This is a genomic window from Paucibacter aquatile, from assembly GCF_002885975.1.
Taxonomy (GTDB): Bacteria; Pseudomonadota; Gammaproteobacteria; order Burkholderiales; family Burkholderiaceae_C; genus Paucibacter_A; species Paucibacter_A aquatilis.
Genome location: NZ_POSP01000003.1, coordinates 228,879 through 286,549, shown reverse-complemented (window position 1 = coordinate 286,549; position 57,671 = coordinate 228,879). Strand labels below are relative to the sequence as shown.

General features: G+C 66.3%; 44 protein-coding genes and 1 tRNA gene (2 of these 45 cut by a window edge). 21 read left to right on the top strand and 24 right to left on the bottom strand.

Going from position 1 to position 57,671, the window contains the following annotated elements; translation table 11 throughout:
* The 3 genes from C1O66_RS04595 to C1O66_RS04585 form a co-directional block, all read right to left on the bottom strand.
* Positions 1-325, bottom strand: the 5' end (the start) of a protein-coding gene (locus C1O66_RS04595; protein WP_102766810.1) for a DsbA family oxidoreductase. Its footprint begins 353 nt before the window's first position; only the first 325 of its 678 coding nucleotides appear in the window; it begins with the start codon at positions 323-325; the stop codon falls past the left edge of the window.
* Between the two features lie 60 nt (positions 326-385).
* Positions 386-1,309: a DMT family transporter gene (locus C1O66_RS04590; protein WP_102766809.1), complete on the bottom strand. Its 924-nt coding sequence runs from the start codon at positions 1,307-1,309 to the stop codon at positions 386-388.
* 367 nt (positions 1,310-1,676) lie between these two features.
* Complete coding sequence (locus tag C1O66_RS04585; protein WP_165794481.1) at positions 1,677-2,489, bottom strand: helix-turn-helix transcriptional regulator; 813 nt, start codon at positions 2,487-2,489, stop codon at positions 1,677-1,679.
* A 267-nt stretch (positions 2,490-2,756) separates the two neighbouring features.
* On the opposite strand from C1O66_RS04585, the gene C1O66_RS04580 reads away from it, so the two are divergent.
* The 7 genes from C1O66_RS04580 to C1O66_RS04550 all read left to right on the top strand — a co-directional run bounded on the left by C1O66_RS04580 (position 2,757) and on the right by C1O66_RS04550 (position 11,557).
* Positions 2,757-4,715 (top strand): TonB-dependent receptor domain-containing protein, encoded by a 1,959-nt coding sequence (locus C1O66_RS04580; protein ID WP_165794480.1) that lies wholly within the window; start codon positions 2,757-2,759, stop codon positions 4,713-4,715.
* A gap of 11 nt (positions 4,716-4,726) precedes the next feature.
* Entirely contained in the window at positions 4,727-6,295 is a 1,569-nt protein-coding gene (gene fes, locus C1O66_RS04575; RefSeq protein ID WP_165794479.1) for an enterochelin esterase, read from the top strand.
* Complete coding sequence (locus tag C1O66_RS04570; RefSeq protein ID WP_102766805.1) at positions 6,292-7,074, top strand: siderophore-interacting protein; 783 nt, start codon at positions 6,292-6,294, stop codon at positions 7,072-7,074. The genes fes and C1O66_RS04570 overlap by 4 nt, the downstream gene beginning before the upstream one ends.
* Complete coding sequence (locus C1O66_RS04565) at positions 7,064-8,170, top strand: ABC transporter substrate-binding protein (RefSeq protein ID WP_207795903.1); 1,107 nt, start codon at positions 7,064-7,066, stop codon at positions 8,168-8,170. The genes C1O66_RS04570 and C1O66_RS04565 overlap by 11 nt, the downstream gene beginning before the upstream one ends.
* Positions 8,167-9,189: a FecCD family ABC transporter permease gene (locus C1O66_RS04560; RefSeq protein WP_102766803.1), complete on the top strand. Its 1,023-nt coding sequence runs from the start codon at positions 8,167-8,169 to the stop codon at positions 9,187-9,189. Before C1O66_RS04565 ends, C1O66_RS04560 begins: the two co-directional genes overlap by 4 nt.
* The gene (locus C1O66_RS04555) at positions 9,186-9,977 is read left to right on the top strand and encodes an ABC transporter ATP-binding protein (protein ID WP_102766802.1); all 792 of its coding nucleotides are present in this window, start codon (positions 9,186-9,188) and stop codon (positions 9,975-9,977) included. Before C1O66_RS04560 ends, C1O66_RS04555 begins: the two co-directional genes overlap by 4 nt.
* 422 nt (positions 9,978-10,399) lie before the next feature.
* Positions 10,400-11,557, top strand: a complete 1,158-nt coding sequence (locus C1O66_RS04550) for a serine hydrolase domain-containing protein (RefSeq protein ID WP_165794478.1) — start codon at positions 10,400-10,402, stop codon at positions 11,555-11,557.
* Between the two features lie 149 nt (positions 11,558-11,706).
* Here the strand turns inward: C1O66_RS04550 and C1O66_RS04545 are convergent.
* The 3 genes from C1O66_RS04545 to C1O66_RS04535 all read right to left on the bottom strand — a co-directional run bounded on the left by C1O66_RS04545 (position 11,707) and on the right by C1O66_RS04535 (position 13,285).
* Positions 11,707-11,796: transfer RNA gene (locus C1O66_RS04545), tRNA-Ser, on the bottom strand.
* 69 nt (positions 11,797-11,865) lie between these two features.
* Complete coding sequence (locus C1O66_RS04540) at positions 11,866-12,780, bottom strand: SPFH domain-containing protein (RefSeq protein WP_102766800.1); 915 nt, start codon at positions 12,778-12,780, stop codon at positions 11,866-11,868.
* Positions 12,781-12,856: 76 nt separating this feature from the next.
* Positions 12,857-13,285 carry an NfeD family protein gene (locus C1O66_RS04535; RefSeq protein ID WP_102766799.1) on the bottom strand — a complete coding sequence of 143 codons (429 nt, stop codon included), beginning with the start codon at positions 13,283-13,285 and terminating at the stop codon, positions 12,857-12,859.
* A 298-nt stretch (positions 13,286-13,583) separates the two neighbouring features.
* Between C1O66_RS04535 and C1O66_RS04530 the strand changes: the two genes are divergently transcribed.
* On the top strand, positions 13,584-15,845 hold the full coding sequence (locus C1O66_RS04530) for an arginine/lysine/ornithine decarboxylase (RefSeq protein ID WP_102766798.1): 2,262 nt from the start codon (positions 13,584-13,586) through the stop codon (positions 15,843-15,845).
* A gap of 103 nt (positions 15,846-15,948) precedes the next feature.
* On the opposite strand, the gene fabI is transcribed toward C1O66_RS04530, so the two are convergent.
* Positions 15,949-16,728 carry an enoyl-ACP reductase FabI gene (gene fabI / locus C1O66_RS04525; protein ID WP_102766797.1) on the bottom strand — a complete coding sequence of 260 codons (780 nt, stop codon included), beginning with the start codon at positions 16,726-16,728 and terminating at the stop codon, positions 15,949-15,951.
* A gap of 443 nt (positions 16,729-17,171) precedes the next feature.
* On the opposite strand from fabI, the gene rimP reads away from it, so the two are divergent.
* From rimP to C1O66_RS04460, 13 genes are all read left to right on the top strand, one after another.
* On the top strand, positions 17,172-17,837 hold the full coding sequence (gene rimP / locus C1O66_RS04520) for a ribosome maturation factor RimP (RefSeq protein WP_102766796.1): 666 nt from the start codon (positions 17,172-17,174) through the stop codon (positions 17,835-17,837).
* The gene (gene nusA, locus C1O66_RS04515; RefSeq protein ID WP_102766795.1) at positions 17,834-19,312 is read left to right on the top strand and encodes a transcription termination factor NusA; all 1,479 of its coding nucleotides are present in this window, start codon (positions 17,834-17,836) and stop codon (positions 19,310-19,312) included. The genes rimP and nusA overlap by 4 nt, the downstream gene beginning before the upstream one ends.
* 69 nt (positions 19,313-19,381) lie before the next feature.
* The gene (gene infB, locus C1O66_RS04510; RefSeq protein ID WP_102766794.1) at positions 19,382-22,426 is read left to right on the top strand and encodes a translation initiation factor IF-2; all 3,045 of its coding nucleotides are present in this window, start codon (positions 19,382-19,384) and stop codon (positions 22,424-22,426) included.
* Positions 22,427-22,529: 103 nt separating this feature from the next.
* Complete coding sequence (rbfA, locus tag C1O66_RS04505; RefSeq protein ID WP_102766793.1) at positions 22,530-22,955, top strand: 30S ribosome-binding factor RbfA; 426 nt, start codon at positions 22,530-22,532, stop codon at positions 22,953-22,955.
* Positions 22,956-22,985: 30 nt separating this feature from the next.
* The gene (truB, locus tag C1O66_RS04500) at positions 22,986-23,933 is read left to right on the top strand and encodes a tRNA pseudouridine(55) synthase TruB (RefSeq protein ID WP_102766792.1); all 948 of its coding nucleotides are present in this window, start codon (positions 22,986-22,988) and stop codon (positions 23,931-23,933) included.
* Between the two features lie 26 nt (positions 23,934-23,959).
* Positions 23,960-25,783, top strand: coding sequence for a translational GTPase TypA (typA, locus tag C1O66_RS04495; RefSeq protein ID WP_102766791.1), 1,824 nt, complete (start codon positions 23,960-23,962; stop codon positions 25,781-25,783).
* A 117-nt stretch (positions 25,784-25,900) separates the two neighbouring features.
* Positions 25,901-26,845: a DMT family transporter gene (locus C1O66_RS04490; RefSeq protein ID WP_102766790.1), complete on the top strand. Its 945-nt coding sequence runs from the start codon at positions 25,901-25,903 to the stop codon at positions 26,843-26,845.
* A gap of 49 nt (positions 26,846-26,894) precedes the next feature.
* Positions 26,895-28,016, top strand: a complete 1,122-nt coding sequence (locus tag C1O66_RS04485; RefSeq protein WP_102766789.1) for an enoyl-CoA hydratase/isomerase family protein — start codon at positions 26,895-26,897, stop codon at positions 28,014-28,016.
* 134 nt (positions 28,017-28,150) lie between these two features.
* Positions 28,151-29,827, top strand: a complete 1,677-nt coding sequence (locus tag C1O66_RS04480; protein ID WP_102769464.1) for a formate--tetrahydrofolate ligase — start codon at positions 28,151-28,153, stop codon at positions 29,825-29,827.
* Positions 29,828-29,972: 145 nt separating this feature from the next.
* Positions 29,973-32,297, top strand: a complete 2,325-nt coding sequence (locus tag C1O66_RS04475) for a M14 family zinc carboxypeptidase (protein ID WP_165794477.1) — start codon at positions 29,973-29,975, stop codon at positions 32,295-32,297.
* A 139-nt stretch (positions 32,298-32,436) separates the two neighbouring features.
* Entirely contained in the window at positions 32,437-33,450 is a 1,014-nt protein-coding gene (gene dusA, locus C1O66_RS04470) for a tRNA dihydrouridine(20/20a) synthase DusA (RefSeq protein WP_102766787.1), read from the top strand.
* A 7-nt stretch (positions 33,451-33,457) separates the two neighbouring features.
* Complete coding sequence (locus C1O66_RS04465; RefSeq protein WP_102766786.1) at positions 33,458-34,018, top strand: methylated-DNA--[protein]-cysteine S-methyltransferase; 561 nt, start codon at positions 33,458-33,460, stop codon at positions 34,016-34,018.
* A gap of 236 nt (positions 34,019-34,254) precedes the next feature.
* Entirely contained in the window at positions 34,255-34,968 is a 714-nt protein-coding gene (locus C1O66_RS04460) for an autoinducer binding domain-containing protein (RefSeq protein WP_102766785.1), read from the top strand.
* An 11-nt stretch (positions 34,969-34,979) separates the two neighbouring features.
* Here C1O66_RS04460 and C1O66_RS04455 read toward each other — a convergent pair whose 3' ends face one another.
* The 17 genes in view from C1O66_RS04455 to C1O66_RS04375 are tightly spaced (at most 60 nt apart) and all read right to left on the bottom strand, a layout consistent with a single transcriptional unit that may run on beyond the window.
* Positions 34,980-35,990, bottom strand: a complete 1,011-nt coding sequence (locus C1O66_RS04455) for a hypothetical protein (protein ID WP_102766784.1) — start codon at positions 35,988-35,990, stop codon at positions 34,980-34,982.
* A 60-nt stretch (positions 35,991-36,050) separates the two neighbouring features.
* Entirely contained in the window at positions 36,051-37,817 is a 1,767-nt protein-coding gene (locus C1O66_RS04450; RefSeq protein WP_102766783.1) for an acyl-CoA dehydrogenase family protein, read from the bottom strand.
* The gene (locus C1O66_RS04445) at positions 37,807-38,571 is read right to left on the bottom strand and encodes a 4'-phosphopantetheinyl transferase family protein (RefSeq protein ID WP_165794476.1); all 765 of its coding nucleotides are present in this window, start codon (positions 38,569-38,571) and stop codon (positions 37,807-37,809) included. Before C1O66_RS04445 ends, C1O66_RS04450 begins: the two co-directional genes overlap by 11 nt.
* Positions 38,546-38,869, bottom strand: coding sequence for a RedY protein (locus C1O66_RS04440; protein ID WP_102766781.1), 324 nt, complete (start codon positions 38,867-38,869; stop codon positions 38,546-38,548). Before C1O66_RS04440 ends, C1O66_RS04445 begins: the two co-directional genes overlap by 26 nt.
* Positions 38,857-41,652 carry a PEP/pyruvate-binding domain-containing protein gene (locus C1O66_RS04435; RefSeq protein ID WP_102766780.1) on the bottom strand — a complete coding sequence of 932 codons (2,796 nt, stop codon included), beginning with the start codon at positions 41,650-41,652 and terminating at the stop codon, positions 38,857-38,859. Before C1O66_RS04435 ends, C1O66_RS04440 begins: the two co-directional genes overlap by 13 nt.
* Positions 41,653-41,665: 13 nt before the next feature.
* Positions 41,666-42,709: a class I SAM-dependent methyltransferase gene (locus C1O66_RS04430; RefSeq protein WP_102766779.1), complete on the bottom strand. Its 1,044-nt coding sequence runs from the start codon at positions 42,707-42,709 to the stop codon at positions 41,666-41,668.
* A gap of 15 nt (positions 42,710-42,724) precedes the next feature.
* The gene (locus C1O66_RS04425; protein WP_133155103.1) at positions 42,725-43,918 is read right to left on the bottom strand and encodes a hypothetical protein; all 1,194 of its coding nucleotides are present in this window, start codon (positions 43,916-43,918) and stop codon (positions 42,725-42,727) included.
* A 17-nt stretch (positions 43,919-43,935) separates the two neighbouring features.
* Positions 43,936-44,706 carry an ABC transporter ATP-binding protein gene (locus tag C1O66_RS04420; protein ID WP_102766777.1) on the bottom strand — a complete coding sequence of 257 codons (771 nt, stop codon included), beginning with the start codon at positions 44,704-44,706 and terminating at the stop codon, positions 43,936-43,938.
* Positions 44,699-45,988 carry an ABC transporter permease gene (locus tag C1O66_RS04415; protein ID WP_102769463.1) on the bottom strand — a complete coding sequence of 430 codons (1,290 nt, stop codon included), beginning with the start codon at positions 45,986-45,988 and terminating at the stop codon, positions 44,699-44,701. The genes C1O66_RS04420 and C1O66_RS04415 overlap by 8 nt, the downstream gene beginning before the upstream one ends.
* Before the next feature lie 10 nt (positions 45,989-45,998).
* The gene (locus C1O66_RS24555) at positions 45,999-47,453 is read right to left on the bottom strand and encodes an ABC transporter permease (RefSeq protein WP_102766776.1); all 1,455 of its coding nucleotides are present in this window, start codon (positions 47,451-47,453) and stop codon (positions 45,999-46,001) included.
* Positions 47,454-47,459: 6 nt separating this feature from the next.
* Complete coding sequence (locus tag C1O66_RS04405; protein ID WP_207795902.1) at positions 47,460-48,359, bottom strand: outer membrane lipoprotein-sorting protein; 900 nt, start codon at positions 48,357-48,359, stop codon at positions 47,460-47,462.
* Complete coding sequence (locus tag C1O66_RS04400) at positions 48,356-49,528, bottom strand: nitroreductase family protein (RefSeq protein WP_102766775.1); 1,173 nt, start codon at positions 49,526-49,528, stop codon at positions 48,356-48,358. The genes C1O66_RS04405 and C1O66_RS04400 overlap by 4 nt, the downstream gene beginning before the upstream one ends.
* 12 nt (positions 49,529-49,540) lie before the next feature.
* Complete coding sequence (locus tag C1O66_RS04395) at positions 49,541-52,357, bottom strand: aminotransferase class III-fold pyridoxal phosphate-dependent enzyme (RefSeq protein ID WP_102766774.1); 2,817 nt, start codon at positions 52,355-52,357, stop codon at positions 49,541-49,543.
* 2 nt (positions 52,358-52,359) lie between these two features.
* Positions 52,360-53,538, bottom strand: a complete 1,179-nt coding sequence (locus C1O66_RS04390; RefSeq protein WP_102766773.1) for an acyl-CoA dehydrogenase family protein — start codon at positions 53,536-53,538, stop codon at positions 52,360-52,362.
* Positions 53,539-55,986 (bottom strand): polyketide synthase, encoded by a 2,448-nt coding sequence (locus C1O66_RS04385; protein ID WP_102766772.1) that lies wholly within the window; start codon positions 55,984-55,986, stop codon positions 53,539-53,541.
* A complete protein-coding gene (locus C1O66_RS04380) occupies positions 55,983-57,650 on the bottom strand; it encodes an AMP-binding protein (RefSeq protein ID WP_102766771.1) in 1,668 nt (555 codons plus the stop codon). Before C1O66_RS04380 ends, C1O66_RS04385 begins: the two co-directional genes overlap by 4 nt.
* Positions 57,647-57,671: the end of an aminotransferase class I/II-fold pyridoxal phosphate-dependent enzyme gene (locus C1O66_RS04375; protein WP_102766770.1), read on the bottom strand. 1,622 nt of this gene lie beyond the right edge of the window; 25 of the gene's 1,647 nt are visible here — the last part of the coding sequence; its start codon lies beyond the right edge, outside the window — the gene reads right to left on this strand; it ends in the stop codon at positions 57,647-57,649. The genes C1O66_RS04380 and C1O66_RS04375 overlap by 4 nt, the downstream gene beginning before the upstream one ends.

Sequence of the window (57,671 nt, the reverse complement as noted above, 5' to 3'; positions counted from 1 at the left end):
GGTGGGCGTCAAAGGTGTTGTAGATGCGGTCGCGGGCGCCCTTGGTGAAGGTAAAGCCCAGCTCGGCGCCGCGCTGGCGGATGGCTTCGCGGGTTTGCTCCAGCTGGGCCGCTGAGGCGCCGTACTTGCGCGCCAGGTGGGCGTTGATCTCCTCGCCCTCGGGGGCCATCTGCGGGTTCAGCTCGAAGGGCTGAAAGTGCAGATCCACCTGCAGCTCCGGCAGGCTTTGCACGGCCTGCTCCAGCGATTTGAGGCCGATCGCGCACCAGGGGCAGGACACGTCGGAGATGAAGTCGATGCGTAGGGAAGGAGAAGATGAGCTCATGCCGGGCACTGTAGCCCAGGGCTGACGTGCCAGCAGGCCTGTGGTCTTGCGGCGCTGGTTTCAGCCCTGCCTGCGGCCGGGCAGGGTGGCCAGCAGCACGCCGGCCAGGGCCAGGCCGTAGGCCCAGGCCTGCCCGCCGCTCAAATGCTCGCCGAGCAGCAGGCCGACCAGGGCTGTGGCCACCGGCAGGAAGACCATGAAGACACCCGCCTGACCGGCCGGCACCTTGCGCAGCCCGCTCATCCACAGCCACACCGTCACCATGCTGGCGGCTGCCGCGTAGAACAGCAGCAGGCCCCAGATCGGCAGTGAGGGTTGGCTGAAATCAAAGCGAGTCGCCTGCCACAGGCCCAGCGGCGTGACCAGGGCCAGGCCCCAAAGGTTGATCAAGGCACTGATGCGCTTGGCCGACACCTGGGCCGTGAGTTTTTTGCCGATCACTACATAGCTGGCCTCGCAGAACACCGCGCCCAGCAGCAGGCCGATGCCCAGCCAGGAGCTGGCCGCCGGGCTGCCGGCCGGCGTACGCTCCAGCGCCACCAAGGCGATGCCTGCGACGCCAAGCGCGATGCCGGCCCAGACGCGCGCCGTTTGACGTTCCTTCAGCAACACACGGCTGAGCAGGGCCACGGCGGCCGGGATGCCCGCCAGGATCACGCCGGCCACCACGGCCGAGCTGTGCTGCAGGCCGAACAGCAGGCAGATGGAAAACAGGAAGTTGCCGAGAAAGGATTCCAGGAACAGAAGGCGCCGGTGCCGACCGTCGAGCGGTGCCTCGCCGGGCCCGCGGCGCAGCCAGGGCAGCATCAGCAAGGCCGCCAGGCCAAAGCGCAGCCAGGCCAGAAGAAACACAGGAAAGCTCAGCAAGAGGACTTTGGACAGGCCTACATAACTGCCCACCAGGCTGGTGCTCAGGGCCAGGCAGGCGTAGGCCAGCCAAGGCGTTGCAGCGCGTGGAGAGGTTGACGTGGGGGAGGATTGCATCAGGCGGTTGGTGGCAAGGGCGGGCGAGGCGGGGCGAGGCGGGGCGAGGCGAGGAAAGGGGAGCTGACTTGCTCGCACAAGTCGGGCGACCATTGTGGTCGCAGTGGCGCTTGCTTTTGGATGTGTCGGAAATACTTCTGCGACGCCGAGCCTGACTTGCTTGCCGGGCGAAGTGACGCAGAAACCGAGGAATCAGCTGTGCGTGCCAGGGCTTTCCGTCGTTCGTTCGAGCGACAGACTGTTTCGTGCCTGATCCTGCACGGCCGTAGCTGCTGGCGCGGCCGTTGCCCGTGGCTTGAGGCGTGTGTGGGCCTGCGTTGTGGCGATCCTGCCTGGTCCATTTGCCTGTCCCTGGCATGGCAGGGGGCTATCTGGATCGCGCTGTCTTGGGGCTGTATCCAAAACGCTTCTTGAAAGCCGTGGCGAAGTTGCCGGCGTTGCCGTAGCCGGCTCGTGTGGCTGCCTGGCTGACATTCAGCCCCTCGTGCACCAGCGAGAGCCGTGCGGCCTCCAGGCGGCGGCCGCGCATGTACTCGAACAGGCTTTCGCCGACAAAGGCCTTGAAGGCGCGCTGCAGGCTGCTGGGGCTCATGCCCACGGTGAGGGCGATGTCACCCAGATTGCTGGCGTCAAACTCACCGGCATCAACGCGAGCTTGCAGTTCGCGAAGGCGTCGATGGTCGCGCGGGCTCAAGGCCACCTTCGCCGGTGCCTGGCCGCCCACGGTGGCCAAGGCCTCGGCCAGGATCTCCATGACCCGCGCTTCCTGCTGCAGACGCTCGATCAAGCCGGCATGTTCCGGCGCGTGCACGATTTGCTGCGCCAGCCCCAGGGCTCGCGGCGATGGATGCCAATCCAGTCGAGCCAGGTGGCTGGACTGAAAAGCGCGCAGGCGCGCCTGCATCTGGGTGTCGCCCTCGCCCTGCATGACCCAGCACTCCGGCATCAAGGTCAAGACCAGTTTGTGTTCGTCTTGACCTTGATGGGCGCGACGAAGATAGGCGTCGGGCTCGGCAATGGCGACCAGCATGCCGCCGGAAGGCGTGGCTGTTTGTGGGCCGAGCCGGAAGTCCTGGTGGCCCAGCGAGAAGTCGGACTGCCCGCCGACGACCAGGCCGATCTTGAGCCCGGGTTGCACCGTGCCGTGGGTTTCACGGTCGTCCAGATCTCTCACGCGCATGCGCTGAAGAATCAGCCCCGAACTGAGTTCCCGACGTTCGACCAGTCCGGTGACCCATGGGGCGCATCTGGTGCGGTCGTTCCTCTGATCGCGGTTGGGTGCGCCGCGTTTTGACCGCGGTGCAGAGAAATCAGGCGTGCTCGCAAAGGTTGCAGACATGGGGTGCTTGGATAATTGCGGATGAGAATCGTTTTCATTCGCAAGTTTGCCACGTCTTCTTTCATGACCTCATTCAAGCCCACTTTTCGTCTCAGTTCCCTTGCCCTCGTGGCCCTCTCAAGTCTGACCTGCGCCCAGACTGCGCCGACCCAGCTCCCCGAGGTGGTGGTCACCGGATCTGCCCTTGAGAAACGCCTGGAGGAAGCGCCGGCCAGCATCTCCATCTTGACGCGCGCAGATCTGGAACGTCGCCCGGTGCACGAGCTGGCCGAACTGCTCGGCTCCGTGCCTGGCGTCACGTTGACACGCAGCGGCAACGGTGTGCCCGGCGTACAGATCCGTGGGCTGGGCAATGCCTACACGCTCATCCTGGTGGATGGGCGCCGCGTCAATTCGAGCTCGGCGGTGTTCCGTGGCAATGACTACGACCTGGGCTGGGTGCCCGCCGAGGAGGTGGAGCGCATCGAGGTGGTGCGCGGGCCGATGTCATCGCTGTACGGCTCCGATGCCATTGGCGGTGTGGTGAACGTCATCACGCGCAAGGTCGGTGCGCAGTGGCGCGGCAGTGCGCGGCTGGATGAGATCCAGCAACAAAACCGGCTGGCGGGCGACAGCCGAATTGCCAGCTTCTCGGTCGGCGGCCCCTTGATGGCCAAGCAGCTGGGTGTGAAGCTCTCAGGCGGCGCCGACAAGCGCGAGGCCGACGATGCGGCACTCAACCCCGCCGCCGGCAATGGCGTGCGCCAAAGTGGCTTGCCGGGCCTGAAGAATCGCTACATCAGCGGGCAACTGGCGTGGAGCCCCAGCGAGCTGCATCAGGTGACGCTGGACCTGGACACCAGCCACCGAGATCATGCGGGGTTTGAACTTGAACGCGACGCCTTGTCGCTGCGTCACCAAGGCCGCTATGAGTTCGGCCGCAGCGAGCTGCGCCTCTACAGCGACCACTCCAAGAATTTGACTGGCACGGTGACGGGCCAGATCAACCCCAACAAGTCCAAGGTGAAGGTGCTGGATGGCAAGTTCAGCCTGCCGCTGGACTTGTGGGAACAGAACCTGACCTTGGGCGCTGAACTGCGTCACGAGCAGCTTTGGGATCCCACCAATTTGGCCGGCGCTCCCGGCAGCCCGCCGCGCGCAAACCCCTCCACGGCCGTGCGCCAGAAGGCGGTGTTCTTCGAGGACGAGATCACGGTGCTGCCTGGGCTGACCCTGACGCTGGGTGATCGTTACGACGACCACGAGAACTTCGGCGGGCATCACAGCCCGCGTGTCTATGGCGTGTGGCATCCGGCGAAAGGATGGACCGTTCGTGGTGGCTGGGCGCGTGCGTTCCGAGCCCCGACGTTGTTGATCAACAGCCCCGATTGGGGGTCGCCGTCTTGTGGAAGCGCCACCGCGGGTTGCTACATCACCGGCAGCCGGGATCTGAAGCCGGAGACCAGCATGAGCAAGGAGCTTGGGGCAGCCTTTGATGGCGGCCGCTGGCAACTGGGCCTGACGGTTTACGACACCCAGCTGAAGAACATGCTGGACATCACCAACCGGACCTCGAACAAGACGCTGGCCCCGAGCTACGCCAACTTCATCGGCTTCCTGCCCGATGGCCGACCCATGTTCCGCTACCAGAACATTGCCAGTGTCCGCAGCCGAGGTGCGGAGCTGAGCGGCCGACTCAAAGTCAGCTCGGCACTGGATATCCGCGCCAACTACAGCTACACCGACGCCAAGAACACCAGCGGTGTCAGCGCGCTGCCGCTGACCTACCGTTCCAGACACGTGGCCAATCTGGGCGCAGATTGGCAGGCTTTGCCTGCGCTGGCGCTGAGCCTGTCTGCTCGCTTCAACGGAAAGCAATACATCAGCGTACCCGCCAACGGTCAGAACCTGCAGCAAGCCGCGGCGTACTCCATGGTGGATGGCAGCGCCAGCTGGACGGTGAACCCGTCGCTGGTGGTGCGGGTGGGCTTGTTGAATCTGGCCAATACGACCGTGGACCGGGAGAACAGCAACGAGTTCAACGAAGACGGGCGCCGCTTCTACCTCTCGGCCACGGTGCGCTTCTGATGAAGGCCTGCTTGATTCTTTTGCTGCTCGCCGCTGTGCTGCCGGTGTCTGCCCAGCAACTGCCCGTTGATGCCGTGAAGGGCGACTACATCGTGGGCGCACTCCAGCTCCCCGAGGCCGGTGTGCTGGAGTTGCAGTCTCCAGATGGACAACTGCTGCGTCGCCAGGCGGCGCCGGCCGGTGAGTCGGAGTTCCGCTTTGTGGCTCTCCAGTCGGGGCGCTACCGAGCCGGGCTGGCCAGTCCGCAATCGCAAGGACGAGTCTGGCTGACTGAGCAACGCCCGCTGGAAGCGCAGCTGCCTGAGGTCGCCGCACCTGAGGCGCCACTGGCCAGCCCCAAGTTGCGCGCCTTGGCCAATGAGCTGGGTGCCGGAACGCCTGCGTTCTGGGCTGCCGTCCAGGCCTCGGGCGCTCCGTGGATTGAGCCCATCCCCGACCATCCGCAATCGTGGCAGGTCAGCTTCTTGTGGCGAGGGGATGCGAGCACGCGCAGCGTTCGTCTGTTCTGGCCGGTGCGTCAAGGCGATCAAGAGCGCTTCGCACGCCTTCCTGGAACGGATGTCTGGCATTACAGCGTGCGATTGCCTTCGGGAACGCGGCTGGCCTATCAACTGGCTCCCGATGTGCCACAGCTCAAAGGCGCGGGGCGGCAGGCGCAGCGCCGAGCCATTCTGGCGCGCGTCCAGGCCGACCCATTGAATCTGCGTCGCTGGGCGGCCGGCACGCCAGCGCTGGGAGGCTTTGACAACATCCAGGCGGAGCATTCGCTGCTGGAGTTGCCTGGAGCACCGCCAGAGCCTTGGTTGGAGCCGCGTGCCGAGGTGCCTCGCGGGCGCGTGGAGCATCTGCGTTTTCAAAGCCAGCAGCTCGGCAACGAGCGCCGCTTGACGGTCTATCTGCCGGCACAGAAGTCGGCCGAAGCACTGCCCTTGCTGCTGCTGTTCGATGAGGATGCGTATGTGACACGGGTGCCCACAACGACCATCCTGGACAACCTGATCGCATCGGGCCGCATTCCTCCGCTGATGGCCGTGCTGGTGGGCAATCCGACCCGCGAGTCACGCTCCGAAGAACTGCCTTGCAATCCACGCTTTGCAGACATGATGGCCGGCGAGTTGCTGCCCTGGCTGGCTGCGCGCTATCCCGTCACCCGCGAGGCCGGCCGCACTGTGGTGGCCGGTTCCAGCTACGGCGGGCTGGCCTCGGCCTGGTTGGCGCTTCGCCATCCAGAACGCTTTGGCCGGGTCCTGAGCTTGTCGGGCTCGTTCTGGTGGGCTCCTGCGCGGCCGCCCGGCTTTGTGGCTGGCGGGCTCGACGATGCGGCAGAAGGCGAGTGGCTGACCCGCCAGTATGTCGCCGCCCCGCGCAGCGATGTCGTCTTCTACCTGTCGCCTGGCTTGCTGGAGCGAAGCGCCCCGTCCGACGGCCCTGGAATTCTCGAAACCAATCGGCATCTGCGCGACGTACTCATGGCCCGCGGCCAACGCGTGATCTACCGGGAGTTTGCCGGTGGGCACGACTATGTGAACTGGCGCAGCGAACTGGCCGAGGGATTGATCGCACTGTTGGGGGCGCCATGAGCCAACTGATCTATCACCCTCTGCGCGCGCGCCTGTTGCAGGTGTTGTCCGTTGAGGCGCTCTCACCGCGTCTGCGGCGCATCACCTTGGGCGGTCCTGAGCTCGAGGGCTTCGTCAGCCCCATGCCCGACGACCATGTGAAGCTGCTGCTCCCGGCGCCGGGCGAGACCCTGCCCGTCTTGCCGACCTTCAGCGACAAGGGGGCGACCTTTCCCGACGGTGCGGTCCGCCCGGTCGCGCGCGACTACACGCCGCGCGCGTTCGACCTGCAGCGGCAGACCTTGACCTTGGACTTTGTTCTGCATGGTGACGGCCCCGCCTGCACCTGGGCTGCTTCTGCAAAGCCGGGTGACCAGGTCGGCGTGGCCGGGCCTCGTGCCTCGCATGTGTTGGACCCCAATGCCCACGCGCATTGGCTCTTGCTCGGCGACGAAACCGCCTTGCCCGCGATTGCGCGCTGGCTGGAATGGCTGCCTCAGCAAGCACGGGTCACCGTGCGCATCGAGGTCGGACGTGCGGAAGATCGCATTCAGCTGCCTGCGCATGAAGGGCTCGATCTGGTCTGGCTGCATCGCGAAAGCCAGCGCGAGGATTGCTCGCTGCTGGCGGAGATTCGCCGGCTTGATTTACCAGGGGGCTTTGCCTGGATCGCTTGCGAGTCCGCGCAGATGCGGGGTTTGCGACAACACCTTTTGAGTGAACGCGGCTGGCCGCGTGAACAGCTGTATGCCGCTGGCTACTGGAAGCGCGGCGCATCGGATCATGATCATGAGCATTGAACTTTCTCGCCGCCAGCTGCTGCTGGCCACCCTGATGGCGCCGGCATGTGTCCGCGCGCAGCTTGTGACCGATATCGCCGGTCGCAAGGTTGAGCTGCCCAAAAGGGTCGAGCGAATTGTGCTGGGTGAAGGCCGTCAGCTCTACACGCTGGCCCTGCTGGAAGACCCACCCCTGGCCCGCGTCATCGGTTGGCAGGGCGATATGTCGACCTTCGATCCTCAGACCTACCAGCAGTACCGCGCGCGATTCCCTCAGATCGACGGCATCGCCAAGATCGGTGGAACCAGCGAAGCCAGTGTCAGCCCTGAAAAGGTGTTGTCGCTGCGCCCCGATCTGGCCATCTTCAGCATCAGTGGCCATGGTCCGGGGCGCCGCAACCCCTTGGTCGATCAGCTGCAGAAGATCGGCGTGCCCGTGATCTTCATCGACTTTCGCGAGCATCCTCTGGCCCATACCATTCCGAGCTTGCGCTTGCTGGGCCAGGCATTGGGACGCGAGGCGAGGGCGGAGAAGTTCATCGCCTTCTACGAGGCACAGACGCGCCGTGTTACCGAGCTCACGGCGGGCATTGGAAGTGCCTTTCGTCCTCGCGTCTTGCTGGACGCCCGCGCGGGTGATTCAGCGGGCGTGCTGACAGCGGGTCGGGGCAGCTTGGGTGAGCTGATTGAGATGGCCGGCGGCATCAACGCCGGAGCAGATATCATCCCCACGCCGTTGGGTGAAGCCAGCTTGGAAGCGGTGATTGCATGCAAGCCCGAGGTGTATGTCGCTACGGGCTACCAGCATCCCGGGACCAGCGCCCCGGGTTTGCGCATGGGGGCCCAAGTCAGTGAAGCCTTGGCCCGTGAGTCCTTGCTGCAAGTGGCGCGACGCCGCCCCGAGATCGCCAGCCTGCCGGCTGTGCGATCGGGGCGTATTTATGGCGTTTGGCATCACTTCTACAACACGCCCTACCATGTCGTGATGCTGCAGGCCATGGCTGCATGGCTGCATCCCCAGCGGCTTGCTGCCGTCGATGCGCGCGCCACCTGGCAGCAGATGCACCGCGAGTTCTTGGGCATGGCGCCGACCGGCCAGTACTGGATCTCGGCATGAGGGGCGCGTATGCCATCCTGCTGCGGCGCCGTCTAGGCATGGCCATGTGGATCGTGCTGGCCATTGTGGCGAGCTTTGTCTGGGACTTGACGACAGGCCCGTCTGGTCTGAGCGCTTCGCGCCTGCTCGAGCTTCTGATGGCGCCGATCCAGGGCGCCGCAGTTTTGGACGCCGAGCATGTCATCGTGTGGGACATCAGGTTGCCGCAAGCCTTGATGGCGGTGGTCGTGGGCGCCGCTCTGGGGCTGGCAGGCGCGGAGATGCAAACCGTGTTGGACAACCCCTTGGCCAGCCCGTTCACCCTGGGTTTGTCGGAAGCCGCTGCCTTCGGCGCGGCCTTGGCTCTGGTGCTGGGCGCGGGCAGCGCCTGGTCGGTGGCGGCCTCGGCCTTTGCGTTCGCCTTGCTGGCCGCCCTGTTGTTGGATCAGGTGGCGATACGACTGAGCATGAGCGCTGGCAGTGTTGTCTTGTTCGGCATTGCTCTGGTGTTCAGCTTCAATGCGCTGTTATGGCTGTTGCAATACATGGCATCCCCTGAAACCCTGCAGGCCATCGTGTTCTGGATCATGGGCAGCTTGGCGCGGGCGGATTGGCCCAAGGTGGCGGGGCTCACCGCGGTTTTGCTCTTGTGCTTGCCCTTGGCACTGCGCGATGCCTGGAAGCTGACCGCCCTGCGTCTGGGCGAGGACCGTGCGGCCAGTCTGGGCATCGATGTGCAGCGGCTGCGTCGCGGCAGCCTGTTTCGTGTGGCTCTGCTGGCGGGGTCTGCGGTGTCGTGTGTGGGAACCATTGGGTTCATCGGTCTGGTGGCGCCTCATATCGCGCGCCGTCTGTGTGGGGAAGACCACCGCTTCTACCTGCCTATCAGCGCCCTGGTGGGGGCGCTGGTGCTGTCCGCCGCTGCGATTGCTGCCAAACAGATCCTGCCGGGGGCTTCATTGCCTGTGGGGGTGGTCACTGCGCTGGTGGGCGTTCCCTTCTTTCTGGCCATCGTCTTGCGACGTGGAGGTGTGGCATGAGTCTGGACGTTCGGAACCTCAGCGCGGGCTACCGAGGGCGGCCTGTGTTGCGCGGTGTCAGTCTGCCCCGCTTGGGTGGAGGCAGCCTGACCGCATTGCTAGGTCCCAACGGCAGCGGCAAGTCCACCTTGTTGAAGGCGCTGGCTGGTTTGCTGGGCTATCAGGGGCAGATCGAGCTGGAGGGTGTCGACCTGCGTCGGCTTGGGCTTGCGCAGCGCATGGCGCGGATGGCTTACTTGCCGCAAGCGCTGCCGCGGGGCGTGCATTTGCGCGTGTTGGAGGCGGTGCTCACGGCACTGCGCGCTGATGGAGTGGCCCGCAGCGACGATCTGGAGCGTGTCGAGGCTGTGCTGCGAAGACTCGGTTGCGAAACTCTGGCCTTGCAGCACTTGGATGCCTTGTCGGGTGGCCAGCGCCAACTCGTGGGCTTGGCGCAAGCGCTGGTGCGCGAGCCGCGCGTGCTGCTGCTGGATGAGCCGCTCTCCGCCTTGGACCTTCGCCATCAACTGCGAACGATGGAGTTGCTCGCTTCTCTGGCAGTTGAGCGCGATATGGCCGTACTGATCGTGCTTCACGATCTCAATGTGGCCATGCGCCATTGCACCGGCGCGGTGCTGCTACAAGAGGGGCAGACCGTGGCCGCAGGTGCGCCCGCCGACGCCATCACACCGGCCAACTTGGCGAGGGTGTACGGGGTGCAGGCGAGGGTGGAGGCTTGCTCCAAGGGCCATTTTCAAGTCCAGGTGGACTGCGAGCTGCCTCAGGTGCCTTGCAGCACGCCGGTGTGATGGCGGCGTGATGGCGGCGGATCGTGAAGCTCACGCGATGTGCTCGCATGCGCTGGCAAGCCATGGGCACAGGCAGGCCCCGACAGAACGGCTCGCTGGTGCACTTCATCGGGAAGTACCAAGCGAGGCGCGCAACAGGGGTGGGCTTTCGCCCGCAGGCCTTGCGACGCCGCCGACAGCGGCCCGGCACAGGCGCTGTGACGAGTAGGGGGGCCATCTGGGCTGGAACCATGTGCCTCGCGCCAGCACCGCGCCATGGTCGGCTTCATTCGACCGTGTTGGCTTGGGCGCCGTTCGGGCGGCTGTTTGAGCATCTCGTCGGATTGAGGCATGCCGAGCTGAAGATGTCGGGAGATGCTTGCCCGAGCGGATCGCGAACCCTCGCCTTCGGCCGACCTCAACAAGAACGGAACCCCTCGATCATGATGCCCAGAAACTCCGCGGTACTTGGCTTGCTCGTGGTCTTGTGTGGGCTGTTTTTCGGTGCGACTGCTCGTTCATCACCGACGGAGGAAGCCGCCGACAAGGCCCGCGCCGTTTCGAGTCTGATTCAGGCGGAAATGGCGGCCCGTGGCATCCCTGGGGCTCAGGTGGCCATCGTCCAGAACCAAAACATCATCTTCACCGGCGCCTTTGGCCTGGCCACCCTGGAAGGTGCCGTCCCGGTGACTCCGCAGACCGTCTTCCCGATCAATTCGATCAGCAAGGCCCTGGCGGGTGTGGCGGTGATGCAGCTCGTCGAAGCCGGAAAGCTGGATCTGGACGCGCCCTTGAAGACCTACCTCGAGTCGCTGCCAAGTGCCTGGGGCGCGGTGACCGTTCGGCATGCACTCACCCACATGTCGGGCCTTCCAGAGATCGTCGATGACAACCTCCGAGCGATTGACGGCGCCGCGCCGGAGCTGGCCTGGCAGAAGGTGCAAAGCCGGCCCTTGGACGCACCGCCCGGGACCCGGTTTGGCTACACGCAGACCAACTATGTGGTGATCGGCAAGGTGATCGAGACGCTGACGAAGCGGTCGTATGCTGACTTCGTTCGGGAACGGCAGTTCATGGCCGCTGGTTTAACGCGGACCCACTTTTCTATCGATGGTGAGCCCGATGCGGCTTCGCTCTACAGCTTCCTGGCGCTGCAAATTCAGGGGATGAAGACGGTCGGCGTCGAGCGAAGCAAGGTCCCTTTGCTGCGACATGAGCCCATGACGGCCTATCTGGACGCGGCCGGCGGGGTCAAGTCAACGGCGACGGACCTGGCCAAGTGGGTGATCGCCTTGCAGCGCACGAAGCTGGTCAGCGCCAACAGCTTGGATCAGCTCTGGAAGCCGCAGGCGCAGAAGGACGGCACCATCCGCGGCTTCAATGCCCTCGTCAATGGCTACGGTTTGGGTTGGCCTTCGGCGCGGCGCGACGCCCATCCTGCGCTGACGCCGGTCGGCGGCGCACGTGCCGCTGTGTTCATCTACCCCCGGGATGAGCTGACGGTGCTCGTGCTGACCAACCTGATGGGCGCTTCGCCGGAAAGGTTCATCGACAACATCGCGTCGATCTACATCCCCGACCTGGTTCCGACGGGGCGTTAGTGGGAGATGCGTGAGGTTTGCGGCAGCGAACATGAGGGCTCGCAAGTCGCGGAGGTTCAAGCGGGGGGGGCTACAGCGATGAGTGAGTTTGCACATCGGGCGGCCGGAAATGAAAAACGGGCCGCTTGGGCCCGTTTTTGCTGACTTTCTGGCGGAGAGGGCGGGATTCGAACCCGCGGTGGGGATTAACCCACACACGCTTTCCAGGCGTGCGACTTAAACCGCTCATCCACCTCTCCGAAGCCCGCCATCATAGCGCAGTTTTCAGAGCCAAAATCGAAAAGCTCGAGTTTTCTGGCGGCTGCCCTTCAATTTTTTGCGTTCGAGCCTTTGAGCAAGGCCATGGCCGTGCCGATCAGGCCGGAGACCTCGCTCATATTGCCCGGCACGATCATGGTGTTGTTCTTCTGGGCCAGCTGGGCGTAGGCGTCCACGGCCTTCTCGGCGACCTTGAGCTGCACGGCCTGGTCGCCGCCCGGTTGCTGGATGGCGGCGGCGATCTTGCCGATGGCGTCGGCGGTGGCGTCGGCCACGGCCGTGATGGCGGCCGCGGTGCCGGCGGCCTTGTTGATCTCGGCCTGCTTTTCACCCTCGGAGCGGGCAATGGCGGCCTCACGCTCGCCGGTGGCGATGTTGATCTGTTCCTGGCGGCGGCCCTCGGAGGCTGCGATCAGGGCACGCTTCTCGCGCTCTGCGGTGATCTGCGCCTGCATGGAGTGCAGGATGGCCGGCGGCGGGGTCAGATCCTTGATCTCGTAGCGCAGCACCTTGACGCCCCAGTTGAGCGCGGCTTCGTCGAGCGCTTGCACGACCGAGCTGTTGATCACATCGCGCTCTTCGAAGGTGCGGTCCAGCTCCATGCGGCCGATCACGCTGCGCAGCGTGGTCTGGGCCAGCTGGGTGATGGCGACGATGTAGTTGCTGGAGCCATAGCTGGCGCGCATGGCATCGGTCACCTGGAAGTAGAGGATGCCGTCCACCGTCAGCTGGGTGTTGTCTTTGGTGATGCAGACCTGGCTGGGTACATCGAGCGGGATTTCCTTGAGCGAGTGCTTGTAGGCCAGGCGGTCGACAAAAGGCACGAGAAAGTTCAGGCCGGGGGTGAGGGTGCCGTGGTACTTGCCCAGGCGCTCGATGACCCAGGCGTTTTGTTGCGGCACGACCTTGATCGACTGGACGATGAAGACGGCGGCGATGACCAGCAGGAGCAGGGCGATTTCCATGAATGCCTCGATGTGAAGGAAAAAAGAGTGAAAGGAAACGAAAACAGCTCAGCAGCGGCCGCTGCAGGCGGATCGTTCAGCGGTCCAGCAGGAGGCAGCTGCCTTCGATGGCGCGGATGGTGTGCCGGCCAGGCAGAGGCTCGCCCTTGCCGCTGAAACGGGCCTGCCACTCGGCGCCGCGGTAGCGCACCTGAGCTTGGCCCTGGGCGTTCCAGGATGCAACATCCACCGCCTGACCGATGTCCAGGTGCGCATCGGGGTTGGCGTTGATGGGCGGTGGGCTGGGGTCGCGCGAGCGCTTGAGGTGCCAGAGCATCACGGCCGTACCACCGAGTGCGGCGGCCGAGATCATCTGCGCGCTGCCGCTCCAGCCCAGGTGGGCGGCCAGGGCGCCGGCGGCGCAGCCCAGGGCCAGCATCAGCAGGTAGAACGTGCCGGTGGCCAGCTCCACGGCGACCAGCGCGCCGCAGGCAATCCACCAGGCGGTGGCCCAATTCACAGCCATGTCATCACTCCCTCTCCATGATCAGGGCCACGCTTACTTGCTCGGGGCATGTTTGCCGGCGTAAACGAGGCCTGTGTTTCGCGCTGAGTGTACGGCGGCGGCTATCTCTTGCTGAGCAGGGCGCCGACCGGGACGAATTGAGTTTCCACGGCCCATGTCGGGATGCCAAAAGACACCGGGAAGCGCCCGCGGGCGTCCTGTTTGTGCGACAAAGGCCGGGGTGCGTCGCACACTGGCTTGGCTTGGCCCTACACTTCGCGCCTTTCGTTTTTCTGTCCCAGGCCCTGGAGGCTTTCACATGCTGCGCTTTCGCTTTCCCATCGTCATCATCGACGAGGACTATCGCTCCGAGAACACCTCGGGTTTGGGCATCCGCGCCCTGGCCGACGCGATCCAGAAAGAGGGCTTTGAAGTCCTGGGCGCCACCAGCTACGGCGACCTGAGTCAGTTTGCGCAGCAGCAAAGCCGCGCCAGCGCCTTCATCCTGTCCATCGACGATGAGGAGTTCACGCCCGGCCCCGAGCTGGACCCAGCCGTGCTGAGCCTGCGCAAGTTCATCGAAGAAATCCGCTTCAAGAACGCCGACATCCCCATCTACATCTACGGCGAGACGCGCACTTCGCAGCATCTGCCCAACGACATCCTGCGTGAGCTGCACGGCTTCATTCATATGTTCGAGGACACGCCGGAGTTCGTGGCCCGCCACATCATCCGCGAGGCCAAGAGCTACCTCGACGGCCTGGCGCCGCCGTTCTTCAAGGCGCTGATGGATTACGCGCAAGACGGCTCCTACAGCTGGCATTGCCCGGGTCACTCGGGTGGCGTGGCCTTCCTGAAGAGCCCCGTGGGCCAGATGTTCCACCAGTTCTTCGGCGAGAACATGCTGCGCGCCGACGTCTGCAATGCGGTCGAGGAACTTGGTCAACTGCTGGATCACACCGGCCCGGTGGCTGCGTCCGAGAAGAATGCCGCGCGCATCTTCAATGCCGATCACTGTTTCTTCGTCACCAACGGCACCAGCACCTCCAACAAGATGGTCTGGCACCACACGGTGGCGCCCGGTGATGTGGTGGTGGTGGACCGCAACTGCCACAAGAGCATCTTGCACTCCATCATCATGACCGGCGCGGTGCCGGTCTTCATGACGCCGACGCGCAACCACTACGGCATCATCGGTCCCATCCCCGAGAGCGAGTTTTCGCCCGAGACGATTAAGAAGAAGATCGCCAAGAACCCGCTGCTCAAGGGTGTGGATCCCGAGACGGTCAAGCCGCGCATCATGACGCTGACCCAGAGCACCTACGACGGCGTGCTCTACAACACCGAGACCATCAAGCAAAAGCTCGATGGCTGGATCGACACCTTGCATTTCGACGAAGCCTGGTTGCCGCATGCGGCTTTCCACAACTTCTATGGTTCCTACCACGCCATGGGCAAGAACCGGGTGCGCCCCAAGACCGCCATGGTCTACGCGACCCAGTCCACCCACAAGCTGCTGGCTGGTTTGAGCCAGGCTTCGCAGGTCTTGGTGCAGGACTCGCAGAACGTCAAACTGGACAAGCATTTGTTCAACGAGGCGTATTTGATGCACACCTCGACCAGCCCGCAGTACTCCATCATCGCCAGCTGCGATGTGGCTGCGGCCATGATGGAGCCCCCGGGCGGCACGGCCCTGGTGGCCGAGAGCATCTCCGAGGCACTGGACTTCCGCCGCGCCATGCGCAAGGTGGACGAAGAGTACGACCAGGATTGGTGGTTCAAGGTCTGGGGCCCTGATCAGTTGGTCGAGGATGGCTACGGCAAGCCGGCCGACTGGATGCTGGGCGCCAACGAAGCCTGGCACGGTTTCGGCGAAATCGCCGCCGGCTTCAATATGCTGGACCCGATCAAGTCCACCATCATCACCCCCGGCATGGACATGAGCGGCAAGTTTGCCGACACCGGCATTCCGGCCTCCATCGTCACCAAGTTCCTGGCTGAGCACGGTGTGGTGGTTGAAAAGACGGGGCTGTACAGCTTCTTCATCCTGTTCACCATCGGCATCACCAAGGGCCGCTGGAACACGCTGCTGACCGCGCTGCAGCAGTTCAAGGACGACTACGACAAGAACGCGCCGCTGTGGCGCATCCTGCCGGAGTTCTGCGCCGCCCAGCCGCGCTACGAGCGCATGGGCTTGCGTGATCTCTGCCAGAGCATCCACGAGGCTTATGCCAAGGGCGATATCGCGCGCCTGACCACCGAGGTCTATCTGTCCGACCTGGAGCCGGCGATGAAGCCCAGTGATGCCTTCGCGCACATCGCCCACCGCCGTACCGAGCGGGTCGAGATCGATCAGCTGGAAGGCCGCGTGACCACCTCGCTGCTGACCCCGTACCCGCCGGGCATTCCGCTCTTGATCCCGGGCGAGCGCTTCAACAAGAAGATCGTGGACTACTTGAAGTTCACCCGCGACTTCAACGCCAAGTTCCCCGGCTTTGCCACCGATGTGCACGGCTTGGTGGAAGATAAGGGCGAAGACGGTCGTTCGCGTTATTACGTGGATTGCGTGGCGGCGGGCTGATCCGGCGGCGACGCACAACAAAAACGGGACCCTCGGGTCCCGTTTTTTTATCTTGCGGCTGCCCGCCGAGAGCTCGGCCGGCATGCGCTGCCGAGAGAAGGGCTCAGCCTTCGCTCAGCGCCACATGGCTGAAGCCGCCGTCCACATAGGTGATTTCGGCGCTGACGCCGGCGGCCAGGTCGGACAGCAGGAAGGCGGCCACATTGCCGACATCCTCAATCGTCACATTGCGGCGGATCGGGGCGCTGGCGGCGAATTGGCTGAGCAGCTTGCCGAAGTCCTTGATGCCGGAGGCGGCCAGGGTCTTGATCGGGCCGGCCGAGATGCCGTTGACGCGCACGCCCTTGGCGCCCAGCGAATGGGCGAGGTAGCGCACGCTGGCTTCCAGCGAGGCCTTGGCCAGACCCATGGTGTTGTAGTTGGGCACGAAGCGCGCGGCACCCAGGTAGGACAGGGTCAGCAGCGCAGCGCCCTGGCGCAGGCGCGGGGCGGCCAGCTTGGCCATGGCCGGGAAGCTGTAGGCCGAGATGTCGTGGGCAATGCGGAAACTCTCGCGCGTCAGGCCATCGAGAAAATCGCCGGCGATCGCTTCGCGCGGGGCAAAACCGATGGAATGCACAAAGCCGTCAAACTCGGGCCAGGCCTCGCCCAATTGATTGAACAGGGCTTCGATTTGCGCGTCGTCGGATACATCGCAATCAAACACCAGTTTGGAATCAAACTCGGCGGCAAACTCGGTGATGCGGTCCTTGAAACGCTCGCCTTGGTAACTGAAGGCCAGTTCCGCACCCTCCCGGTGGCAGGCTTTTGCAATGCCATAAGCGATGGATCGGTTGGACAGCACGCCCGTGATCAGCAATCGCTTGCCTGCGAGAAATCCCATGTGTGGCTCCTAGGTTTGAAATCAGCGTGGGATTTTCGCATGCCAATGCCTCTTCGCAAGCTGCGCGCTTGTGGGCATGGTGCTTGCATAGTACAATCCCGGCTTCGCTGTTGGACACGGCGGACGGTTTGTTAGCAAAAACACCGGCTTGCGACTTGGCTTCAAGTGCAGGCACAGTGCGAGGCTGGCGAGCTGGGGGTTTGTGGTGCGGCAGCTTGCGGCGACGTCATGAGGCGTGGTTCAAGTGGGGCGGATCTGGATCTCATAAGCTGGTCGGGCAGTGCGACAGGCGGGTGCTTCGTGAGGGAGTGCAGGCCGGTTTTCAGCGCTGTAAGAACATGGGCGGATTCATCCAGCCCATTTTTTTTGCTTGATCGTTCCGTGTCCTTTTTGAAATCGCCGTACGGATCAGCCTCCGCGAGAGAAACGAAGATAGACCACGCATGAATTGGCAAGACGCTGTTGAGAAAACCGTGACCGGTTTGGGTTACGACCTGGTGGATTGCGAGCGCAGTCCTGGGGGCTTGCTGCGCGTGTACATCGACAAACTGCCCGCTGAGGCGCTGACCGGCGCCTTGATCAGTGTGGATGACTGCGAGCGTGTGACGCGGCAGTTGCAGTATTTGCTGGAAGTGGAAGGCTGTGCCTACGAGCGCCTGGAAGTGTCGTCGCCCGGTCTGGATCGACCCCTGAAGAAGCCGCAAGACTACGCGCGCTTCCTCGGCGAGGAAATCGAGATCACGCTGCGCATGCCTTTCCAAGGCCGCAAGAAATACAAGGGCGTGCTGGCCCAGCAGCCGGTCGAGGGTGGCGAGCCGCTGGCCCACCCGTTCCCCCTGGTTGCGCCTGATGGCGTGGCCGTGATCGAGCCGGCGGCGGCGCTGGCCGTGCTGGCTGCATTTGCCGACACCCAGGCCTGGCGCCTGGTGTTCAGTGAAGGTGGTGCCGAACAGGCACTGGATTTTTCTCTTGAAGAAGTGCGCGAGGCCCGCTTGGTGCCCGTGGTGAGCTTCAAGGGTCGTGGTGTGAAGCCCGCGCCGGCCAAGAAGCCGCCGCGCGCCAAGCCCGCACGCAAGGATGACAAGGTTGACGGAGGTCCTGATCAATGAACCGCGAACTGTTGATGCTGGTGGACGCGATTTCGCGCGAGAAGAGCGTGGAGCTCGATGTGGTGTTTGGTGCGGTCGAGGCCGCCCTGGCTTCGGCCACCAAGAAGCTGTGTGGCGGCGAGGCCGACATTCGCGTTTCGATTGACCGGGATTCCGGCGCGTACGAGACATTCCGCCGTTGGCACGTCGTGCCCAACGAGGCCGGCCTGCAAAACCCCGATGCGGAAATCCTGCTGTTCGAAGCCCAGGAGCAAATCCCTGACATCGAGGTGGAAGACCACATCGAAGAGCCCATCGAATCCGTGCCCATCGGCCGTATCGGTGCGCAAGCGGCCAAGCAGGTCATCCTGCAGAAGATTCGTGACGCCGAGCGTGAGCAGCTGCTGAACGACTTCCTGGCCCGCGGCGAGCAGATCTTCGTCGGCACCGTCAAGCGCCTGGACAAGGGCGACATCATTGCCGAGTCGGGCCGCATCGAAGGCCGCCTGAAGCGCTCGGAAATGATCCCCAAGGAAAACCTGCGCACCGGGGACCGCGTGCGTGCCGTGATCCTGGGCGTGGACCCGACCCAGCGCGGCCCGCAGATCATGCTGTCGCGCTCGAGCCCCGAGTTCATGAAGGAATTGTTCGCCCAGGAAGTGCCTGAGATCGAACAAGGCCTGCTGGAGATCAAGAGCTGCGCGCGTGACGCCGGCTCGCGCGCCAAGCTGGCCGTGCTCTCGCACGACAAGCGTGTCGACCCCATCGGTACCTGCGTCGGCGTGCGCGGTTCGCGCGTCAACGGCGTGACCAATGAGCTGGCCGGCGAGCGCGTGGACATCGTGCTGTGGTCGGAAGATCCGGCCCAGTTTGTGATCGGTGCACTGGCGCCGGCCAATGTGCAGTCCATCGTGGTGGACGAAGAACGTCATGCCATGGACGTGGTGGTCGACGAGGAAAACCTCGCCATCGCCATCGGCCGTGGCGGCCAGAACGTGCGGCTCGCTTCCGAGCTGACCGGCTGGCGCATCAACATCATGTCGGCCGAGGAATCGGCTGTGAAGCATGAGCAGGAATCGGAATCGGTCCGCAAGCTCTTCATCGAGAAACTCGATGTCGATGCCGAAGTGGCCGATATTTTGATCGCCGAGGGTTTTACCAGCCTGGAAGAAGTGGCCTACGTGCCTATGCAGGAAATGCTGGAAGTTGAGGCCTTCGACGAGGACACGGTCAATGAATTGCGCACCCGGGCCAAGGATGCCTTGTTGACCATGGAAATCGCCCGCGAAGAAAAGGTCGAGGAAGTTTCCCAAGACCTGCGCGACCTGGAAGGCATGACGCCCGATCTGGTCGCCAAGCTCGCGGATGGCGACATCCACACTCGCGACGACCTGGCCGACCTGGCCGTCGACGAGCTCGTTGAATTGGCCGGTATGGATGAGGGTGCGGCCCGCGCTCTGATCATGAAGGCCCGCGAACATTGGTTCAACGCCTGAGGCGATTCAGCCTCTCGACATTGCCCAATCATTCGCCCAGCACCGAACGCATAAGTTAAGGATCCAACAATGGCTGTGACTACCGTCGCCCAGTTCGCCGCAGAGCTTAATAGGCCTGCGAGCACGCTGCTTGAGCAGCTGCAAGCTGCGGGCGTCAAGACGTCTTCTCCCGATGACGCGCTCAATGAAGCCGACAAGGAACGTCTGCTCGATTACCTGCGCACCGCGCACGGTACCGGCGGCGCCGATCGCAAGAAGATCACGCTGACCCGCAAGTCGACCAGCGAAATCAAGCAGGCCGATGCCAGCGGCAAAGCCCGCACCATCCAGGTCGAAGTGCGCAAGAAGCGAACCTTCGTCAAGCGCGACGACGCCACCGGTGTCGATGACGCCGCCACGGCTGCCGCCGAGGAAGCGGAACTGCACCGCCGCGAGGAAGAAGCCCAGGCTCAAGCTGCCGCCCTGCGCCAGCAAGAGCAGGAGCTGGCTGCCCGCGTGAAGGAACGCGAAGAAGCCGAAGCCCGCGCCCGCGAAGCCGAAGAGCAACGCCGCAAAGAAAAGGCCGAACAAGCCGCCGCAGAGGCGCGCGCCGCTGAAGAAGCCGCCGCCCGCGCTGCTGAAGAAGCCGCGGCCGCCAAGCTGGCTGCCAAGGCCAAGGCCCCGCGTCAGACAGCTGAGGCCGCTGCCAAGGAAGCTGCTGCCATCAACCGCGCCGCTGCCGCTGCCCGTGCGCCGGCACCCGCTCCGGTGGCCGCACCCGCACCGGCTCCGGTCGCTGCAGCGCCGGTGGAGGCCCCTGCGGCTGCCCCGGTCGCCGCCGCTGCACCAGCCGCTCCCGCTGAAGCGCCCAAGCCCGCCCTGCGCGTGGTCAAGGCCGTGGACGTCGGCGCCGAAGAGAAGCAAAAACAGGTCGATCTGGAGCGCCGCCGCAAGGCCGCCGAGGCCGAGGCGGCTGCCATCCGCGCGATGATGAATGCACCGAAGAAGGTGATGGTCGCGAAGAAGGAAGAGCCCAAGCCGGTCGAAGCCAGCAAGGAAGGCATCAAGGGCACCATCCACAAGAAGCCGGGCACCCCGGGCGCGCCTGCCGCGCCGGGCGCCGCCACGGCCGGTGCTGCCAAGCCGGGCGACAAGAAGTCGGTCAAGTCGGAAAAGCTGTCGTCCAGCTGGGCCGACGATGCCAAGAAGCGTGGCGCCAAGCCCAGCGGCCCGGCCGCTCCGGGCGGTGCGCGTCCGTCCTCGGCCTGGCGTGCGCCGGGTCGCAGCGGCCCGGCTGGCCGTCGCGGCAATGACCGCGGCGCCGATCGCCGTGGCAGCAGCACCTCGACCTTCGTCGCCCCGGCGGAGCAGGTGGTGCAAGAGGTGCATGTGCCGGAAACCATCTCGGTGGCCGATCTGGCGCACAAGATGTCCATCAAGGCCTCTGAGGTCATCAAACAGTTGATGAAGCTGGGCCAGATGGTCACCATCAACCAGCAGCTGGATCAGGAAACCGCCATGATCTTGGTGGAAGAAATGGGCCACAAGGCCTTTGCCGCCAAGCTGGACGATCCCGATGCCTTCCTGGAAGAAGAGGGCGCCGGCGCCGAGCAGCAGCACGAAGCGCTGCCCCGCGCACCGGTGGTCACCGTCATGGGTCACGTCGACCACGGCAAGACCTCGCTGCTGGACTACATCCGCCGTGCCCGTGTGGCCGCGGGTGAAGCCGGCGGCATCACGCAGCACATCGGTGCCTACCACGTGGAAACCCCGCGCGGCGTGATCACCTTCCTGGACACCCCGGGTCACGCGGCCTTCACGGCCATGCGTGCCCGTGGCGCCACCGCCACCGACATCGTCATCCTGGTGGTGGCGGCGGACGACGGCGTGATGCCCCAGACCAAGGAAGCGATCCACCATGCCAAGGCTGCGGGCGTGCCCATGGTCGTGGCCATGAACAAGATCGACAAGCAAGGCGCCAACATCGAACGCCTGAAGGGCGAGCTGGTGGCCGAAGGCGTCGTGCCGGAAGACTTCGGCGGCGACACCCCCTTTGTGCCGGTCTCGGCCAAGACGGGCGAGGGCATGGACAGCCTGCTGGAGCAAGTGCTGCTGCAAGCCGAAGTGCTGGAACTCAAGGCCCCGGTGGCCTCCATGGCCAAGGGTCTGGTGATCGAAGCCAAGCTGGACAAGGGCCGCGGCCCTGTGGCCACGGTGCTGGTGCAGAGCGGTACGCTCAAGCGTGGCGATGTGGTGCTGGCCGGTTCGACCTATGGCCGCGTGCGCGCCATGCTGGACGAAGACGGCAAGGCAGCGACCGAAGCCGGTCCTTCCATCCCGGTGGAAATTCAGGGCCTGACCGAAGTGCCGCAGGCCGGTGATGAGTTCATGGTGCTGTCGGATGAACGCCGTGCCCGTGAAATCGCCACCTTCCGTTCGGGCAAGTACCGTGACGTCAAGCTGTCGCGTCAGCAAGCCGCCAAGCTGGAAAACATGTTCGAGAACATGGGTGCCGGCGATGTGCAGACCCTGGGCATCATCATCAAGAGCGATGTGCAAGGTTCGCAGGAAGCCCTGGCTTCTTCGCTGCTCAAGCTGTCGACCGCCGAAGTCAAGGTGCAGATCGTGCACGCCGCCGTCGGTGGCATCAGCGAGTCGGACGTCAACCTGGCGATCGCCTCCAAGGCCGTCATCATTGGCTTCAACGTGCGGGCTGATGCCGGTGCGCGCAAGCTGGCCGAAGGCAATGCCGTTGACCTGCGCTACTACAACATCATTTACGACGCCGTGGATGAGGTGAAGGCAGCGATGACCGGCATGCTGGCTCCCGAGCAGCGCGAGGAAGTCATCGGCATGGCCGAGATCCGCACCGTGTTCGTGGCGACCAAGATCGGCACCATTGCCGGCTGTATGGTCACTTCGGGCGTGGTCAACCGTTCGGCACGCTTCCGCCTGCTGCGCGACAACGTGGTGATCTACACCGGCGAGATCGACACGCTCAAGCGCATGAAGGACGATGTGCGCGAAGTCCGCGAAGGCTTCGAGTGCGGTATCAAGCTGAAGAACTACAGCGACATCGCCGAGGGCGATCAGCTGGAATTCTTCGAGGTCAAGGAAGTGGCGCGAACGCTGTAAAGCGGAGTTGCCCCAACCGGCGCAAACCCCGCCCTCCCGAGAGTGGCGGGGTTTGTGTTTGTGAGGGGCGCCGCCTGCAGTCTCAGCACAGGAGCAGTCCGAGATGCGACACAAACGAGTCATCCCCAACCGCAGCTTTCGCGTGGCCGACCAGATCCAGCGCGATCTGGCCGAGCTGATCCGCGAGCTCAAGGACCCACGCATCGGCATGGCCACGGTCAATGCCGTCGAGGTGACGCCCGACTACGCGCATGCGAAGGTGTTCTTCTCGGTGCTGGTCGGCGATCCGACCGAAACCGCGGAAGCCTTGAACGAAGCCGCCGGTTTTTTGCGCAACGGCCTCTTCAAGCGCCTGCAGATCCACACCGTGCCCAGCTTGCACTTCCACTACGACCGCAGCATCGAGCGCGCGGCCGAGTTGAGCGCGCTGATCCACAAGGCCAATGCCACGCGCGCCCTCGATGACGAGGCGCCCGCTGAGGGCGACGCTGCCGCGGAAGCGAGCAAGCCCACCGACCGCGCCGAGTGAACTTCGAGAAGCCCTGATTCTTTGTCCACCATGAACACCCGTCCCCAGCGCGTCAAGACACCGCGCCGTGCCCTGCACGGCGTGCTGCTGCTTGACAAGCCGCTGGGTCTGTCCAGCAACGACGCGCTGCAAAAAGCCAAATGGCTGCTGCGGGCGGAAAAGGCCGGCCATACCGGCACGCTGGACCCGCTGGCTACCGGCCTGCTGCCGCTGTGCTTCGGTGCCGGCACCAAGTTCAGCCAGGTCAGCCTGGATGCCGACAAGGCTTACACCGCCACCCTCAAGCTTGGCGAGATCACCACCACCGGCGACGGTGAAGGCGAGGTGCTGGAGCGCCATCCGGTGAAGCTGAGCCGCGAACAGATCGAGGCCGCTTGCGCCCAGCTGCGCGGCGAGATCACCCAGGTGCCGCCGATGTACTCGGCCCTCAAGCATGAAGGCCGGCCGCTGTACGAATACGCCCGCGCCGGCATCACCATCGAGCGCCCATCGCGTCAGGTCACCATTCACGCGCTCGACATCCTGCATTGGCAGGATGATGAGCTGGCGATTGCCGTGCGCTGCAGCAAGGGCACCTATGTGCGCACCCTGGCGGAAGACCTCGGTCGCTTGCTGGGTTGTGGCGCGCGATTGAGTGCGCTGCGTCGAACCGCATCCGGCCCGGTGTCGGTGGAACAGGCCATCAGCCTGGACGCCCTGGCGGCGCTGACCGAAAGCGAGCGCGAAGCCTTGCTGCGCCCACCCGACTCTTTGTTGGCGGATTGGCCCGAGCTGCGTTTGAGCAGCGACGAAGCCGCCCGCTTTCTCACCGGTCTGCGGCGCCGCGTTGCCGCTGCCGACGCCCCGCATGTGCGGGTCTACGGCCCCGAGCCGCAAGCCTTTCTAGGCAGCGCCCATGTCCAGGCCGGCGAGCTGATCGCCGACCGGCTGCTGAGTCCCGCCGAGGTGCAAAGCCTCATGGGTACACCAGCCGCCTGAAGTCCAGAATTTTTTGAAAGTGTCGTATGAGCAAGCAGATTCGTAACATCGCCATCATCGCCCACGTTGACCATGGCAAAACCACCATGGTCGACCAATTGCTGCGCCAAAGCGGCACCTTCGCCGACCACGAAAAAGTCGTCGACACGGTGATGGACAACAACGCCATCGAACGTGAGCGCGGTATCACGATCTTGGCCAAGAACTGCGCCGTGTCCTGGGAAGGCACCCACATCAACATCGTCGACACCCCCGGACACGCGGACTTCGGCGGTGAAGTCGAGCGCGCACTGAGCATGGTGGACGGTGTGGTGCTGCTGATCGACGCCCAAGAAGGCCCGATGCCCCAGACCCGCTTCGTGACCAAGAAGGCCCTGGCCCTGGGTCTGAAGCCCATCGTCGTGGTCAACAAGGTGGACAAGCCCGGTGCCAAGCCGGATGCCGTGATCAACGCCGCCTTCGACCTGTTCGACAAGCTGGGCGCCACCGATGAGCAGCTGGACTTCCCGGTCGTGTACGCCTCGGGCATCAATGGCTGGACCTCGCTGGAAGAAGGCAAGCCCGGTGAGCAGTGGGGTCCGGACATGTCCGCCCTGTTCAACACCGTGCTCAAGCATGTGCCCGCGCAATCGGGTGACCCGGCCGCCCCGCTGCAGCTGCAGATCTCGGCCCTGGACTTTTCGACCTTTGTCGGCCGTATCGGCGTGGGCCGCATCAGCCAAGGCACCATCAAGCCCGGCATGCAAGTGGCCGTGATGGAAGGCCCGGACGGCAAGTCCGTCAACGGCCGCATCAACCAGGTGCTGACCTTCCAAGGTCTGGACCGCGTGCAAGTGACCGAAGCCGGCCCCGGCAACATCGTGCTGATCAACGGCATCGAGGACATCGGCATCGGCGTGACCGTGACCGACCCGGCCAACCCCAGCCCACTGCCCATGCTGAAGGTGGACGAGCCGACGCTGACCATGAATTTCTGCGTCAACACCTCGCCCCTGGCCGGCCGTGAAGGCAAGTTCGTGACCAGCCGTCAGATCTGGGACCGCCTGCAGAAGGAACTGCAGCACAACGTGGCCCTGCGCGTGAAGGAAACCGACGAAGACGGTATCTTTGAAGTCTGCGGCCGCGGCGAACTGCACCTGACCATCCTGCTGGAAAACATGCGCCGTGAAGGCTATGAGCTGGCCGTGTCCAAGCCGCGCGTGATGTTCCAGGACATCGACGGCGTGAAGTGCGAGCCGATGGAGCTGGTGACGGCCGACGTGGAAGAAGCCCACCAAGGCGGCGTGATGCAGGCCCTGGGTCTGCGCAAGGGTGAAATGCTGAACATGGAGCCGGACGGCCATGGCCGCGTGCGCCTGGAATACCGTATCCCGGCCCGTGGCCTGATCGGTTTCTCCAACGAGTTCATGAACTTGACCCGTGGTTCGGGCCTGATCTCTTCGATCTTCGACGGCTACGAAGCTCACAAGGGCGAAATCGGTGGCCGCAAGAACGGCGTGCTGATTTCCATGGACGAAGGCGAAATCTTCACCTACGCCCTGGGTAAGCTGGATGATCGCGGCCGCATGTTCGTTAAGCCCAACGATCCGGTCTACGAAGGCATGATCGTCGGCATCCACAGCCGTGACAACGACCTGGTTGTCAACGCTACCCGCACCAAGCAGCTGACCAACTTCCGCGTCAGCGGCAAGGAAGACGCGATCAAGATCACCCCGCCGATCGACCTGACCCTGGAATACGGCGTGGACTTCATCGACGACGACGAGCTGGTCGAAATCACGCCCAAGAGCGTGCGCCTGCGCAAGCGCTTCCTGACCGAGAACGAGCGCAAGCGAGCTGCGCGCTCCTGAGAGCGAGAAGCTCGCTCCAGCGAGTTCACTGTGCTCCTCCCAGCCCTCCTCCGAGAGGAGGGCTCCAGTCAGTCTGTTGCCCGCGCCCCTCTCAGGGGCGCTCTCAATTCATCTGCCGTGACACATCGCAAGGCTGTGGTTCTGATGGTGCTGGTCACCCTGCTGTGGAGCACGGCGGGGGTGGTCACGCGCCATCTGGAGGCGGCGCGTGGCTTCGAGCTGACCTTCTGGCGCAGTGCCTTCAATGCCCTGGCTTTGCTGATCGGCCTGGGTTGGCTGCGTGGGCCCGCGCTGTTGGCTCAGCTGCGCCAGGCCCCGCGCATGGTCTGGGCCTCGGGCCTGTGCTGGGCGGTGATGTTCACTGCCTTCATGCTGGCGCTCAGCTTGACCACGGTGGCCAATGTGCTGGTGACCATGGCGCTCAGCCCTTTGCTGACCGCCTTGCTGGCCCGGGTGTTTCTGCACCACCGGCTGCCGGCGCGGACCTGGCTGGCCATTCTCGTGGCCAGCCTCGGCATCGCCTGGATGTTCGGGCACGAAATGGGGCAGGGCGGCGATGGGCCTCAGGCCACAGCACCCCTGGCTTGGCTGGGCATCGTGGTGGCCTTGGGTGTGCCCATGGCCTCGGCCATCAACTGGTCCCTGATGCAGCATGCCGGGCGCCAGGTGGCGGGCGATGCTGCTGCAGCGTCGACGGCCTCGGACATGCCCTTGGCGGTGCTGATCGGTGCGCTGATCTCGGCTTTGTGTATGCTGCCGCTCGCTTGGCCGCTGCAGGCCTCGTGGCATGACGTCGGATTGCTGGCCAGTTTGGGCGCGTTTCAGCTGGCCCTGCCTTGCTTGCTGGTGGTGCACCTGACGCGGGTGCTGTCCGGCCCCGAGGTGGCCTTGCTGGCCCAGCTGGAGGTGATCTTCGGCGTGCTCTGGGCCTGGCTGTGGGCGGGCGAGCAGCCTTCGTCGGCCGCCTTGCTCGGTGGCGGGCTGGTGCTTGCGGCCTTGGTGGGCAACGAGCTGCTGGCCTGGCGCGAGCAGGCCGGCCACGCCGCAGCAAGCCGCCGTTAGCGCGAACGATAATCGCGCACTTGAACATCAACGTTTCCAGGAGACAGGCATGAAGCCGCCCTTGCTACCCGAACTGCAATCTGCCGGCCAGGTTCTGGCCGAGGTCAATGGCTGCCTGGGCCTGATCACCCTGAATCGGGCGCAAGCACTCAATGCCCTGTCCCTGGCCATGATCCGCGATCTGACCTTGCTGCTGCAGACCTGGGCGGCGGCGCCCGAGATCGAGGCGGTGGTGATCCTGGGCGCGGCGCGCGAGGGCAAGCCGGCCGCCTTCTGCGCCGGCGGTGACATCCGCTTCTTCCACCAGGCGGCCCACGCCGGGGATGCGGCACTGGCTGCGTTCTTCACCGAGGAATACGCGCTCAACCACCTGATCCACCACTACAAAAAGCCCTACATCGCCTTGATGGACGGCGTTGTCATGGGCGGCGGCATGGGCTTGAGCCAGGGCGCCAAGCTGCGCGTGCTGAACGAGCATTCGCGCCTGGCCATGCCCGAGACCAATATCGGCCTGTTCCCGGATGTGGGCGGCGGCTACTTCCTCAGCCAATGCCCCGGCCATGTCGGCGAGTGGCTGGCCCTGACCGGCCATGCCATTGGTGCGGGCGATGCCATCGAGCTGGGCCTGGGCGATGTGTTTGTGCAGAGCAGTTCCTTCCCGGCCTTGATCGAGGCCTTCCGCCACGGCCAGCAAAGCAGCGCCGAGCATGTGGTGGCGACCGTCATGGACAAGGTGGACCTGGCGCCGGCGGCCGATCATCTGAAGCTGCGCGCCCGCATCGACCGCCATTTCGCCTTGCCCGATGTGCCGTCCATCCTGGCCTCGCTGGAGGCGGAGCGCGATGACGAATGGGCCGCACACACGGCCGCCACCTTGCGCAAACGCTCGCCGCTGATGCTGGCCGTCACGCTGGAACAGCTGCGCCGCGCGCGTGGCATGGGTCTGGGTGCGGAGCTGCGCATGGAGCGCGAGATGGTGCACCACTGCTTCCACCTGAGGCCGGCGGCCGAGAGCGAAACCGTGGAAGGCATCCGTGCCCTGGCCGTGGACAAGGACCACGCGCCGCGCTGGCGCCATGCGCGCAGCGAGGACGTCACGGCCGCTGAGGTGCAGGCGTTTTTTGCCCCGGTCTGGGCGGCGGATCAGCACCCCTTGGCCGGGCTGAACTGAGGGCGAGGCACAGGCGATCCCTGCCTGCGGCAAGGCCATAATCTGCGCGGCAAGGTCCCACCGGACCTTGCCGTTTTTCATTGGCCCCTGCGCTGGCGCGTCACCCGAGCCAGCCACAACCGAAGAGCCCGCAGATGCCCACCGACATCGAGATCGCCCAAGCCGCCACCCTGCAGAAAATCCTGCCCTTGGCCCAGCGCACACTGGACCTGCCGGAAGAGGCGCTCAGCCCTTACGGCCACTACAAAGCCAAGCTGGGCCTGGAGCATCTGCCCGCCTTGTCCGGCCGCAAGAACGGCCATCTGATCCTGGTGACCGCGATCTCGCCCACACCACCTGGCGAGGGCAAGACCACCACCACGGTGGGCCTGGGCGATGGCCTCAATCACATCGGCAAGAAGGCCATGATCTGCCTGCGCGAGCCTTCGCTGGGCCCCTGCTTCGGCATGAAGGGCGGCGCGGCCGGAGGTGGCCGCGCACAGATCGTGCCCATGGAGGACATCAACCTCCACTTCACCGGCGACTTCCATGCCATCGCCCTGGCCAACAATCTGCTGGCCGCCTTGATCGACAACCACATCCACCATGGCAATGCGCTCGGCATCGATGTGCGCCGCATCAGCTGGCGCCGTGTGGTGGACATGAACGACCGCGCCCTGCGCGACATCACCGTGGCCTTGGGCGGGCCGGGCAATGGCTATCCGCGCCAGGATGGCTTTGACATCGTGGTCGCTTCCGAGGTCATGGCCATCTTGTGCCTGGCGACTTCGCTGGAGGATCTGAAGCGCCGCCTGGGCAATATCGTCATCGGCAGCACGGCCGACAAGCGCCCGGTCACCGCGCGCGAGCTCAAGGCCGATGGTGCCATGGCCGCCTTGCTCAAGGACGCGCTGGCGCCCAATCTGGTGCAGACCCTGGAGGGCAATCTGGCCTTTGTGCATGGCGGCCCCTTTGCCAATATCGCCCATGGCTGCAACTCGGTGATCGCGACACAAACAGCGCTGAAGCTGGCCGACTATGTGGTGACCGAAGCCGGCTTTGGCGCCGACCTCGGCGCCGAGAAGTTCATGGACATCAAGTGCCGCAAGGCCGGCCTGCAGCCCAGCTGCGCCGTCATCGTGGCCACCGTGCGGGCGCTCAAGTACCACGGCGGTGCCGATGCGAAGAAGCCGGGCAGTGACACCCTGCAGGCGCTGGAAATTGGCCTGGCCAACCTTGGCCGCCACATCGAAAACGTGCATCAGCATTACGGCCTGCCGGCCATCGTCTCCATCAACCGCTTTGACGCGGACACGGCTGAGGAGATCGCCCTGATCGAGGCCTATTGCCAGGCGCGAGGTGTGCGCTGCGTGCTGGCCACCCACTGGGCCGAGGGCGGCGCCGGTGCGGCCGAGCTGGCCCGCGCCGTGGTGGCCCAGTGCGAGCAGGGTGGTGCGTGCGCCGCCAGCCTCTACGAGGATGCGCTGCCGCTGGCCGACAAGATCCGCGCCATCGCCAGCAAGGTCTACCGGGCCGGCGAGGTGGTGTTCGAGCCCAAGGCCGACGCCCAGCTGCAGGACTGGCAGAACGCCGGTTGGGGCCAGCTGCCGGTCTGCATCGCCAAGACCCAGTATTCCTTCAGCAGCGACGCCAGCTTGCGCGGTGCGCCTGAGGGTCATGTGCTGCGCGTGCGCGAAGTGCGCCTGGCGGCAGGCGCCGAGTTTGTGGTGGCCATCTGCGGCGACATCATGACCATGCCAGGTCTGCCCAAAGTGCCCTCGGCCGAGCGCATTGATGTCGATGCGCAAGGGCGCATCAGCGGCTTGTTCTGAGCCTCGCAAGCCGCCAACGCTTGAACCTGTAAGGCCTTACAGCCTCGGCCCGATTTGAGGGTTTCTCCTTGCGCGTTGGCCCAGCCGGCTGCGCACACTGCCCATCCATGGCCCATGGATGGGCAGTTCGCGAAGGAGAAGCTCGATGCCTGCAATTCGCCCCTCGGTCTGGCTGCTGACCTCGCTGTTCAGCGGCCTTCTGCTCTCGCCGTCGTTCATGGTGCAGGCGCATGATGCACCCGCCAGTCCGGCGTCGGCCAAAGCGTCTGCAGCCGAGAACCTTCGCACGGTCTATCGGGCCTACTTCAAGGATCTGCGCCTGGCCCAGGGCATTGCCCATAGCCGCTTTGACACCCTGGAATCCAAGTACGAGCTGGGCTACTTGGTCGTGCTGGCCGATGCGAACGAGGCGCGTGAACTGCGCGCCCTGGGTTTCCGCCTTCAGGTCGATGAACAATGGCTGCCCGAACAGCAGGCCCAGGCCGCGCGTGAAAGCGCCGAGCTGGCCGAGCGGCGCCGCAGCCTGGGCAAGGCGCTGGTGCCCAGCTTCGCCGGCATTCCCAGCTACAGCTGCTATCCCACGGTGGAAGAGGTGTTTGCCGAGGGTGACGCCTTGATCGCGGCCAAGCCTCAGCTGGCACGCTGGGTGGACATCGGCGACAGCTGGCAAAAGACCCGCGCCAGCGGCGGCTACGATCTGCGCGTGCTCAAGCTCGGCAACAGCGCCGGCCCGACCAACAAGCCGCGCCTCTTCGTCAATGCCGGCATCCATGCCCGCGAGTACACGACCACCCCCTTGGTGCTGGAGTTCGCCAAGCGTCTGGTCAATGGTTACGGCGTCGATGCCGACGCGACCTGGATCCTCGATCACCACGAGATCCACCTCTTGCTGGCCACCAACCCCGATGGCCGCAAGAAGGCGGAAAGCGGCCTGCTCTGGCGCAAGAACACCAACACCGCCTACTGCGGCGCCACCAGCAACAGCCGCGGTGCTGACCTGAACCGCAACTTCACATTCCAGTGGAACAGCACCAATGGCGCAGGCTCCAGCGGCAGCGCCTGCAACGAAACCTACCGCGGTCCCAGCGCGGCCTCCGAGCCTGAGACCCAGGCCGTGGAGGCCTACATCCGCAGCCTCTGGCCCGATCGCCGTGGCCCCAACCGCGCCGATGCCGCACCGCTGGACACCTCGGGCATCCATCTGGACATCCACAGCCACGGTCGCCTCTTGCTCTGGCCCTGGGGCACCAATGGGGTGGTGGCCGGCAACGACAAGCAACTGGCCACCTTGGGGCGCAAGTTCGCCTACTGGAACAACCACACGCCGCAGCGCTCGCTGAGCCTGTACGAGACCGATGGCACCAGCGATGGCCCGAGCTACGGTGAGCTCGGTGTGGCGGCCTTCACCTTCGAGCTGGGCACGGCCTTCTTCGAGCAATGCAGCTACTACAACAGCACCGTGCTGCCCGGCAATCTGCCGGCCCTGATCTATGCCGCCAAGGTGGTGCGCACGCCCTATCAAACCCCGGCCGGGCCTGATGTGCTGAGCCTCGCTCTGGCCGGCAACGCCAGCAGCAGCGGCGTGCCGACGGGCACTCAGGTGGCCCTCAGCGCCACCGTGGACGACAGCCGCTACAACAACAGCAATGGTGCCGAGCCGACCCAGGCCGTGTCCGCTGCCGAGGCTTACATCGACACCCCGCCTTGGGTGGCCGGTGCCACGCCGCGTGCGCTTCAGGCCAGCGACGGCAGCTTCAACAGCAGCAGCGAAGCCGTGCGCGCCAGCCTCGACACCACCGGCCTGGCGCCCGGCAAGCACCTGGTCTATGTGCGCGGCCGCGACGCGGCGGGCAACTGGGGCGCTCTCAGCGCGGTGTTCCTGAACATCAGCGATGGCAGCGGCGGCACGGCGCCGGTGGCTGCCTTTGACACCAGCATCAACGGCCTCAACGTCAGCTTCACCGACCGCAGCAGCGATGCCGATGGCAGCATCGCCTCGCGCAGCTGGAACTTCGGCGACGGTGCCACCAGCAGCGCCGCCAACCCCAGCCATGCCTACGCGGCGGCCGGCAGCTACACGGTCAGCCTGACGGTGACCGACAACGAGGGCAAGAGCAACAGCTTGAGCAAGCCCCTGGTGCTCAGCGCCGACAACGTGCCGGTGCTCAGCAACGGCCAGACGGTCAGCGGCCTCAGCGGCGCCAGAGGCAGTTGGCGCTACTACAAGCTTGCCATCCCCAGCGGTGCGCGCAATCTGGTCGTCAAGGGCAGTGGCGGCAGCGGCGATATGGATCTCTACACCCAGAACGGCAGCCAACCCAGCCTGAGCAGCTACAGCTGCCGCAAGAATGGCTCGACCAACACCGAGACCTGCAGCATCGCCAGCCCGGTGGCTGGTTGGGTTTACATCGGCCTGTACGCCTACGCCGCCTACTCGGGGCTGACTCTGAACGTGAGTTTCACACCCTGAAGGCGAGGGCGCTCGGCGCCGGGGAAGCGGGCTTTGGGATAATTGGGCGGTGAATACCGCGCCCACTTTTGCTCCCGCCGCTTTCCCGGCCTCGACCGACTCGTCCACGATCAGCCCTTGGCGGCTCTCGGTCGCCCCCATGTTGGATTGGACGGACCGGCATTGCCGGACCTTCCATCGCCTGCTGACCCGCCAGACCCGGCTCTACACCGAGATGGTGACGACTGGCGCCTTGTTGCACGGCGATCAGGCGCGGCATCTCGACTTCAACCCCGAAGAGCATCAGGTTGCCTTGCAGCTCGGTGGCTCGGAGCCGGCCGATCTGGCGGCCTGCGCCAAGCTGGCTGAGCAATGGGGTTATGACGAAGTCAACCTCAACTGCGGCTGCCCGAGCGAGCGGGTGCAGCGCGGAGCATTTGGCGCCTGCCTGATGGCCGAGCCGGCCCTGGTGGCCGATGGCGTCAAGGCCATGCGCGATGCGGTGAGCATCCCGGTCACGGTCAAGCACCGCATTGGCATCGACAGAATTGAGAGCTACGACTTCGTGCGTGATTTCGTCGGCCAGATCGCCGAGGCCGGCTGCGAGGTCTTCATCGTCCATGCCCGCAACGCCTGGCTGCAAGGCCTGTCGCCGAAAGAGAACCGTGAGATCCCGCCGCTGCGCTACGAACTGGTGCACCAGCTCAAGCGCGACTTCCCTGCGCTGACCCTCGTGCTCAACGGTGGCATCAAGACCGATGAGGAGATTGCCGAGCAGCTCCAGCATGTGGACGGCGTGATGGTGGGCCGTCAGGCTTACCACGAGCCTTGGCAGATGGTGGACTGGGACCGCCGCTTCTTCGGCACGCCCAACCCGGCCTTGTCGCGCGAGCAGGTCGAGGCCGACTGGCTGCTCTATCTGGAGCGCCATGTCGCGTCGGCCCCCTATGCCAGCTGGCCCCAGGCCATGCGCCACGCCCTGGGCTTGTGGAACGGCCAGGCCGGTTCGCGCCGCTGGCGCCAGATTTGGTCCGACCATCAGTACAAAACCCTGGCGCCCCGCGCCGTGGCTGAGATCGCCACGCAGGCGCGCATCGGCGTGGCGGCTCATGTCGCTGAGAAGGCGGCCGAGAAGTTGGCGGCCGAGGCCGGTGTCAGCGCCACCGCAGCCTGAAGCCTTGATGATCTGGCTGCATGGCTTCGACACCGCCCTGGGCCGTTGCGGCATTGCCTGGAATGAGCGCGGGGTCTGTGGCAGCCAGCTGCCCGAAGCCACGCCCAATCTGAGCCGCGACCGTCTGCGCCAGCGTTTTCCTGCCGGGCGTGAGACCGATCAACTGCCGCCCGTGATCGCCGCGGCCGTGCGGGCGGTGCAGCGCCTGCTGTCGGGTCAGCTGAATGACGATCAGGAGTTGTTGGCCATCGTGCTGGATGACAGCGCGCTGCCCGAGTTCCAGCGCCAAGTGCTCGCGCAGACGCGCCTGATCCCGCTGGGCCAGACCTTGAGCTATGGCGAACTGGCTGCGCAGCTGGGCCAGCCCGGTGCCGCGCGCGCCGTGGGGCAGGCCGAGGGCCACAACCCTTTTGCGCCCATCGTTCCCTGCCACCGCGTCCTGGCCCGTGGCAGTGCTGCCGGCGGTTTTTCGGCCCATGGGGGCTTGCATACCAAGCTGGCGCTTCTGCGCCTGGAGGCTAGAGCCACCGCCGATCGTCCCGGTCGGCAGGCCGAGCTGCCGTTCTAGGGGAAGCCTCGCGCTCAAGGAGCCCGTTCCGAGCGTGCCTTCATGCGACTGTCTTGCACGCAGAGGCCGTCCGGATCATGGACCGCCGTTTCGTTGGGTACGCGCTGGACCCAGCCGTTACGTCTGCTTGCGAAAGGGGCAGGGCAACTGTAAGGGTTTACATGGCGATGGGCTCAGACCCCCAGGTATGCTGGGGCAGCCATTGTTTGGGTGTCCGAAGCAGCCTTGGGGGAGCGATGAAAGTTTGGCAGGAGGAACTGTTGCGTGTGGCGCATGACGCCGATTGCGAGCACATGATGCTGCAACGGCTGGGTGGTGCTGCGCGTGACCTGGGCTTCGACTATTGCGCCTATGGCATGCGGATCCCTCGTTCCTTCAGCAATCCCAAGACGGTGATGCTGAACAACTATCCGGCCCGCTGGCAACAGCACTATGCGCAGGAGAACTACCTCAAGATCGATCCGACCGTGCTGCATTGTCGGCAAAGCCTGCAGCCTCTGGTCTGGGCTGACGCGGTGTTCGTGAACGCCCTGAAACTCTGGCGTGATGCCCAGGACCATGGCTTGCGTCATGGTTGGGCCCAGTCCAGCCTCGATGCCTTCGGCGTGGGTGGCATGCTGACTCTGGCGCGCAGCGAAGAGCCGCTGTCACAGCGCTGGCTGGACCAGGAGGAAGTCAAGCTGCGCTGGTTGGTCTGCGTCGCGCATCAAAGCCTGTCTCGGCTTTTGAAGCGTCGCCATGCTCCCGGGCGCGAAGCGGCCTTGAGCACACGAGAGCTGGAAGTGCTCAAGTGGAGCGCGGATGGCAAGACATCGGGAGAGATCGCCACCATCCTGACCGTGTCCGAGAACACGGTGAACTTCCACATCAAGAACTCGATGGCCAAGCTGCGCGCCAGCAACAAGACCGCTGCGGTGGTGCAGGCGGCCTTGCTGGGTTTGCTGAACTGAGCTGAAGACGCTCAGGGAATGTGGCAGGTCATGTCCGAATTGGGACCGCAACGGCCGTTCCAGTTCCATTCCAACTGAACCTGCTCGTGCAAGCGCACGCTGAAGCTCAGACCGGGCACGGAGATCTGCAGATTCAGGTGATCGCCTTGGACCTGGTAGTAGCCCGGTTCGCCGCCGCCCCAATGGGTGTCCGGCACGATGGCCCCCTTGCCCAACTGCACGGTCACCTGTGCATTGCCCAGCAGATATGCCAGGTTGTTGTGTACATACTGGCCGATCGGGAACTGCTGACCGTTTGGCAATGTGACCTGGCGATCGGCCGAGATCAGTCGTGTCAGGCCGGTGAGCTGCAGATTGTCACGCCCGTAGAACAGAGCTTGGTTGCCTTGCCCCAGCGTGCCTTGCAGGCCCTGCAGCACGGCTTGGTCGATCTGACCTTCGACCTTGCGGATGATGAAGTTGCCGACCACCGGCAGGATCCAGCTGAGGTTGGAATCGCAGTCGGTGGATGAGTTCGGCTGACCATCGAGCATGATGCTGCTGCTGGGCACCTGCCCATTGCTGACGTTGTAGCTCGCGCCCACCGAGATGTTCGCCAGGGACAGGTGGCTGACGCAGTTGAAGCGGATGATGCCCCACTTCTTGCCCGAGAACTGGGTCCATGCGTTGTAGCTCACACCGCTGAGGGTGGTGCGCATCAGACCATTGCCTTGCGGGCTGATCTGCAGACGCAGATCGCCGCTGAGCGAGCCGCGTTGGAAGTTCACGCCATTGCTGCTGGCATAGCTGCGCATGAAGCTGTTGAGACCGTTTTCCATCTGAAACGGTATCGCGCGCAGCTCACCGGCGGTGCGGGCCAGGGGGCCGTATTGGTTGCGGCCTTCGCTGACGCTGACGCTGCCACCGCCATATTCCACGGTGACGATGTACTGGCCGCCGGTGACCACCGGATCCCAGCCGGCCTGGGCGCTGGGCAGGGAGAGAAGGGCGGCCAGGGCGACCAGGGTGTGTTGAATTCGCATCGACAGTTTCCTTTGTTGAGGGAGGCTACGAGAGGTGGAGATTGCTTCCGGGCCCAGGCATTACCAGGCAGCCGGCAGCGGCGAGAGCGAGAACAGGCGGCGCTGTTTCACGCAAGACAAGGCAGCTTCGAGCAGGCGTTGATCGCGGGCTTCGCAGGCGGGGATGCGCAAGTCGGGCAAGGTCTGGCGCAAGCCTTCGAGCAGCAGATCGCTGTCCAGCTGTGGTGCAGCCACGGTGGATGAGGACTCCTGAGCGAATGACCAGGCCAGGGCCAGCGCACAAGCGGACCAGAGACGGGCGTAGTCCACGGCCAGTTGCTGCGCTGCGCAGCTGTCCACGGGCAGGCGCTGCACCCAGAAATGCTGTTCGATCTCGCTCAGGCATTGCTGCAGCCGCTGGTCGAGGGCGTGCAAGGCGGACGCCACGGCGCCTTCCTCGGAGACCGCGCCCTCACAAGCACCGGGTTCGCGGCGCCAAACCAGGTAGGCCTGCATCAGACGGTCCTGGCCCTGGCTGCTCAGGCGCAGGTCCTTGCTGTCCGGCCAGTCGCAGGCCGCGGCCTCGCTGCGCAACAAGGCGCGCGCATCCTCAAGCAGCGCTTCGCGGGCGCTTGAGCCTTCTTGCCAGCATTGCAGCAGGGTGGGTTGCAATTGGCGCAGCTGGGCGGCGAGCAGGCCCAGATTGACCTGCGTGCTGCCGTCAAACAGGCTGACCACCTGCAGATCGCGCGCCATCTTTTGAAACATGCCCAGCGCATCCTGGCTGCGCAGGTAGTGCCGGGCGCCCAGCACCTGGGCCAGTTCGCGGGCCACCGCTTCGCAGCTGACGGGAAGCTGGTATTTGCAGATGGGCGACAGAACGCTCAATTCAGCGGGTAGACGAGCGATCGCTCGCGTGCAGGCCTGGGCCAGCAGATCATTGCACAGCAAGCGCGCGTAGCTGTGGGCCAGCTTGGCTCGGGCGGCGGGAATCTGCGTGACGGTCTTGCCGTAGAGCTGCCGCTGGCTCGCAAACTCCAGGGTGAGACGCAGCAAGGTGTCGGTGGCGCCCAGCGAAAAGCCTGCGCACAGGATGCGCGAGATCTGCAAGGTCTTGAGCACCAGGTTCAGGGCCGGTTCCTGGCGCGGCAGGCTGACATCGGCGGCCAGGCAACGGTGGTCCTGCAATGCAAAGCCGCTGATGTCGGCCCCACGGATGCCATGCGTGGCGTTCTTGGGCAGGCTGTGCCAGCTGGGGTCGGCATCAGGCTCGGGGCGGCTCAGGCGCAGCAGCACCAGCTCCTTGCGACCGTCCGCGTGGTGCTGGCAGGCCAGCACCGTGGCAGAAGCGCCGCGGCTGCCGTTGTTGATCAGCCATTTTTCGCCCTGGATGCGCAGGTGCTGCCCATCCGCCTCGGCTTCGACGCGGAACTCGGTCGAGAGGATGTCGCTGCCATGGGCTCGCTCGGTCAGGGCCAGGCAAGCCAGCCCACCGGCCCTGAGGCTGCGTGCATGGGCCGCTTGCTGGGCGGGGCTGCCCGCCAGCCAGATTGGCAAGGAACCGAGCAAGGTCTGGCCGAAGGCGATCACGGTGCTCAGGTCGCGGCGCGACAGGATGCGGGACAAGGTCAGGATGCGCTCGGGTTCCTGGAGCTGACCGCCCAGACGGCTTGGCACCAGTTGATCGAACAGACCCAGGCGCCGCAGCTGTTCCAGGCTGGTTTGGGGGAAGACTTCGGCCTCATCCTCCCGCAAGGTGTCGGCAAAGCACAGCAGCGCATCGCTCTGCCGTGGATCGCCCAGTTCTTGCTCCCACTGCGCTGCCAGCTTCAGGCTCTCAGCATGCATGGCGGCTCTCCTCAAACGGCGCTGCACCAGGCCGGGTGTGGACCAGGGCGCAGGCTTCGTGTTCGTTGATGTGCAATCGGACGTGCCAGTGGCGCCCGGCCGGGGCCGGCGGCCAGGCCGACTGGCGGCGCCAGCGCGGTTGGGCGTCGCTGCTCCAGCCCTCCAGCCGCCAGCCCTGGGCCAGGCTCACAAAGCTGCCCCGGCCCTGGCATTTGAATCGTGCCTCCTTGAGACACCACACCACGGTGCGGGCTTCGTGGATGCTCAGGCCCAGCTGCTGTGCCGTGAGCGCGCTTTCGTCCGCGGAGATGAGCATCTCCAGAGACTGGGCGCGCACGGCCTCGTGCAGTTCGGTGTCCAGTCCCAGCGGCGCGGAGTCGGCCGCGGCCATGGCCCGGCGGCGGCTGTGGCTGATGCTCAGGTGCAGCGGGCTGCCCGGCAGACAAGGGCGCGACAGCGCATCGCAGCCAATCAGCAGGCGGTCTGGTGCGGCCTCCGAGGCGCTCAACCAGGGGCGCAGGGCAGATTTGGCACACAAGCGGCCTGCCAGCCATTCGCGCCGACGCTTGGGCCAGGCCATGCCGCGCCAGCGTTGCAGCTCCTGCGGATGCAGTCGGGCGGCCAGCCATGCAGCATCGGGCGGCTCGGGCAGCGCATGCAGCAGCAGCTCGCAGCTCGTCGGCGTGTCCCGCTGCGGCTCGCTTGCTGCTGCCGGCCACGTCGGCGATTCAGGCCAGGCGTTCAAGGCGTTCAAATCCCGGCTCCAGCAAATCGCCCGAGAACTGTTCGCCCAGCTCGGCCAGCTGCACGAAGCGCGCGACCAGGCTCTGGAACAGGGGGCTGGAGGTGTCGGCCGCGAACGCATCGAGGCTGCTGATCTCCACGATCTCGAAGAAATCCAGGCCGTCACCGCCGGGGCAGGCAAACACCCGAAAGCGTTGCACGCTGGGCAGATCCTGGCAGGCGGCGTAGTCCACCTCCTGCACCCATTGGATGAAGGCGGCGCGGTGGTCGATGGACCTCAGGCGAATGCGGTCGATCAGAACGGGCATGGTGGGGTCTCCTCTGCGAGGGTGTGCTGGCGTTCAATGGCCACCAGGCCACGTTCGCCATCGACGGTCAGCCAGTCACCGCTGCGGATGCTGGAGGTGGCGAACTGCGTGTTCACCACCGAGGGGATACCGAACTCTCTCGCCACGATGGAGCTGTGCGAGAGCATGGAGCCCACATCCGTGACCACCGCACCGGCCAGTGCAAACAGCGGCGTCCAGGAGGCGTCGGTGAAATGGGTGACGATGACCTCGCCGCTTTGCAGCTCGGGCGCCTGGCGGTTCAGGTCCAGGATCACACGGGCGCGTGCTCGCAACACGCCGCGCGAGGTGCCCAGGCCGGTCAGGTCGCCGCGCACGGTGGCCACGGTGGCCGGGCGCACTGGCGGGGGGCCCACAAAGGTCAGTGGAGGTTCGCCGTCACGCAGCCAGGCTTGTTGGCGACGCCGGCGCGCCTCCAGCACGGCAGGGGGAAAGGCTTGCTCGGCGCTCAGGCGCCCCTCGAGATAGGCCTGGATGTCGGCGAACTCCATCCAGGCCATGTCGCTCATATCTCGCAACTGGCCTTGCTCCAGCAGGCGGCGGCACAGCTCCACCAGCACCCGGCGGACCAGCCAGATCGAGGTGATCATGCTCATGCGGGTCTCTTCGCGCAGGCGGCTGCAGGCGCAGTACAGGGTGCTGACACGGCGCAGCAGCCAGCGGCGGCCGGGCGAGAGTTCGGCCAGCAAGGCCTCGGTGTCGACCGAGCGGTGTTGATCGTTGTTGGCCAGGCGCTCATCCACGCTGAAGCCCTGGCGCATATAGATCTTGATCATCTGGAAGACATAGCTCGGGTCGTCGACCCAGCGCGGGTGCGTCAGCTCCATTTCTTCGTGGCCTCGCACGCCGTTCTCGCGCATGAAGGCGGCGTACTCCGCGCGCAGGAATGCCTGGCCTTGGGCATGCTCGGCCAGGGTGCTCAGGGCCAGCTCGGCCGGTGTGCGATCCAGGAGCGCGGGCAGTTCCGGGTAGGCCTGCAGGGCCTGGGTCAGCTGCCACAGCTCGCGCGCCGATTCCACGGTGCGCAGATTGGACATATCGCCCTTGAGCCGGTTCTGCAGATGCAGGCCGCGCCCGGGCAGCCAGCTGGTGCACATTTCCTCCAATGCGCCGTAAAGGGTGAAGGCATTGATGTAGAAGGGCAGGTAGCCCATGTGCATGGACTTGAAATAGGCCAGGGCATGTTGCAGCTCCTGGTTCAGCTCGCCCCGACTGAGCCGGCTCAGGTCCATCTGCTGTGCGCGTGCGTACTCGCGGTGGCGGCTGGCCACCATCCGGCGCGCACGTCGCTGGGCGCCCAGCAGCTCGCGCGCGGTTTTGTACAGCCAGTAGCCCGTGCTCTGCAGGCGGCGCCACGCGCTCGCGCCCAGGCGCTGGCCGTAGGGGTTGCGGTAGCCGTCCAGCACCACTTCCTCGCTGCTGAAGCGGTGCAGGAAGGGCGCCTGGTCCATGCCCGGCGGCGTTTGCGACAGCAGGTAGGCGGTGTAGGCCACATTGAGGTAGACATGGCCGCGGTAGTAGCCCATGTAGTGATCGGGGTCGCCGAGATCCAGCAAGCCGATGCCGGCACCGCAGGCGCGGTGCACCTGGTACTGGTAGTGCTTGGCGAAGCTGATGCCCAGTGGGGTCATGCGACCCGTGAAGATCTCGCCGATGTCCATGCGTGACCAGAGCACGGTGTCGGTCAGCGCCGCATCGGCCTGCCCTTGCTGTGGCCCCTCGTCCGGTGCGAGTGTCTGCAAGGTCGTGATCGCACGGCTTTGCAGCAGCCAGAGCTGGCCCTGCTCATCGCGCGCCCACTCGATGTCCTGCGGCTGGCCGAGCAGGCGCGAGCAGCGCAGCAGCAAGGCGCCGACTTCCTTGCGCGCCGGCTCATCCAGCGCCGCTGCGGTGGCCAGATCCTGGGGCAGGCTGTGCACCTGCAGCTGCGCATGTTCGGGCGACCAGAGCAAGGCGCTGTGCTTGTGAGCCAGGTCCTCGCCCAGAGTTCGCAGATCGTCGAGCGCCAGGGTATAGCCATCGCTGGGCACCCGCCCGGAGACCAGACCCTCACCCAGTCCGCGGCAGGCTTCGATGCGCATCTGTTTCAGCTCGGGTGCCAGCGGATCGCGTGCAAAGCCCACGCCGGCGCAGCTGCTGGCCGTGGCCGGCACCATGCGTTGAATCACCACCCCCATGCGCGCGCCGGCCAGCGCCTGCGCATGTTGGCGCCGGTAGCTCAGCGCCGCGGCATTGAACAAGGACGCCCAGCAGCAGCGCAGGCGTTGCAGGAGTTCGGGCACTCCTTGCACCTGCAGATAGCTGCTGTGCTGGCCCGCGAAGGACAGGCTGTGGCCGTCTTCATCACAGGCCGATGAGCGCACGGCCACGGCAACGGCGCCCAGGCCTTCGTAAGCCAGGGCCAGTTCGCTGATCGCGTGGCTCGGAAACTCGCCCTGGCGCAGCTTGTCCGCCATCTCGGCCCAGACCGCTGCATCGCCGCTGCCCAGGGCACGGTCCAGATCCAGACCGTTGTGCTGGGCGTACTCGTCCATGGCTTCGATGGGAATGCACAGCCCGTCGGGCACGGGCAGACCCAGGGCATGCAGCCGGGCCAGTTGGGCGCCTTTTCCGCCCAGTCGCTGGGCGTTGAGGTGGTGGCAGGCGGAGAAGCGCCAAGCCCAGCGCTTGTCGGGGTGGCGGTTGGCGTGAGGGCTGCCGTCGCCGTGGCGGGGGCTCAGATCGAGCGGGCTGTCCAGTTTCATCGGGGTCTCCTCGTCATTGCGCTTGGGCGGGGCGGCGGGCCAGAAAGCCGTAGTAGCTTTCGCCGGGCAGCAGCTGGCGGTGCGTGGCGTCCCGCCAGCCGGCTTCTTGCAGCAGGCCCAGCAGCTGGTCGCGCCGAGGGAGGCCGGCGTCGATGTCGGACAAGGTCCACCACAGGTGCAGGGCGGCCACCGCCGGGCTGCCACCTTGGCAGCTGCTGGTGATCAACAGACGGCCGTCAGGGGCGAGCAGACCGGCCACATGGTCCAGCAAGGCCCGGCGCTCGTCCGTCTTGAAGTAGTAGAAGTTGTTGTGCAAGGTGATCAGGTCAAAGCCCTGCCCGGCCGGCGGCGGCGCCAGCTCGAAGAGCTGCGCCTCTTGCAGCGACACGCGCTCCAGCAGGCCTTGCGCCTTGAGGTGGGCGCGTGCGCTGGCCACCACCTCGGCCTGCATGTCGATGGCGCTCAAGCGCATCTGCGGCCATTGCCGCAGCATGTAGCTCAGGTAGTGCCCGGCGCCGCAGCCCACCTCCAGCACGCGTTGTGGCGGCTGCGGGTCCTGGGCAAATGCCCAGTCGATCGCTTCTTCGACGAAGGGCTCCAGGATGCGTGAGGAACGGGCAATCAAGGCGCCGTCCTGATCGTCCAGGGTGTAGGCGCGACCCTCGCGCAGCCGCGTCGGTGCAGCAAGAATGGCGTCAAAGTGATAACGCGTCACTTCGGCGAACATGGCGGCGGTCACATCATTGCGCGGCCGTGCCAGCAGGCGCGACAGCTTGCCCTTGAGGTGGTAGCGGCCGCCGCGCAGGGCCAGCTCGCCCACGCCCAGGCCGCAGTCCAGCCAGGCCAGCAGGGCGTGATGGCGCTCCGGCCCCACGCGCAGGGCTTGCGCGATGCTGTGGCTGTCGCGTGGCGCCTCGTGCAGCAGGCTCAGCAGGCCCGAGGCATCGGCAGCGCTGGCGAAGGCGCTGCGGTACAGGCTCTGGGTTTCCCCGCCCAGGCGCAGAAAGGACAGCACGTTTTTCTCAAAGATCAGCTTCTTCAGCGTGGCCAGTTTCATTCGCAATCCTTGTGTTCAGTGGTGCATCAGCAGGCTCAGCTGCAAAGCCTGGCCGAGCTGGCGGAACTCGCTGCTGGCCGCGCCGCTCAAAGGCCGGCTCCAATGGGCGCGCAGCTCCATGGCTTCGCGCACCTGCCACTTCAGGCCCAGCAGCAGCTGGCCGCTGGCGTCCTCGCGTTGGTGCAAGCCCATCAGGTCGACTTGCAGCAGGGGGTGGGCCTCCCAGCTCAGTGCGGCCGCGAGGTAATGCCGGCCGCGGCCCAGGGCGGGCAGGCCGGGGCTCTGCGGCGCGCTCTGACGCAGCAGCTCCAGGTTCAGCAGCCAGCCCGGGCGCAGCCGGTATTGGCTGCCCAGCAAGGCGCGCTGCTGCCAGCCCGGGGCGCTCGCCGCGCCGCCGCGGTGGGCGAGCAGTTCCAGGTACCAATCGCCGCCGGCCAAGTCCAGTCGTTGGGCGCCGAGGCCGATCACGGTGCGGCCGCCGCGGCGCGCCAGCCAGAGCTGGCCCAGGTCGGAGCTGCGGCTCCAGGCCAGGCCTTGCTGCACATGCCATTCCCGCTGCTTCGCTGCACTGCTGCCGTCCGGCGTGGGCTCTCGGTGCAGGCTGATCAGGCTCTGGCTGCTCCAGCCTTCGCTCAAGCTCTGCTCGAACAGCAGGGCATCGATGCCGGGTTTGTAGAGTCGCTCCAGATCCAGAGGCTGAAACGGCGCATGCAGATCCAGCACCGACCAGATGCGGCCCAGACCGCGGCTGATCGGCTGCCGGCCCAGGCTGGCTTGCCAGCCGGCCTGACGTGCGCTGAGATAGGCCCAGTCCAGCTGCAGGCGGCTGGCATGGCGAGCGCCCAGGCGGGCCCGCGGCGATCCCAGTGCACGCACGTCCGGCGAGGGGCGCAGCCAGGCCCAGTCCTCACGCTTCTCAGCCTGCCAGTGCTCGGCATCGAGATGCAGGGTCCAGCGCGGCTGTGCGGCGCTGCCGGCGCCGCCTTGCGCATGCAGGCGCAGCTGGGCATTGAGCAGATGCTGCCGCTCTGTGGGCAGGACGCCGAGTTCAGGACGCAGCTGCATGGCGCGCAGCCAGAGCAAGGCGCCGCGCTCGCTGGCCATCTCGCGATCCTGCGACACCTCCAACGGGGGCAGGCTGGCCGCCTCGGTCGGGGGCGCGGCGCGACTTGCCCCGGGCGCAAGCAGGAGCAGGAGGAGCAGCAACACGAACATCACCATCGCACTCAGGCCAGTGCGGGCGAGGGCGAGGCCGCGCGCCGTGGCGGCTCGCGCCCTTCGGCGCGACCCCCGGGCTCCACCGCGTCCTGGGCCTGGTCGGAGACCAGCTGGCCATCGCGCAGCAGGATCACGCGCCGTGCGCGCTGGATCACCAGAGGGTCATGGGAGCTGAACACAAAGCTCACGCCCTGATCGCGGTTCAGCCCCTGCATCAGCTCCATCAGCGCAGTTGCGGTGGCCGAGTCGAGATTGGCCGTGGGTTCATCGGCGATCACCACCCGCGGCCGGCTGGCAATGGCGCGCGCCACCGCCACCCGCTGTTGCTGGCCGCCGCTGAGCTGGTCGGGATAACGGTGCATCTGCTCGGCCAGACCCAGCTGCTGCAGCAACTGCATGCTGCGCTGGCGGCGCTCGGCTGCGGGCACGCCCTGGAACTCCATCACCATCTCGGTGTTCTCCAGCGCACTCAGCACCGGCATCAGGTTGTAAGCCTGGAACACAAAACCCAGGGCATCCCGGCGCAGCACGGACAGCTCGCTCGAGGACAGGCGCGAGACATCGCGCCCGCCAAACAGAAGCTGCCCTTCGGAGGGTGAGTCCAGCAGGCCCAGCAGATTGAGCAGGGTTGACTTGCCGGAGCCGGAGGGCCCGGCGATCACGACGAACTCGCCGGCATCGATGCGCAGATCGATGCCGCGCAAGGCATGCACCTGCACATCGCCTTGCTGGAATCGCTTGTGCAGGCCCTGGGCCTGGAAGATGGCGGAATCAGGCATGGTGTTGGATCGCTTCGATGGGTTTGAGACGTCCGGACTTGACGGCCGGCATGAGGCTGACCAGCAGGGTCAGGACCAGGATCAGGGCGGCCACGCCGGCCAGCTTCAAGGGGTTGAGCAGGGAGTAAAATCGCTCGGGCAAGAGCACGCCGCCGGCCTCCAGGCCGGTGCCGAAGACCTCGCGGAAGTTCAAGCCCTCGGTGGCGAAATGGGCATGGGCGGCCAGGCCGAGCATCAGGCCCAAGGCCAGGCTCGCGCCGGCCAGGTACAGGGATTCCAGCAGCACCACGCGCACGATCAGGCCCGGGCTGCTGCCCAGGGCCAGCATCACGCCGAATTCCCGGTGCCGCTTGAGCACGGACATGATCACGGTGTTGAGGATGCCCGCCACCACGACCACGACCACGATCACCATCAGCAGGGCCATGCCGGCCGCATCCATGGCCACGGCCGAGTTCAGCTCCGGCGCCGCTTCGGTCCAGGTCTGTGCCTCCCAGCCGCGCGCTTGCAGCACCGGCTGAAGTCGCTCTTGCAGGGCTGCAAGCTGGCGCTCATCCTGGAGGTAGAGCGCCAGATGGCTGATGCCCTGGCCGCTGCGGCTCAGGGTTTGCGCCTGCGGCAAGGGCAGCTCCACCCAGAAGGCATCGAGTTCCTGAATGCCGGTGCGGAAGATGCCGTGCAACTGGAACGCAGCGCGGGCAAATTCGCCGCCACCCAGGGGCTTGACCGTCAGCGTCACACGATCGCCGATGCGCACGTCCAGGGCTTTGGCCAGGCGCTCACCCAGCACCAAGGGCGGCAGGCCGGCTTGCCCGGACGCAGAGCGGCCGTCTTCCGTGGCGCTTTCCGCGGGCAAGGGCTGGCCTTGCACGATGGCGCGGGCATCGGCGATGCCGGAGACCGGCAGCTCCAGCGCCGGGTCCACCCCGGAGGCGGTGACCGCGATCTGCTGCGCCCCGGCCTGAGCCATGGCCGAGAAGCGCAGGCGCGGCACGGCGCTCTGGGCCAGCGGGCCGGCACTGGCGCGCACCAGAGCCAGGGCCTGCGGCCCGGCGCTGATCAGCCGCTCCAGGCTGGGGTCCTGGGCATGGCCTTGCTGGGACAGGATCAAATGACCCAGGCCCATGCGCACGCCGACCTGGATCATGGCCTGGTGGCCACCGTCGGAGAGGCCCTGGAAGCAGGTCAGCAGGGCCATGGTGATGACGATGATGGCAGCGGTGAAACCGCTGCGGCGGCGGTGGCGCAAGAGATTGCGCAGGGCCAAACGGTGGGCAAGCATGCTCATCTCCTCACTGCGCTCTCATGCCGGCAGCTGGGGCCAGGCGAGCAGCCCAAAGCGCCGGCACCAGGGCCGATACGACACTGATCAGCACCAGCATCGCCAGGGGCAGGGCCGCGCCGGCCGCACTCAGCTGCGCCCGCAGCACCGGCGCCATGCCCACGCCCGACAGGCTGAACTCGCCGAAGCGCGACACATCCAGACCATGGACCTGCAACCAGCCCACCAGCGCGGCCCCAGCCGTCAGGCCCACCAGGCCGCCGGCCAGACACAGCAGCACCGTCTCGGCCATCACCAGCAGCAAGACCTTGCTCGGCGCCAGCCCCAGGGCCTTGAGCAGGCTGAGTTCGCGCTGGCGCTCCATCACGCTGACCAGCATGGTGTTGAGCACACCCACGCCGGCGATCAGAAAGACGATGAAAACCAGGGTGCCCATCAGCGCCCGATTGGCCGCAATCAGAGCCAGCACATCGGGCCGCAGCTGCGACCAGCTCTGCACCTGCTGACCCTCGCCGAGCTGGGCTTGCAAAGCAGCGGCGCGTGCATCGGCCTGGCCGGGGTCGGTCAGGCGCAGTGCGATCTCGTGCGCCTGATCGGGCAGTTGCAGCATGTGCTGCAGATCGCTGAGATGCAGCAGCAGACGGCTGCGGTCCTGGTGGTCGAGGCCGGTTTGCAGCACACCGCGCACTTCGAGTTCCAGATGGCTTTGCACACCGTGGGCACCTTCCACCAGCAGCTCCAGCACCTGGCCCCAGCGACCTTCGGGGTCGGCGCTCAGGCCCAGATTGGCGGCCAGCTTGGCGCCCAGCACCACGCCGGGGCGCCGGCTTGGCCCCGGTGCCAACTGCTCGGCCAGGGCCAGGCTGGCGTCGGCACCCGACGTGGCGGTGGGTGAGGGCGCGGGCGTGGGCGTGGCCGTGGAGCTGGCGCGCCCCTCCAGCCGGGCAAAGGCCTCGGCGATGGCCGCCTCGGTCAGGGCCTGGTCGGCGGCCTGCTGGGCTTCGCTCAGCGCCTGGGCCTGGCGCCAGGGCGTGGCCTCGGCCGAGAGCCACTCGCCGCTGCTGCGCTTGCGATGCAGCACGGTGACGGCGGCTTCCTGTTCAGGATCGATGCCCAGCAGCTGCACTCCGCTGGAGCGACTGCCGTGGCTGAGGTAGGCGAAGGCATAGAGCCGGGCGCTCACGCCCTGCACGCCCTCGGCCGACCTCAGCGCGGCCAGGGCCTGGGCGTCGGCCGGCACGCTGCGGCGCAGAGCGCGGCTGTCCAGGTAGCGCGGCTCATGGATCTGGATATGGCCGACCTCGCCCTCGGTCGTGCCCTGAATCAGCTCCTGGCTGAGGCCATCCATCAGGGCCAGGGTGGCCATGCACAAGGCCAGGGCCAGGGCCAGACCCAGGCCGGTGACGCGGCTGCGTTTGGCGTTGCGGCCCAGATTGCGCCAGGCCATGCGGTAGACGGTGCTCATGGGGTTTCAGCGCAGCGCGCGCTCCGAGAAGTCGTCGGCACCGAAGTCGCTGTCGAACTTGAGCCGGACGTAGTCGATCTGGGTGTATTCGTCGGGCTTGTCCAGGGCCTTCATGGTCAGGCGCGTGGGCAGCACGCGGCCCTCCAAGGGCTTGAGCTGGCTGTAGCGCAGCGAGCGCTGGGCCTGCGTGTCATCGGCGCGGCGAAAGTAATCCACCTGCAGCGGCAGCACGCTTGCGCCTTTGCCGCCTTCCAGCAGCTGCAGCTGATATTCCACCTTGCCCCAGGCCACGGGTGCTGCGGGCTTGGGGCTCAGGCGCAGCAGGGCGCGTTCGACCGGGCGGCCCAGCTCGTCCTTGTCCCGTGTCTTTTGCAGCAGCTCGTAGCCGTAGTGCCGCGCCAGATCGGTTTCGCGCATCAGGTCGTCGTTGCTGAAGTGACTGCCCATCCAGTTGTCGGCCAGCATGGAACTGCCCATCACCGTGATGCGGCGGCTGCGCGGGTCGTAGAAGCTGATGCGCTCGCCGACCTTGAGCGTGGCATTGCCGCGCCACAGCGCCGGGCCCAACATGCGGATCAAGACCTTGCCGGGCTCGCTGCGGTCATCGCTGAGCACCATCAGGTCGTAGCTGCGCTGGTAGTCGCTGCGCTCGATGTGCATCTTCATCACCGCGGCCGAGCTGCGCCCGCGCAGCACGCGCTCGGCTTCGTGGATCCACTGGCTGAGCGTGGCGTCGGAGACCGCCTCCGCGGCCCGGAGCTGCATGGGCACGGCGGCGGCCGGCAGCAAGGCCAGCAGCTGCAGAAACAGGCGGCGCGCCGCGGGCGGCGCTGCCAGCGAACGCCAGGTGGGCGAGGGCGAGCTCGGCGAGGGCGGTCTTGACGAGGGCGGTTTTGTGGCGGTCATGGGCTGGGGCTGCAAGGCAAACAGGGTGATGCGTCGGAACGCTGCGAGACGCAGAACGCAGATGGCGCACGGCGGTGGTGCTGGGCCTGGCGCAGGGCCTGAGCCGGCGTGCCGGCGCGCGCGATGAACAGCAGGCGCTCGCGGCAACCGAGCAGACCCGCCAGACCCTGAGCCAGGTCCTCGTGCTGCAGCGCCACGCTCAAGGGGTGCAGGGCCTGGCCGGCATCGGCCGCCGCCAGCCAGAGCCGGGCGATGGCCTCCCCGGCCAGCCATCCCTCCAGCGCCGTGCCGCTCTCGCGGGGCGTGCTGAGGTAGAGCAGGGCGGGGCTGCTGAGGATCAGGGCGCGCAGCTGGCGTCCGGCCTCGGCCGTCACCGGGCGGCCGGCCGGCCCGCGCAGAAAGCGCGGGTGCAGCAACAGCTGCAGCAGGCGGCGGCGCCAGGCGGGCAGGGGGCCGAACAAGCGTTCGATTGGCATGCCCTGTGGCACAGGGCGGGCGGGCTGCTCGGCGGCAAAGTTCAGGTGGGCATAGGTCTCGGCCCAGGCCTGCGGGTGCATCAGATCGCGGGCGCCGTGGCGGGCATAGAACTCGGCCAACTCGGCCCGTGCGGACCTGGCATGCAGGGCTTGCCAGCGCAGCGTCGGGCGCGGCTCCTGCAGGTCCAGCGTGTAGGGCAGCGGGTTGTCCGGTGACTCCAGGTGAAAGCGCAGGCCCTGCATTGGCAGGTAGGGGCCGCGCTCGGTGTGGCGCAGGCGCAGGGCGCGGTTCAGGCGTGCCAGGCCGGCGTGATCGACGCGCTCGGCGCAGGGCTGAGCGCCGAGCAGCAAGAGAAGGCGCCCTTCCTGGCCTTCTTGACTCGGCTCGGCCGGCACCGCCTTGACCGGCCAGGCGCTCAGACGCAGCAGGTTCAGCAAGATGGCCGCAAAGCCGCCCAGGCTGATCAGCATCTCGCGCTGCAGCGCCGGCAGGGCGCGCAGGCAGCGCGCGGGGTCCAGCTCGATGGCCAGGGCCTGGGTCCAGGGGCCGCTGTCTTGCCAGCGTGGCGGAACCGCGGGCAGGCAGCGCAAGCGCCAGGGCTGGCTGTTGTGCGAGGACGGCGCCCGTGCAGCCAGGGCCAGCAAGGGCTCGATCCGCTGCAGCAAGGCGTCGGGCATCACGGCGTCGTGCATGGGGCCTCGTACTCAGAAGGCGCCGACGCGCTTTTCATGATCGATCTCGAAACCGTGCAGGCGTGCCAGACCCTCGATCTCGCGCACCTGCTCGGGCCGCACCGGACCCTTGCTGAAGTCGGCGCGGATGCCCGAGAGGCCCAGCAGCAAGGTCTCAGCGGCGCAGGCGAAGATCAGGCCCGGATCGAGCTGCATGCCGGGCAGCTCCAGCTCGGGCGCCATCGGCAGGCGCACCACGCCGCCGCGGATCAGGCGCAGCTGCGGCAGGGCCTGGACGCTGTCGGCATCGACATCGCCGGGCACCGCCACATCGCAAACCAGCACCGGGCGGTCGGTCGCGAAATGTTCGGCCCGCAGCACGGGCTGGGGGCTGCTGGAGGCGCTGATCACGATGTCGGCCTCGCGGCAGGCGTCCAGCGAGGTGCTCAGCTGCACCCAAGCCTGCTGCGCCAACCAGGTATCCAGCTGGGCCAGGTCCGGCGTGCCTTGCTGGGCTTGGCGCCACTCCCGCAGCGCCCGGGCCCAGGTGCTGGCGGCATCGATGCTGGGCAGCGGCTGTTGCAGCAGCTCGCTGGCGATGTCGCGCCGCACCTGGGCCAGGCGGGCCTCATGGCCGGGGCGTCCAAGCAGGATCAGGCGGCGACACTGCGCGGCCAGCAGCAGCGCTTGCACCTGACCGATATTGCCGGCGGCGCCGACCACGGCGACCACCGCTTCGGAACTGACCAGGCCCATGCGTGCGGCACTGGATCGGGTCGCGGCCAGGCTGGCCGCCACCGTCAGGGCGTTGCCGCTGGTGACGGGCGGATGCTCGTACTCGAAATCGATGCAGTTGGCGGTGACGATGGAGGTGTAGCCGCCAAAGCCGACCAGGCCGCAGCCTTCATCGCGCGCCCGCTGGTAGGCATGCTGGACCTGACGCCGAATCTGCTGGGCACGGTGGAAGCGGATGTCGGCGGCAATGCTCTCCGAATCCATCATGATGCCGTAGAGCCGCAGCTCGACCTCGCGACCCAGGGGTGAGCGCACGCGCCGGCTGGCAATCAGCTGCGGCTCCATCGCGCATTGCACGCGGCTGCACAGCTCGCTCAGCTGTTCGTCGCTGAGGCCGGCCAGGCCGGGCTCCCACTCGCGCAGGCTTTGGGCGTCGATCAGGTGGGCCAGGAAGCCGATGCGCTCCACGGCCGTGGCGCTGCCAGCGGGCGCCAGAGACTCGGCGCCGCTGCCCGTCCGCGCGGCCGGCAGGACCAGGGGCGTGAAGCCGCTGGACAGCATGTGGGCGAGCAGGCTTTGCAGATTGCCCTGGGCCAGCGTCTCGAACAAGGCCCGGAAGGCTTGCAGCGCCTGCTGCAGATCGGCGGGCTGCAAATAGGCCGAGGGCTGGATGCGCAGCACGCTGCGTCGGCCCAGCGAGGGCAGCACCCGCAAGCCATGAGCGTGCAGCAGATGGCCGGCGCAGACCATGCCCAGGAGCTGCTCCTGGGCCAGGCTGGCCAGCAGGGGGGAGCGATGCTCGCTCAGGTCCTGCAACTCCAGACCCAGCATGCAGCCGCGCCCGCGCACTGCGCGGATCAGCTCGGGATGGGCGCGCTGGAGGGCTTGCAAGCCCTCCAGCAAGGCCTCGCCGAGCGAGGCGCAGCGTTGCGCCACAGCATCGCGCTGCAGGATCTCGAGGCTGCGCAGCGCTACTCTGGCGCTGAGGTCGTCCTCGGCAAAGGTCGAGCTGTGCAGCATGCCGAACTCGCGGTGCTGCAGCGATTCGCGCACCGCCAGGGCCGAGATCTTGCACAGGCCACCACCCAGAGATTTGGCGAAGGTGAGGTAGTCGGCCGGCAGCCCTTGTGCTGCACTTTCGATCGGCCGGCCGGTGCGGCCCAGGCCGCACTGCACCTCGTCGGCGATCAGGGCCACCTCGGGGTGGTGCTCGCGCAGTGCTTGCAGCAGGGTGCGGAACTCCGCATCCAGCTCCAGGATGCCGCCCTCGCCGCGCAGGGGTTCGTAGATCAGACCCGCCAGCCGGGGCAGGCGGCGCTCGACCAGGCGCAGGGGCTGGAACTCGAACTGGTAGACGCTGACGCTGTGTTCGCGCAGCTGGGCCAGGAACTGGCTGGGCTCATGGACGAACAAGGCGTCGGGGTTGTTGCGCACAAAGGCCAGGCGGGCATCGCGGTTCCAGGTCAGGGCGAGCGAGCCCAGGGTCTTGCCATGGAAGGCATAGGGCAGGGCCGCCATCAGCGGCGCCGTGGCCAGGGCTTGCAGATTGCGCTGGTTCACGGCGGACAGCAAGGCGTCCACATGGTCCAGGGGCTCGTGTTGCAGCAGGCGCTCGGCCTGTTGCAGCAGGGGTGCGTCGATCTGGATCTCGCCGCGCTCCAGCCGGATCTGCAGCTCGCGGGCATTGGCCGCGCAGGCATCGCTCATGGCCTCCATGCGCTGGGCATAGGCATAACGGGCATGTTTGATGGCGGCTTCGACCGCCTCGGTGCCGGTGTTGAGCAGGTAGATCTTGTAGCGCTCGCCGCTGTGCTGGTGCAGGTAGTCGGCCAGGGCCTGCTTGAGTTCGCTGGCTTGTTGCCTGCGCGAGCCCTGGGCATGCACCGGGCGCTGCTGCGCCAGGCAGCGGGTCAACAGCTCCACCAGCTCGGGGTGGTTGTGGCCCAGCAGGGTGGAGCCGAAGCCGCCGACCAGATCCAGGACTTGCCGTTCCTTCCCGTTCTCATCGAGGTAGTAGAGATGGTCTCCGCGCGCGCGGGTGAACTCGACCATCAGCCCCGCCGTCTCCAGCAGCTCTTCCTTGCCCAATGTGGCTTGTCCCACCATGCTTGCCATGTTCAACGTCCTCCGCGCGCTTCACGCTTGTAGTCGCCGCGCAGTTGCTGCACGAGCTGGTTTTTCAAGACTTCGCTGCCGCCCGAGAACACGCTGCTGGGCAGGGCATTGCGAAGCTCGCGTTCGATGGCGCCACTGAGCATGCCGAGCGCGCCGTGCAGATGCACTGCATCGAGTCCGTTGAGCACGGCGGCCTCGCTGAGGGCAAGCTTTGCGGCCAGGCTGGCATCACCGCGGGCGGGCTGCGGCAGGTCCAGCGACCAGGCGGCGCGCAGGCAGAGCAGGCGCGCCGACTCGTAGCGCAGCTGCATATCGGCCAGGCGGTGGGCCAGGCTTTGCTGCTCGATCAGGGGGCGACCGAACTGCTCGCGCTCCTCCACATGGGACCAGCAAGCGCGCAGCTGGCGCTTCATGGTGCCCAGGTACATGGCGAACAGGCAGCTGCGTTCCCAGGCCATGCTGGCCTGGAAGATGGGGCCGCCGCTGCCCTCCTTGCCCAGGCGCTGGGATTCATGAACCCAGACGCCATCGAACTCCACATCGCCCATGGCCGTGGTGCGCAGGCCCAGCTTCTCATGCGGCGTGGCGCTGATGTGCACGCCGCTGCTGTGGCGGTCCAGCACAAAGCTGCTGTAGTCGAGAAAGCTGCCGCTCTCGCCGGTGCGGGCGTGGACGATGAGGAAGTCGCAGACCGGCGCATTGCTGATGTAGCACTTGCGCCCGCTGATGCGATAGCCCTGGCCTTCGCGTTGGGCCCGGGTGCGCATGGCCGAGATGTCCGAGCCGGCTTGCGCCTCGGTGATCGCATGGGCGCCCAGCCAGCCTTGCTTGCCGATCTGCGGCAACCATTCCTTTTGCTGCGACTCGCTGCCGAAGGTCAGCAGCGGATGGATGCAGGCGCACAGGTGGGCGGCCAGGGCGAACACCAGGCCGGTGTCCGGTACCTGCTCGCCCAGGGTCTCCAGGGCCAGAGCCAGATCCAGGGCGCCCAGGGCCTGCCCGCCGTACTCGGCCGGGGCGGGCAGCAGGTGCAGGCCCGCGCTGGCCATGGCCTGCCAGAGCGGCCGTGAGAACTCGCAGGCCCGGTCACGTTCGTGCAAGAGCGGGTCCTGCAAACTGGAGGCCAGGGTGGCGATACGCGCTTGCAGCGCATGCTGCGCGGGGGTCAGGGCGAACTGCATTCAAGCCTCTTCCAACACAAGGTGGTAATTGATGCCGCCGGTGCCAAAGGCATTGATGCCGGCACGGCGACGCTGCTGAGGGTTGCGTGGCCAGGGGCGCTCGGTGAACAAGGGGTCGAGGCCCAGGCGCGGCCATTCCAGCTCGGGCTTGAGCGGGCGTTCGAAGTGGTTGGCCGGCATGCGCTCATGGGCCAGGGCCAGCACGGTCTTGATCAGGCTGGCCATGCCGGCCGCGGCAAAACAGTGGCCGAACTTGGACTTGAGCGCCCCCAGTGCCAGGCCTTGGGTGGCCCCGGCGTAGACCTCGGCCAGCGAGGCGGTTTCCACCTGATCGCCAATCAAGGTGCCGGTGCCGTGGGTCTCCACATACTGCAGCGCCGACGGGCCGATGCCCTGGGTCGTCAGCGCGGCAAAGGCACGACGCATGGCCTGGGTCTGGCCCGCCTGGTTCGGCGCGATCATGGATTTGCTGTCGGTGCTGGCGCCGAAAGCCAGCAACTGTGCAAGCACTGGCAAGCCCAGGGCCTCAGCCTGGGGCTTGCGCATCAGCAGCACCGCGCCGGCGCCATCGCCCGGCGTGAAGCCGCTGGCATCGATGCCGAAGCTGGCCATCAAGCCGGGCGCCAGCATGCGTTGTGCGGCGCAGAGCAGCAGATCGCTGCTGTTGACCGGCAGCTCCACACCCAGCACCAGCACGGTGTCGACCTGACCGGCGCGCAGGGCCAGGCCGGCCAGATCGAGCGCCGCCATGGAGCTGGCACATGCGGCTTCAAGCGCCAGAACCTGGGCCGGCAGGTCGCCGACCACGGCACGCCCCAGGCCGCTGGCGGTGGCCAGGCCCTGGTCCTCGGCGGAAGGCAGGCGTTCGGCCTGGGCCTGGTTGTGCAGGGCGTGGGCCAGCGATTGGCGCAGTGCCTCGTTCCAGCCCTGCAGGCGGCCGAGCGCATCCAGGCGCTCCAGCACGCGCGGCAGCAGGGCTTGGGCGCCGGCGCTGCGCAAGGCCGGCGTCGTCAGATTGCTGGCGCAGATGACTTGCAGCCGGCCGAGGCGCTCCGGGGCCAGGCCGGCGACAGCCGACCAGGCCTCGCTGGCCACGCTGCGCGCCAGATGCATGCTGGCTGCATGCGGGTGCAGGGCCGGCTCGAGACCGGCATGGCTGGCCTGCTCGATGTAGTAGGCCAGGCTGTGGCGGGCTTGCGGGTCCAGGAAGGGATCGCAATGATGGCGCGCCGGGTCGAGCGGGCGGAAGCGGTGGCCGGGCTGGCTCAGGGCTGCCCAGAACTCGGCATTGCCCCGGGTGTCGCCAAAGGCGCTGCCGCAGCCGACCACGGCCACCGGGCCCGTCTCGGAGCCAGCCTGTTCCGGTAGCGGCTGGCCGGCGGCCTGCAGCACAAGACGCGCCTGCGGGCCGAGTTCGGCGTGGACGGCTGGGCTGCGGCTCGCACCAGCTCCCGCGGTTTGTGCTTGTGCTTGTGCTTGTGCTTGAGCCAGGGCCGCCAGAGCCAGGGCCTGCAAGTCTTGCATCGCATGGCCGTAGCCCAAGACCGTCTGCACAGGCAAGACCTGACCCTCGATGTGCACCACCGGCCCGGCGGCCACGGTCGCTGCGGGCCTTGGACAGACGGGCGTGGCGGGGGGCAGCTGCAGCATCATCTGCCCGGCGTGGGCCGCGGACACATCGCCGAGCAGCAGGGCGCAGGCGGACTCGCGCCAGGTGGGCAGCTCAGGGGTGGAGGTGTCCGTCAGGTCGGGGCGTTCGTGCAGGGGACTGTCCAGGGTTTGCGCGCCCAGGATCAGCACCTGCCGGCTGCCGCCATGCGACAGACAGTTCAGGGCTGCGGCCAGCGCTGCGCGCCCACCTTCGGCACGTGCCTCCAGGGCCAGCACGCGTCCGCGCAGCTGAAAATGCGCGGCCACCCGTGCGGCCAGGGCGCTGGCCATTTCGCCCACCTTGTCGTGCGAGCTGGCGGTGAAGCCCTGCTCCAGATCCTGACGCCACAGTTCCAGCAGAGCACGTGCATCGGGGTGGTCGCGCCAGCCCGCGGCGGCCCAGCGCAGCGCTGCCGCGCGAGCTTCGTTTTCGTGGCTGCGGTTGAGCCCGAGGGCGGTGACGAGAATCACATCGCAGTGCTCGCGTTCGAGCTTCACGCCCGCCCGCTCGGCCTGCTGCAGCGCTTCTTGCGCGAGTTCGAGCAGATGGATCTGAATGCGGTGGATGGACGCGCGATAGATCGGTGGGATGCCGAATTGACCCAGATCGCCCGCGCTTACGGGCAGGCGCTGCTCGGCAGGCAAGGGCGGCAGGTTATGGAGCGGCAAGGCATGGTCCGCGCCTGAACCCGTGCAGGCCGAGCGGACGGCCGCCAGCCGATCCAGCCAATCCTGGGTTGCTGGCAGGTTGGCGTGACGCAAGCCCATGCCCAGCAGGTGTGCGGCGGAAGCGTTCATGACTGGGCGGCCTCTTCATCCAGGATCAGGGCCTGAAGCCGGCGCAGGTCGATCTTGCCGTTGGCGTTCTTGGGCAACTGAGCCAGCGCCACCCATTGCTGCGGCACCATATAGGCCGGCAGGAGGCTGGCGCAATGCTGCTTCAGAGCCAGGGTGCCGGGCACGCAGCAGCCTTCGCGCGGCACATAGGCGGCCAGCAGGCGGGTGCCACTTGCGCCTGGCAGGGCCAGCACCGCGCATTCGGCCAACTGGCTTTGGCGAGCCAGGGCCGCCTCGATCTCCCCGAGTTCGACGCGGAAGCCATGGATCTTGACCATGCGGTCGCGGCGACCGTGATAGAGCAGGCTGCCCCGATGCCAGGAGCCCTGGTCACCCGTGGCATGGCGGCCCAGCCGGTGCTGGTGGCTGTTGGCATCGTCGGGGCGTTGCCAGTACCCGGGCGTGACACAGTCACCGGCCACCCAGATCTCGCCCTGATGGCCTTCCTCGACGATGTGGCGACCGCTTTCGTCCTGCAGCCAGACCTCGGCGCCGCGGATGGGGCGGCCAATTGGCACAGGCCCATCGCTGGCCAGGTCTTCGGCGCTGACCGGATGCCAGAGGCAGACATTGGTCTCGGTCGGGCCGTAGAAGTTGTAAAGGCGACAGTCGCGCGGCAGCTGCGCTGCCAGGGCCTGCAGCAGCGGCTTGGGCATGACTTCGCCGGCAAAGATCAGGTGGCGCAGGGCCGACTGGCGTTCCGGTGTGAGGACGCCGCTGCGCAGCAGAAGGCCGAAGGTGGAAGGCACGCCGTAGACCACGGTGGTCGCTTGCTGCTCCAGCAGCTCGCCCAGTCGCGCCATATGACGCAGCTCCGACTCGTGGCTGATGTAGACGCTGGCGCCGGCCTGCAAGGCAGCGAAGAGATCGAAGGTGCTGAGGTCGAAATTGAAGCTCGCGAGATTGAGCAGGCGGTCTTCATGCTGCAGGCCCAAGGTCTGGGCGGCCCAGCTGACGAAATTGAGCACATTGAGCTGGCTCAGCTGCACGCCCTTGGGCAGCCCGGTGGAGCCCGAGGTGTAGAGAATGGCGGCCACCGCTCCGGGATCGATGCGCTCCTCCTGCAAGGCCGGTCCAGGGGGAAGGCCGGTCAGCTTCGGAGAAAGCCAGCGTCCCTGGGCTTCGGCCCAGGCGTCCGCCCAGGCCTCCAGCGCCGGCGTCTGCTCGCTCAGCACCAGCAGGCGTGTCGGGCGTGTGTCGGGATCGCGGCGCTGCGCTTGGGCCTGAAGCCAGAGTTCGGCATGGGCGGCATCCAGGATCAGCAAGGCTGGCCGCGCGTCGGCCACGATGGCTTGCACGCGCTCGACCGGCTGCGCTCCGTCCAGGGGCAGGTAGCGTGCGCCCGAGAACAGCGTCGCCAGAATGCACTGGGCGTACAGCGCCTGCTTGTCCATCCAGATGGCCACGGCCTGGCCGCCGCAGTCCGCCAGCAGCTGCTCACGGGCCGTGGACACCCATTGGCGGCAATCGCCATAGCTCAGCTCATGTCCAGCGTCACGCAGCAGCGGCCAGGCGTCGGGCCATTTCAACAGGGCTTGATGCACGCCGCGTTGCAGCACGGCTTGCAGTCCCAGGGACCGCCGATCCATGGCTGCTGGGGTCGTTTCCAGCGTGGGGCTGCTCATGCGGCCAAGGCCTCATGCAGG

What these genes read in the sequence shown, in the direction of transcription:
- C1O66_RS04530 (WP_102766798.1), top strand. Translation starts at nt 13,584, where the DNA reads ATGCTGCGCTTTCGCTTTCCCATCGTCATCATCGACGAGGACTATCGC.
- C1O66_RS04395 (WP_102766774.1), bottom strand. Translation starts at nt 52,357, where the DNA reads ATGGCAAGCATGGTGGGACAAGCCACATTGGGCAAGGAAGAGCTGCTG.
- C1O66_RS04555 (WP_102766802.1), top strand. Translation starts at nt 9,186, where the DNA reads ATGAGTCTGGACGTTCGGAACCTCAGCGCGGGCTACCGAGGGCGGCCT.
- typA (WP_102766791.1), top strand. Translation starts at nt 23,960, where the DNA reads ATGAGCAAGCAGATTCGTAACATCGCCATCATCGCCCACGTTGACCAT.
- C1O66_RS04485 (WP_102766789.1), top strand. Translation starts at nt 26,895, where the DNA reads ATGAAGCCGCCCTTGCTACCCGAACTGCAATCTGCCGGCCAGGTTCTG.
- C1O66_RS04390 (WP_102766773.1), bottom strand. Translation starts at nt 53,538, where the DNA reads ATGCAGTTCGCCCTGACCCCCGCGCAGCATGCGCTGCAAGCGCGTATC.
- C1O66_RS04435 (WP_102766780.1), bottom strand. Translation starts at nt 41,652, where the DNA reads ATGAAACTGGACAGCCCGCTCGATCTGAGCCCCCGCCACGGCGACGGC.
- dusA (WP_102766787.1), top strand. Translation starts at nt 32,437, where the DNA reads ATGTTGGATTGGACGGACCGGCATTGCCGGACCTTCCATCGCCTGCTG.
- C1O66_RS04465 (WP_102766786.1), top strand. Translation starts at nt 33,458, where the DNA reads ATGATCTGGCTGCATGGCTTCGACACCGCCCTGGGCCGTTGCGGCATT.
- truB (WP_102766792.1), top strand. Translation starts at nt 22,986, where the DNA reads ATGAACACCCGTCCCCAGCGCGTCAAGACACCGCGCCGTGCCCTGCAC.
- C1O66_RS04550 (WP_165794478.1), top strand. Translation starts at nt 10,400, where the DNA reads ATGATGCCCAGAAACTCCGCGGTACTTGGCTTGCTCGTGGTCTTGTGT.
- C1O66_RS04440 (WP_102766781.1), bottom strand. Translation starts at nt 38,869, where the DNA reads ATGCCCGTTCTGATCGACCGCATTCGCCTGAGGTCCATCGACCACCGC.
- C1O66_RS04400 (WP_102766775.1), bottom strand. Translation starts at nt 49,528, where the DNA reads ATGCACGACGCCGTGATGCCCGACGCCTTGCTGCAGCGGATCGAGCCC.
- C1O66_RS24555 (WP_102766776.1), bottom strand. Translation starts at nt 47,453, where the DNA reads ATGAGCACCGTCTACCGCATGGCCTGGCGCAATCTGGGCCGCAACGCC.
- C1O66_RS04460 (WP_102766785.1), top strand. Translation starts at nt 34,255, where the DNA reads ATGAAAGTTTGGCAGGAGGAACTGTTGCGTGTGGCGCATGACGCCGAT.
- C1O66_RS04405 (WP_207795902.1), bottom strand. Translation starts at nt 48,359, where the DNA reads ATGACCGCCACAAAACCGCCCTCGTCAAGACCGCCCTCGCCGAGCTCG.
- C1O66_RS04385 (WP_102766772.1), bottom strand. Translation starts at nt 55,986, where the DNA reads ATGAACGCTTCCGCCGCACACCTGCTGGGCATGGGCTTGCGTCACGCC.
- nusA (WP_102766795.1), top strand. Translation starts at nt 17,834, where the DNA reads ATGAACCGCGAACTGTTGATGCTGGTGGACGCGATTTCGCGCGAGAAG.
- C1O66_RS04535 (WP_102766799.1), bottom strand. Translation starts at nt 13,285, where the DNA reads ATGGCTGTGAATTGGGCCACCGCCTGGTGGATTGCCTGCGGCGCGCTG.
- infB (WP_102766794.1), top strand. Translation starts at nt 19,382, where the DNA reads ATGGCTGTGACTACCGTCGCCCAGTTCGCCGCAGAGCTTAATAGGCCT.
- C1O66_RS04590 (WP_102766809.1), bottom strand. Translation starts at nt 1,309, where the DNA reads ATGCAATCCTCCCCCACGTCAACCTCTCCACGCGCTGCAACGCCTTGG.
- C1O66_RS04415 (WP_102769463.1), bottom strand. Translation starts at nt 45,988, where the DNA reads ATGCTTGCCCACCGTTTGGCCCTGCGCAATCTCTTGCGCCACCGCCGC.
- C1O66_RS04570 (WP_102766805.1), top strand. Translation starts at nt 6,292, where the DNA reads ATGAGCCAACTGATCTATCACCCTCTGCGCGCGCGCCTGTTGCAGGTG.
- C1O66_RS04455 (WP_102766784.1), bottom strand. Translation starts at nt 35,990, where the DNA reads ATGCGAATTCAACACACCCTGGTCGCCCTGGCCGCCCTTCTCTCCCTG.
- fabI (WP_102766797.1), bottom strand. Translation starts at nt 16,728, where the DNA reads ATGGGATTTCTCGCAGGCAAGCGATTGCTGATCACGGGCGTGCTGTCC.
- C1O66_RS04540 (WP_102766800.1), bottom strand. Translation starts at nt 12,780, where the DNA reads ATGGAAATCGCCCTGCTCCTGCTGGTCATCGCCGCCGTCTTCATCGTC.
- C1O66_RS04565 (WP_207795903.1), top strand. Translation starts at nt 7,064, where the DNA reads ATGAGCATTGAACTTTCTCGCCGCCAGCTGCTGCTGGCCACCCTGATG.
- C1O66_RS04450 (WP_102766783.1), bottom strand. Translation starts at nt 37,817, where the DNA reads ATGCATGCTGAGAGCCTGAAGCTGGCAGCGCAGTGGGAGCAAGAACTG.
- C1O66_RS04480 (WP_102769464.1), top strand. Translation starts at nt 28,151, where the DNA reads ATGCCCACCGACATCGAGATCGCCCAAGCCGCCACCCTGCAGAAAATC.
- rbfA (WP_102766793.1), top strand. Translation starts at nt 22,530, where the DNA reads ATGCGACACAAACGAGTCATCCCCAACCGCAGCTTTCGCGTGGCCGAC.
- C1O66_RS04560 (WP_102766803.1), top strand. Translation starts at nt 8,167, where the DNA reads ATGAGGGGCGCGTATGCCATCCTGCTGCGGCGCCGTCTAGGCATGGCC.
- C1O66_RS04420 (WP_102766777.1), bottom strand. Translation starts at nt 44,706, where the DNA reads ATGCCTGATTCCGCCATCTTCCAGGCCCAGGGCCTGCACAAGCGATTC.
- rimP (WP_102766796.1), top strand. Translation starts at nt 17,172, where the DNA reads ATGAATTGGCAAGACGCTGTTGAGAAAACCGTGACCGGTTTGGGTTAC.
- C1O66_RS04475 (WP_165794477.1), top strand. Translation starts at nt 29,973, where the DNA reads ATGCCTGCAATTCGCCCCTCGGTCTGGCTGCTGACCTCGCTGTTCAGC.
- C1O66_RS04430 (WP_102766779.1), bottom strand. Translation starts at nt 42,709, where the DNA reads ATGAAACTGGCCACGCTGAAGAAGCTGATCTTTGAGAAAAACGTGCTG.
- C1O66_RS04585 (WP_165794481.1), bottom strand. Translation starts at nt 2,489, where the DNA reads ATGCGCGTGAGAGATCTGGACGACCGTGAAACCCACGGCACGGTGCAA.
- C1O66_RS04380 (WP_102766771.1), bottom strand. Translation starts at nt 57,650, where the DNA reads ATGAGCAGCCCCACGCTGGAAACGACCCCAGCAGCCATGGATCGGCGG.